This is a genomic window from Okeania sp. KiyG1 (assembly GCF_014132355.1).
In the GTDB taxonomy this organism is placed as follows: Bacteria; Cyanobacteriota; Cyanobacteriia; order Cyanobacteriales; family Microcoleaceae; genus Okeania.
Window position 1 is genome coordinate 1 of record NZ_BLZO01000063.1, and the last position, 44,557, is coordinate 44,557.

The 44,557-nt window shown below is 34.6% G+C and carries 34 protein-coding genes and 4 pseudogenes; 27 read left to right on the forward strand and 11 right to left on the reverse strand.

Annotated elements, in window-relative coordinates; all coding sequences use genetic code 11:
- Positions 1-4: 4 nt before the first annotated feature.
- The 4 genes and pseudogenes from SAGCYANO_RS12995 to leuS form a co-directional block, all read right to left on the reverse strand.
- The gene (locus SAGCYANO_RS12995; protein WP_202220501.1) at positions 5-1,084 is read right to left on the reverse strand and encodes a TrkA family potassium uptake protein; all 1,080 of its coding nucleotides are present in this window, start codon (positions 1,082-1,084) and stop codon (positions 5-7) included.
- A gap of 1,125 nt (positions 1,085-2,209) precedes the next feature.
- Positions 2,210-2,401: pseudogene (locus SAGCYANO_RS50250) on the reverse strand (hypothetical protein); the annotation flags it as partial.
- 15 nt (positions 2,402-2,416) lie between these two features.
- Positions 2,417-2,929 (reverse strand): HEAT repeat domain-containing protein, encoded by a 513-nt coding sequence (locus SAGCYANO_RS13000; protein WP_202220471.1) that lies wholly within the window; start codon positions 2,927-2,929, stop codon positions 2,417-2,419.
- A gap of 235 nt (positions 2,930-3,164) precedes the next feature.
- Positions 3,165-5,954, reverse strand: a complete 2,790-nt coding sequence (gene leuS / locus SAGCYANO_RS13005; protein ID WP_202220472.1) for a leucine--tRNA ligase — start codon at positions 5,952-5,954, stop codon at positions 3,165-3,167.
- 304 nt (positions 5,955-6,258) lie between these two features.
- On the opposite strand from leuS, the gene SAGCYANO_RS13010 reads away from it, so the two are divergent.
- From SAGCYANO_RS13010 to SAGCYANO_RS44665, 19 genes and pseudogenes are all read left to right on the forward strand, one after another.
- A complete protein-coding gene (locus SAGCYANO_RS13010; protein ID WP_202220473.1) occupies positions 6,259-6,897 on the forward strand; it encodes a hypothetical protein in 639 nt (212 codons plus the stop codon).
- Positions 6,898-7,059: 162 nt separating this feature from the next.
- Positions 7,060-7,362, forward strand: a complete 303-nt coding sequence (locus tag SAGCYANO_RS13015) for a hypothetical protein (protein WP_202220474.1) — start codon at positions 7,060-7,062, stop codon at positions 7,360-7,362.
- Positions 7,363-7,883: 521 nt separating this feature from the next.
- The gene (locus tag SAGCYANO_RS13020; protein WP_202220475.1) at positions 7,884-8,534 is read left to right on the forward strand and encodes a hypothetical protein; all 651 of its coding nucleotides are present in this window, start codon (positions 7,884-7,886) and stop codon (positions 8,532-8,534) included.
- A gap of 207 nt (positions 8,535-8,741) precedes the next feature.
- Positions 8,742-8,882, forward strand: a complete 141-nt coding sequence (locus SAGCYANO_RS13025; protein WP_202220476.1) for a hypothetical protein — start codon at positions 8,742-8,744, stop codon at positions 8,880-8,882.
- 86 nt (positions 8,883-8,968) lie between these two features.
- Complete coding sequence (locus SAGCYANO_RS13030) at positions 8,969-9,193, forward strand: hypothetical protein (protein WP_202220477.1); 225 nt, start codon at positions 8,969-8,971, stop codon at positions 9,191-9,193.
- 374 nt (positions 9,194-9,567) lie between these two features.
- The gene (locus SAGCYANO_RS44655) at positions 9,568-9,804 is read left to right on the forward strand and encodes a hypothetical protein (RefSeq protein ID WP_237396123.1); all 237 of its coding nucleotides are present in this window, start codon (positions 9,568-9,570) and stop codon (positions 9,802-9,804) included.
- Positions 9,789-11,342 carry a protein kinase gene (locus SAGCYANO_RS13035; RefSeq protein ID WP_237396126.1) on the forward strand — a complete coding sequence of 518 codons (1,554 nt, stop codon included), beginning with the start codon at positions 9,789-9,791 and terminating at the stop codon, positions 11,340-11,342. Before SAGCYANO_RS44655 ends, SAGCYANO_RS13035 begins: the two co-directional genes overlap by 16 nt.
- Positions 11,343-11,415: 73 nt before the next feature.
- Positions 11,416-13,245: a serine/threonine-protein kinase gene (locus SAGCYANO_RS13040; protein ID WP_202220478.1), complete on the forward strand. Its 1,830-nt coding sequence runs from the start codon at positions 11,416-11,418 to the stop codon at positions 13,243-13,245.
- 205 nt (positions 13,246-13,450) lie between these two features.
- A complete protein-coding gene (locus tag SAGCYANO_RS13045; protein WP_237396127.1) occupies positions 13,451-14,680 on the forward strand; it encodes a serine/threonine-protein kinase in 1,230 nt (409 codons plus the stop codon).
- 209 nt (positions 14,681-14,889) lie between these two features.
- Positions 14,890-15,147 carry a hypothetical protein gene (locus tag SAGCYANO_RS44660; RefSeq protein ID WP_237396124.1) on the forward strand — a complete coding sequence of 86 codons (258 nt, stop codon included), beginning with the start codon at positions 14,890-14,892 and terminating at the stop codon, positions 15,145-15,147.
- Positions 15,148-15,220: 73 nt separating this feature from the next.
- Positions 15,221-15,637, forward strand: a complete 417-nt coding sequence (locus SAGCYANO_RS13055) for a protein kinase (RefSeq protein WP_202220480.1) — start codon at positions 15,221-15,223, stop codon at positions 15,635-15,637.
- A gap of 56 nt (positions 15,638-15,693) precedes the next feature.
- Positions 15,694-16,677 (forward strand): serine/threonine-protein kinase, encoded by a 984-nt coding sequence (locus tag SAGCYANO_RS13060; protein WP_202220481.1) that lies wholly within the window; start codon positions 15,694-15,696, stop codon positions 16,675-16,677.
- 150 nt (positions 16,678-16,827) lie between these two features.
- Complete coding sequence (locus tag SAGCYANO_RS13065) at positions 16,828-17,406, forward strand: hypothetical protein (RefSeq protein ID WP_202220482.1); 579 nt, start codon at positions 16,828-16,830, stop codon at positions 17,404-17,406.
- 223 nt (positions 17,407-17,629) lie between these two features.
- On the forward strand, positions 17,630-18,646 hold the full coding sequence (locus SAGCYANO_RS13070) for a serine/threonine-protein kinase (RefSeq protein WP_202220483.1): 1,017 nt from the start codon (positions 17,630-17,632) through the stop codon (positions 18,644-18,646).
- Positions 18,647-18,825: 179 nt separating this feature from the next.
- Positions 18,826-19,692: pseudogene (locus SAGCYANO_RS13075) on the forward strand (RNA-guided endonuclease InsQ/TnpB family protein); the annotation flags it as partial.
- Positions 19,693-19,983: 291 nt separating this feature from the next.
- Positions 19,984-20,316: pseudogene (locus tag SAGCYANO_RS13080) on the forward strand (zinc ribbon domain-containing protein); the annotation flags it as partial.
- Between the two features lie 301 nt (positions 20,317-20,617).
- Entirely contained in the window at positions 20,618-21,445 is an 828-nt protein-coding gene (locus SAGCYANO_RS13085; protein ID WP_202220484.1) for a DUF429 domain-containing protein, read from the forward strand.
- Positions 21,446-21,523: 78 nt separating this feature from the next.
- Complete coding sequence (locus SAGCYANO_RS13090; protein ID WP_202220485.1) at positions 21,524-22,069, forward strand: hypothetical protein; 546 nt, start codon at positions 21,524-21,526, stop codon at positions 22,067-22,069.
- Between the two features lie 66 nt (positions 22,070-22,135).
- Positions 22,136-22,294: a hypothetical protein gene (locus SAGCYANO_RS44665; RefSeq protein ID WP_237396125.1), complete on the forward strand. Its 159-nt coding sequence runs from the start codon at positions 22,136-22,138 to the stop codon at positions 22,292-22,294.
- A gap of 1,125 nt (positions 22,295-23,419) precedes the next feature.
- On the opposite strand, the gene SAGCYANO_RS13095 is transcribed toward SAGCYANO_RS44665, so the two are convergent.
- Positions 23,420-23,806 (reverse strand): hypothetical protein, encoded by a 387-nt coding sequence (locus SAGCYANO_RS13095; RefSeq protein ID WP_202220486.1) that lies wholly within the window; start codon positions 23,804-23,806, stop codon positions 23,420-23,422.
- A 70-nt stretch (positions 23,807-23,876) separates the two neighbouring features.
- Positions 23,877-24,479 (reverse strand): DUF6232 family protein, encoded by a 603-nt coding sequence (locus SAGCYANO_RS13100; RefSeq protein WP_202220487.1) that lies wholly within the window; start codon positions 24,477-24,479, stop codon positions 23,877-23,879.
- Between the two features lie 295 nt (positions 24,480-24,774).
- Here SAGCYANO_RS13100 and SAGCYANO_RS13105 point away from each other — a divergent pair, with 295 nt between their 5' ends.
- From SAGCYANO_RS13105 to SAGCYANO_RS13125, 3 genes are all read left to right on the forward strand, one after another.
- Positions 24,775-26,154, forward strand: coding sequence for an NB-ARC domain-containing protein (locus SAGCYANO_RS13105; protein ID WP_202220488.1), 1,380 nt, complete (start codon positions 24,775-24,777; stop codon positions 26,152-26,154).
- Positions 26,155-27,338: 1,184 nt separating this feature from the next.
- A complete protein-coding gene (gene hemE / locus SAGCYANO_RS13110; RefSeq protein ID WP_202220489.1) occupies positions 27,339-28,403 on the forward strand; it encodes a uroporphyrinogen decarboxylase in 1,065 nt (354 codons plus the stop codon).
- 1,299 nt (positions 28,404-29,702) lie between these two features.
- Positions 29,703-30,665 carry an NAD(P)-dependent oxidoreductase gene (locus SAGCYANO_RS13125; RefSeq protein ID WP_202220492.1) on the forward strand — a complete coding sequence of 321 codons (963 nt, stop codon included), beginning with the start codon at positions 29,703-29,705 and terminating at the stop codon, positions 30,663-30,665.
- Positions 30,666-32,363: 1,698 nt separating this feature from the next.
- On the opposite strand, the gene SAGCYANO_RS49205 is transcribed toward SAGCYANO_RS13125, so the two are convergent.
- On the reverse strand, positions 32,364-33,323 hold the full coding sequence (locus SAGCYANO_RS49205; RefSeq protein WP_202220493.1) for a DUF192 domain-containing protein: 960 nt from the start codon (positions 33,321-33,323) through the stop codon (positions 32,364-32,366).
- Between the two features lie 515 nt (positions 33,324-33,838).
- Complete coding sequence (locus SAGCYANO_RS13135) at positions 33,839-35,242, reverse strand: GUN4 domain-containing protein (RefSeq protein ID WP_202220494.1); 1,404 nt, start codon at positions 35,240-35,242, stop codon at positions 33,839-33,841.
- Positions 35,243-37,001: 1,759 nt separating this feature from the next.
- Here SAGCYANO_RS13135 and SAGCYANO_RS13140 point away from each other — a divergent pair.
- Together SAGCYANO_RS13140 and SAGCYANO_RS13145 are read left to right on the forward strand one after the other, a co-directional pair.
- Entirely contained in the window at positions 37,002-38,606 is a 1,605-nt protein-coding gene (locus SAGCYANO_RS13140; protein WP_202220495.1) for a B12-binding domain-containing radical SAM protein, read from the forward strand.
- 3 nt (positions 38,607-38,609) lie between these two features.
- Positions 38,610-38,786 carry a hypothetical protein gene (locus SAGCYANO_RS13145; protein ID WP_202220496.1) on the forward strand — a complete coding sequence of 59 codons (177 nt, stop codon included), beginning with the start codon at positions 38,610-38,612 and terminating at the stop codon, positions 38,784-38,786.
- A 409-nt stretch (positions 38,787-39,195) separates the two neighbouring features.
- On the opposite strand, the gene SAGCYANO_RS13150 is transcribed toward SAGCYANO_RS13145, so the two are convergent.
- From SAGCYANO_RS13150 to SAGCYANO_RS47535, 3 genes are all read right to left on the reverse strand, one after another.
- Positions 39,196-39,825, reverse strand: coding sequence for a hypothetical protein (locus SAGCYANO_RS13150; protein WP_202220497.1), 630 nt, complete (start codon positions 39,823-39,825; stop codon positions 39,196-39,198).
- Between the two features lie 308 nt (positions 39,826-40,133).
- Positions 40,134-40,352: a hypothetical protein gene (locus tag SAGCYANO_RS13155; protein WP_202220498.1), complete on the reverse strand. Its 219-nt coding sequence runs from the start codon at positions 40,350-40,352 to the stop codon at positions 40,134-40,136.
- A gap of 212 nt (positions 40,353-40,564) precedes the next feature.
- Positions 40,565-40,693 carry a hypothetical protein gene (locus SAGCYANO_RS47535; protein WP_255502556.1) on the reverse strand — a complete coding sequence of 43 codons (129 nt, stop codon included), beginning with the start codon at positions 40,691-40,693 and terminating at the stop codon, positions 40,565-40,567.
- 1,188 nt (positions 40,694-41,881) lie between these two features.
- Between SAGCYANO_RS47535 and SAGCYANO_RS13160 the strand changes: the two genes are divergently transcribed.
- The 3 genes and pseudogenes from SAGCYANO_RS13160 to SAGCYANO_RS13170 form a co-directional block, all read left to right on the forward strand.
- Positions 41,882-42,388 (forward strand): hypothetical protein, encoded by a 507-nt coding sequence (locus tag SAGCYANO_RS13160; protein WP_202220499.1) that lies wholly within the window; start codon positions 41,882-41,884, stop codon positions 42,386-42,388.
- A 293-nt stretch (positions 42,389-42,681) separates the two neighbouring features.
- Entirely contained in the window at positions 42,682-42,909 is a 228-nt protein-coding gene (locus SAGCYANO_RS13165; RefSeq protein ID WP_202220500.1) for a hypothetical protein, read from the forward strand.
- 783 nt (positions 42,910-43,692) lie between these two features.
- Positions 43,693-44,557 (forward strand): annotated as a pseudogene (locus tag SAGCYANO_RS13170) (hypothetical protein); the annotation flags it as partial.

Consider the following 44,557-nt stretch of genomic DNA (forward strand, 5'->3'; position numbering starts at 1 on the left):
CCCGCTAAGTGTCAGATAATTCTTTATTTAATCCGCCTGCTTTTTCACTAGCCGCAATCACAATCAAATAATCATTTTCATTGAACTTATATTCAGAGGGAGGATTAGAAATTACATTTCCTTCTTTTCCTCTTTGAATTGCAATTATAATCGCTTGATATGTTTGTTTCATCCGCACAAAAACATCAATAAAATTCAATCCTACCTCTGATTTAGGTAGTGGAACTTTATAAAGTTGACTTCCATATTCATAACTTAAGATATCAGAAACAGCTTCACTAATACCATGATTGAGAGCTGCTTTAGAAATTAACTGACTACTTAATTGACTTGTGACAATAATTTCATCTGCATTAGCTCGTCTACAAGTGGGGACATAGGATTTATTGACTAACTCAACAATCGTATAAGAACTTCTATTAATACTTTCAACCGTTAGAGTTGCTAAAATTACTTTTGCATCTCGATTGTTGTAATCTAACTTATCATCTCCTAAAATAATAACAGTCTTTGCTTCTTTTAAGTTGGCTCGATTTAAAGTCTCATCTGAAACTTGACCTCTCACAAAAAATAAATGTCGATCTTCTAGAGGTTTGTGTTCAATATCGGCAATTAAAACAATAGGTTTTTCCTGAATTTTTGGGTCATTTCGTAGTTCTTTAATAATCGTTTCGGCGCGGTGATTCCATTCACAAATAATAATATGCTTCTCAAATTGATAAGAGTTCATACCTAAATCATCCTTAATTTTTTTATCGACTAAAATACTAGCTAACGTAGCACTAAAAACACCAAGAATCGCAATCCCAATAATCATATCAATTACTGCAATTAGGCGACCTATTGTTGTCGTTGGAGTAATATCACCATAACCGACTGTGGTGAGAGTAACAATTGTCCACCATAGACTATCGATTAAAGAAATATTAGGTTCTACTAGATAAATTCCGACTGTACTCACGCTAACAATAGCGACAATCAGAATAACTAAACGAATAAAGTTTTCTTTCTCTAAAAAAATCCATATTCTTTGCAGTTTCAGATACTGCTGAAAAAGCCATAACTTGAGTTTATTTTTAGATATTTTTTTCTTTTCATACTTTGTTTAAGGAGTTATGTGGCCACCGCTTTTAAAAGAAGACATTGAAAGAATTACAATTGCTGTGAAAAATATTTGTATAGGACTTTGGTCTGCGGATAAATAATACATCATTAAGTTTACTTGAATCTAATACCATTTTGGCAAAACATTTTTCAAATCCGGTTGAATACTTATTATATAGTTGGAGGAGCGGGGAGTAGGGGAGGGGGAGTAGGGGAGTAGGGGAGTAGGGGAGTAGGGGAGCGGGGAGTAGGGGAGTAGGGGAGTAGGGGAGTAGGGGAGTAGGGGAAATATTTGGTAATTGTTGAAGATGGAACATTTTTTTATACCGAATTAAACGGATTTGATATAACTTATCAAATTTCAAACATACTTATATTTTTTTGTAGTCTACCTTTGTGAAAACCGCTATAAGCGATCGCCATTTCCGAAACTGACAGAAGAGAATTATATCAAATCCTTTGGTTTCTAAGTAATAGGACTTACGCAGATACGCTATATATAGCCCTCAAAACTATTGTCCAACAGTTACTTTACTCTATAAATAGTGCCTTTGCGTAAGTCCTGAGTAATATAATTTCTATTGCCATTCATGGTCAAAATTCAGGATTTGTAGTGGTTTAGTCTCCAAACCCCTAGAGGACTTGAATTTTACCGATGCTACGGGATTTGATATTATTTGCAATAACTTTGTGGTAATTAGGGAAGTTGCATACAACCTCCCTACCTTAATGAAGTCAGAAGTTAGAAGTTAGAAGTCAGAAGCGGTCAGACCCCGCGTCGGCGTCAGACGCAAGGGAATGCTGACCAAGAGAGGGAACGCGCACCAAGAGAGTCAGAAGTTAACCCACTCCTAACCCCTCCCAACCCACCCTAACCCCTCCCTGGAGGGGAGGGGAAGTAGAGGATTTGAGCTTCGCCTCAAAAATATTTCGCCTTAAAAAGCGGGGTTGCGCGACCCAATCCTGTTTGATAAATCAAGCTATAGCAGTCGCAGCAAAGCTTAGGACATATCAAAAGCTTAAAACTCAGACAACGGAAGATTCTTCCTTCTTTGCTAGATAACTAAACGCCTTCTTCCTTCTTCCTTCTTCCTTCTTCCTTCTGCTACACCACAAAATTCACTAATTTTCCAGGCACTACAATTACCTTTTTAATCTCCTTACCCTCCAAATGACGCTGTGCGACTTCCGACTCTCGCGCTAACTTTTCCAAAGTCGCTTTATCTGCTTGCGCTGATACCTGAATAGTTCCCCGGGTTTTCCCCTTAATCTGAATCACCTTGGTGATTTCATCTAATTGCTTTTAGATTCATCAATCTGACAAATTTTCTAAGAACAGATTGGCATCGTCGCGAATTAACTCTTCAGAAGATTTCGTGGCTTCTTTTATTATCATCATTGTTTCAGGAGTTTCAAATTCTGCTAGTGCCAGAAGAGCTTTTTTTGGCACACTTAACCCAAAATCATACGACCATCGGTAGGTCAAGGCTTTAGATAATGCCGGAACAGCTCTTTCATCGCGCAACTCATCCAAAATTTCAATAACGTTTTCGTGAAGACCATTATGACTCTCACTATTGAGGATTTGACAAAGAATAGGTAGATAATCTTGTGAAAGATTATACCAAGTGGCCCTCACTACAAACGAAGCACCAGGATACTTTGGATTTAAAGCATATTTTTCGAGTTCCTGGATAACCTCATCAACTGAAGGAGGCGAGTTCTGAAATTCTCTTCTCATTTCATCACCAATTCTTGATCGTACATTATTATTTGGGGCTTCCTTGAATAATTTCAGGTATTTATCAATTGTATCACTCAGCATTGTCTCATTCCATTGTATGAAAATTCAATATATTGGCGTAAAACTAATGGCAACATAAACTGATGGATAAAACGCAGAATTTTCGGCGTTGCACTTTCAGGTTTTATTTCGCAACAAGTCTATATATAAGTAGGGAAGTTGCATAAAACCTCCCCACCTTAATGAAGCCAGAAGTCAGATAGATAACTAAACGCCTTCTTCCTTGTTCCTTCTTCCTTGTTCCTTCTTCCTTCTGCTACACCACAAAATTAACCAATTTTCCAGGCACCACAATTACCTTTTTAATCTCCTTACCTTCCAAATGACGCTGCGCTACTTCCGACTCTCGCGCTAACTTTTCCAAAGTCGCCTTATCTGCTTGTGCTGACACCTGAATAGTTCCCCTAGTTTTACCCTTAATCTGAATCACCAACGTAATTTCATCTACAACCAAAGCATCCGGGTCAAACTTAGGCCAAGAATGGGTATGCACCGAACCAAAATTACCAGCAACTTGCCACAACTCCTCAATAATATGAGGTGCAAACGGCGCCAACAACAACAACAAAGTTTCCAAACCCTCTGCATAAATAGGCGAATCTTTGCAACTAGCATCAGCAAGAGCGTTACTCAATTTCATCATCTCAGAAACAGCAGTATTAAACTGATAATCTCCATCCAAATCTTCTGTCACTTCCTTAATAGCAATATGTACCGCCCTTCGTACATCTTTCTCTGCTTTAGTTAACTCTGTAGCAAACTTACTTTCTATCCAACTCAACCCTTTCTGTAAATCATTCCTAGTCTCTTGTTGAGTTTCTGGATGATTAAACTTTGCTTCTATTGCAGCTTTCACATCAGCAGCAGCATAAACTTTTACCACATTTTTAAGTTTAAAAGCAGAAAGATTTTTCGTAATTTCAGTAATCAAATACCGAGACCAACCCAACTCTTTCAACTCTGCTTGAGTAATACCGCTATTTTTTACTTTCAACTCACTTAAACTATGATTTGCAGAAAATTCCGTTACCAAAGACCACACCCGGTTGAGGAAACGAAACTGCCCTTGTACATCAGCATCATCCCACTCTAAATCTTTTTCTGGTGGAGCTTTAAATAAGATAAACATCCGCGCGGTATCAGCTCCATATTTTGACATCACATCTAAAGGATCGACACCGTTATATTTAGATTTAGACATCTTCTCAAAAAAGACTTCCAACTCGTCTCCAGTTTTCGGGTCTTTCGGGTCTTCCGGGTTGACATCAGCAGAGGGAATATATTTACCCGTAACTGGATTTTTGTAAGTGATACCTTGTACCATCCCTTGAGTTAACAAACGTTGGAATGGTTCGTCAAAATTGCACAAACCTCTGTCGCGCAAAACCTTTGTAAAAAATCTGGAATACAACAAATGCAAAATTGCGTGTTCGATACCACCGACATATTGGTCTACAGGCAACCAGTCATTTACCACTTCCGAGTCAAACACCTGTTGTTCGTTCGTTGCATCTGGATAACGCAAATAATACCAAGACGAATCAATAAAAGTATCCATGGTATCCGTTTCCCGTTTTGCTGGAGTCCCACAACTCGGACAAGGAACATTTACCCAATCTGACAATTTTGCCAAGGGTGACGGACCACGACCAGAAAATTCCACACTTTCTGGCAATTTCACAGGCAAATCTTCATCTGGTACAGGTACAGCACCACAGTTCGGACAATGAATAATAGGTATTGGTGCGCCCCAATAACGTTGTCTAGAAATTAACCAATCTCGCAAACGATATTGTACGCGACCTTCCCCATAACCTTCATCTTCTGCAAGTTCAATAATTGCTTTTTTGGCGACAGTAGATTTTTGACCATTAAACGGACCGGAGTTGACCATGACGCCAATATCGGTATAAGCATCTGTAAGTTCCCAGTCATCATTATCCGAATCATCTGGCACAATGACATTTGTAATGGGTAGATCGTATTGTTTGGCAAACTGGTAGTCTCGTACATCGTGAGCGGGTACTCCCATAACTGCACCTGTACCATATTCATAGAGTACATAGTCGGCGATCCAGATGGGAATTTCTTGGTTATTAAATGGGTTGATAGCTTTGCCACCAGTGGGAACGCCACGTTTTGGTTTGTCTTCAGCGGTGCGTTCTAGTTCACTTTCGGCAGCTACTTCTTGAATAAAGGTTTCGACGGTAGTTTGTTGTTCTGGGGTTGTCACCTGTGCGGTCAAAGGATGTTCGGGAGCTAAGACAACGTAACTAACGCCGTAGACTGTATCGGGTCTGGTGGTAAAGACACCGATTTTTTTATCCATACCGACTATGGGAAATTCGAGGTAAGCACCGACAGATTTACCTATCCAGTTGGCCTGCATGGTTTTAACTCTTTCTGGCCAACCAGGCAATTTGTCCAAATCATTGAGGAGTTGTTCGGCGTAGTCGGTAATTTTGAAGAACCACTGACGCAACAATTTACGTTCGACTTTTGCCCCGGAACGCCAGGAACGACCTTCGCCATCTACTTGTTCGTTGGCAAGTACGGTTTGGTCGATGGGGTCCCAGTTAACGGCGGACTCTTTTTGATAAGCGAGACCTGCTTGGAAAAATTGAAGGAATATCCATTGGGTCCAACGGTAGTATTCGGGGGAGCAGGTGGCGACTTCTTTTTCCCAGTCGATGGAGAAACCCAAACGTCTTAGTTGTTCTTTCATTTGGGCGATATTTTGGTAGGTCCATTGGGCGGGTGGGATGCCACGGTCAATGGCTGCGTTTTCTGCTGGTAGTCCAAATGCGTCCCAACCCATGGGGTGCAGGACACGATAACCTTGCATCCGTTTGAGTCGGGCAATGACATCGGTGATTGTGTAGTTACGAACATGACCCATGTGTAAGTTCCCGGATGGGTAGGGGAACATGGATAGAGCGTAGAATTTTTGTTTATTCTTGTCTGTAGGGGTTTTGTTTTGGTTTTGTTCGGTCCAGATTTTTTGCCACTTTTGTTCAATGGATACAGGGTTATATTTGGAGTCCACAGTTTTTCTCCGTATTATTTTCGATAGTCTTGTTTTCTTGATTATTTTTGCATAATTCCCGACGTTGAGAATTCATGGTTACATTATAATACGGAGTGTAATATAGAAAGTGCGGAAAGGTGATAAATTTTGTTGGTTGTGGGAATATTATTGGCAGTTTCAGCAGTTAGGAAAAGTTGTAGTGAGTCTCTTAATATTTTTTCCCTGTTTTCTAATTTTGGAATTGGATATATTGAATTATTATCTAGATGCTTCAGGTAAAACAATGTTAATTTTGTAATTTTTTCTGAAGGAGTTAAATATTATGACAGTTATAGTTAATATTTGGTTAGGTGAACTTCCTCAGTTTACTGTGTGGAATGCTATCTACGGATTGAATGTTGGTCATGGTTCGATGTTAGTAATTAATGATGAAAATCCAAAAGATAAAATTTATATTAGTCATCGTCCTCAAATAACATATTCTGGAAACTCTAAGGCAAAGTTTAATAACAAAGACACTTCAAAGCAGTATGCTTTAGGAGATAGTTTTACTCCAAAAGCAGAATGGATTTCTTTTGATGAAGATTGTGATAAAAGAGGGCGTAAACCTGATAGCCAGATTAAAATTTTAGGCTTACATGAATATCGAATTAGGGAGTTTTATAAATGGTATTTCAACAATGATTTACCAGAATATGAAAGTCAATATCATGTTAGAAAAAATAATTGTTGTGCTGTTGTAGCGTATTTTATTCGTAAGGGATTAAAATGTCCTGAGCAGGAATGTTGCAATTTTTGTTCTGCTGAAGAGAATACACCAGAATTTTTTAATGTTGCTTCTGGTAGCATAATAGATGAAACTATGCAAGTGACTAACATTAATATGGCACGTATTATAAATTTTTTAGTGACAATAAATTTTGGTCAGCCCGAACTCTTGAAAATTTTGCTGAAAAAGTGAAAAAAATGACTAATAAAGAATGTCAAAATACCACAATTTGGGTTAGTGAAGTTGTATGTTAAATACTAGAATTTGAAGAGTTTTTTATTCTCAAAATTATCATTTTAGGTATTTATTTGAAATTATCTAACTATTCAATATTTTTTACGTGAGATAAATATTATGACAGTAGTAATTAATATATGGAAAGGCGAACTTCCTCAACGTACTGGGTATAATGCTATTTTTGGTTTAAATGTAGGTCATGCTTCGATGTTAATTATTAACGATAAAAACCCCAAAGATAAAATCTATATAAGTCATCGCCCTCAAACAATAAATCCTCAAAATAACTTCGGCAAAGATACAGATAAGAAGTATTTTTTAGAAAAAATTTTACTCCAAAAGCTGAGACAATTTCCTTTGATGAAGATTGCGATCGCAGAAAACGTCAACCTGATAATCAGATTATTATTTCAGGTCTAAATGAATCTAAAATTAAATATTTTCACGAAAGATATATAAGTAACAATTTAACAGAATCAGAAAGTCAGTACCATAGTAGAAAAAATAACTGTTGTTCAGTTGTCGTATATTTTATTCGCAAGGGATTAAAATGTCCTGACAACAAAATCTGTAAATTTTGTTTTGCTGAAAGGAATCAACCTGACTGGAAAATACAGGGATTTTGTGCATTTTTACAATTGAGTTGTATAGTATTTTGGCTTTTGATTTACATTTATTCATATTCTTTAGTTTTGAAGACTATTTTATTTCTTATTATATTGGTAATTGCATTCCTAACTTATCCATTTTCAGTTTTTAATCTTGAAGCTTGTCTGTTAAATTTTTCCTATAAAAAAATCAATTCTGGTCTCCACGAACTCTCGAAAATTTTGCGGAAAAAGTAAAAATGGAAACTGAGCAAAATCCTTCAAATTTATGCTGGCGTTTGGGTAGGAGAAAATAGTATTTCTGTAAAATATTATTTACAGGAGGTAAATATTATGACAGTAATTATTAATATCTGGCGAGGTAAACTTCCTCAGTTTACTGGATATAATGCTATTTTTGGGTTTAACGTAGGTCATGCTTCGATGTTAGTTTTTGATGATGAAAACCCAGAAGATGAAATTTACATAAGCCATCGCCCTCAAACGGTTGAAAATCATAGTAATTCTAGGTCAAAGTTAAACAATAAAGATACTTCAAAGCAGTATACTCTAGGAAATAATTTTACTACAAAAGCCGAATGGATTTCTTTTAATGAAGATTGTGATAAAAGAGGTCGTAAACCTGATAGCAAGATTAAAATTTTAGGCTTAAATGAAGCTCGAATTAGGGAATTTTATAGATGGTATATAAACAATGATTTACCAGAATATGAAAGCCAATATCATACCAGAAAAAATAATTGTTCTGCTGTTGTAGCATATTTTATTCGCAAAGGATTAGGATGTACTCAAGAAAGCTGTAATTTTTGCTCAACTGAAATGAACCAACCTGACTACAAAAAGCAGGAATTTTTGGCTTCATTTTTAAAATACTTAGGGAAGCTAGTACAAGCTATTCTAAGTATAGTTTGTATTATTACAACCACTGATAATACTAAAAACTCTTTTGCTTTTGACTGTTTTGCTTTTGCCTGTTTTTTGTAGTTTTCTTTTTCAAAGAAAGTAATCTTGAAAATCATATTATAAAATTTTCTAGAAATAAATTTTGGTCTCCACGAACCCTTGAACATTTTGCCGAACAAGTAAAAATCGAAACTGAGCAAAATCCTTCAAACTTATGCTTTCTTCTACGTTAGAGAAAATAATAGTTATTCCAGCTTATAATTGTCTTTATTAATCTATAGGTAAATTATGAAACTCAATCCAAGCGACATTATTGCCACTACTGCTCTAGTTATATCTTTATTCAGTATTTGGTCACAGAATAAAGGTGTTAAAAAACAACTTTTAGTAGCGAATATTGGCGAATATACAAAAGATATCAAGAAATAATTGGGAACTTACCTGAAAGTGTTTTATCTGCCAATTTTGACGTAAATTATTTAGATAGAGCAGAAAGAATCAAAATTCTCCGTTATATGTGGCTGTATTTCGATTTATGTTTTGAAGAATATTCTTTGTACCATGACTTAAAATTGATAGATAGAAAACTATGGAAAATTTGGGAGTCAGCTATCAAAGCAAGTTTCAGTAAACCTGCATTTTCTCAATGTTGGATGATTATTTCTCAACAAACTTCTTACAGTAGTGGCTTTGAAAAGTTTATAAACTCCATTATCGGTAGTCAAAAAAAATCATCTTGAACTGACAACTGATAAACCATACTTTTATTTCTAATAGAACTATTATTTGGAGTAGCGATCGCTTCTCTTTCTGTTACTCTAATACTCCTATTTTATGTAAAATTAAAATTTATGAAAATAATAGCTAACTCAAAAATCTGAGCCAAAATTAATTAAGGCTTGAAGAAGGCAGAAGGTATCCCCCCTACCCCCCTTTGAAAGGGGGGATGCAGAAGGGAAAATTGCTTATTGATTCTAATCCCAAATAATTTTGAGTACTGTATAAACGGTGGGGTATTAAACCCGTAAAGGAAATGATAATCGAAATATCATTATCAGGAAGTATATCCAATAATTTAACTGCTTTGTGTTCCTTAAAAATCTACTAAAAACCCATGAATAATTACCCCAATTTTTCTGACCAGGGCTATCAAATAATTAGAGAACTCGGACACAATAATATGGGTGGGCGAGTTACTTATCTAGCTGAAAATATTCATACTCAAAAAAAGGTAGTTATTAAACAATTTCAATTTGCCAAATTAGGAGCAACTTGGGCAGAATATGATGCCTACTCTCAAGAAATTGCAGTATTAAAAGTCTCAATCATCCAGGAATTCCTAAATACTTAGATTCTTTTCAAACTAACGACGGTTTCTGCATGATTCAAGAATATATTAATGCAGAATCAGCCGTAATTTATCGTCAGTGGCAACCTCAAGAAATTAAACAGATTGCTATTTCAGTTTTGGAAATTTTGGTCTATTTACAAAGTCAACCACAACCTGTTATTCATCGAGATATAAAACCAGAAAATATTTTAATTGATGAGCAGTTAAATGTTTACTTAGTAGACTTTGGTTTTGCCAGAATGGGAGGAGGAGAAATAGCAGCAAGTAGTGTTGTGAAAGGTACGATGGGATTTATGTCTCCCGAACAAATGTTTAATCGGGAATTAACAATAAGTTCAGATTTATATAGTCTTGGTGCCACATTAATTTGTTTATTAACAGGAATAAAATCAGTAGATATTGGCAATTTAATTGATGCGAATTATCGGATAATTTTTCGTCATTTAGTTCCACCATTAGAAAGAGGTTGGATTAATTGGTTGGAAAAGATGGCAGAACCAAAATATACTGATAGATATAAAAATGCTGAGGCAGCTTTAGCTATTCTTCGACCTTTAAATGTTAGTAGTTTACCGAAAGTCATAATTAGTCAAGAAAATATAGAATTTGCTAGCGATCAATGGGGAGAAAAATTAACAGAAACAACAAGAGTTAGTAACCCAATTCCAGAGACAATTATATCTGGTAATTGGGAAGTTGCTCCCCATGTAAGTGACCCTCCTCATACTCCTTATGACCATAGTTGGATTTCATTTTCACCTCAGAAATTTGAAGGTAATAATGTCAAGTGTGAAATTACAGTAGATACCAGTAAGTTAGTAGAAAATGAAATTCATAAAAGGAAGATATTTTTACATAATAATTCAGCATCAGAAACCCTGAAGATAAATATTCAGGTGAAAACTGCTAGTGTGCCTAAATTAGAAGCTAGCTCAATTTTCATGTTCTTTTTTTGTCGCTTTGTTGTGGCAGTGGTTATATTTTACGGGTTTAGTTTATTGCAATTCAATCCTGTATTTATTTGGTTGGCAATAATACATATAGGAGTATATTGTTTGGTTCCTTCAATAGTTAATGTTACAAAAAACGATATTGTTAAATTCATAATACTTTTTGGTCTTGTCTATTATATGTTCAGCTCTATATTTGAACCACTAGCTATAGCAATGTTCATAATAGGCGTAATTCCGTATTTTTTAGTTTTGCTGTATTTGTTTATATTGGCAAAAACAGTTGAATTAATAATTTCTAAAAACGAGATAGGTCAATTGTTAATAAGTCAATTGTTCTCTAAAGAAAAAAAAGTTATAACTCTTTTAACAATAGGACTAGACTTTAGCTTAATTATGAACTTTAATATTTTTTATGAAGTCATTCCTCAACTACACTGCTTTACTTTAGGAGAAATTTTACTCTCAGGAGGAGTAGCGATCGCCTCTCTTGCTGTGACTCTAATACCCCTAATTTACTTATTATTCAAACCTGCTAAAATGTTTTATAAATACAGAAAATCTCAGCCAAACTTAATTAAACCATAATCAAAATGTAAGTATTAGGAAAAATATCCGATAATTTAACTACTTTATTTTCCTTGAAATCTACCAAAAACCTATGAACAATTACCCTGATTTTTCTGACCAAGGCTATCAAATAATTAGAGAACTTGGTCACAATAATATTGGTGGGCGAGTTACTTATCTAGCTGAAAATATCCATACTCACAAAAAGGTAGTTATTAAACAATTTCAATTTGCCAAACTAGGAGCAACTTGGGCAGAATATGATGCATACTCTCAAGAAATTGAAGTCTTAAAAAGTCTCCAGCATCCAAGTATTCCTCAATACTTAGATTCTTTTCAAACTGCTGATGGTTTCTGCATGATTCAAGAATATATTAATGCAGAATCTGCTCAAATTTTTCGTCAGTGGCAACCCCAAGAAATTAAACAAATTGCTATTTCGATTTTAGAAATTTTAGTCTATCTACAAAATCAACCACAATCTGTTATTCATCGAGATATTAAACCGGAAAATATTTTAATTGATGAGCAGTTAAATGTTTATTTAGTAGACTTTGGTTTTGCCAGAATGGGAGGAGGAGAAATAGCAGCAAGTAGTGTTGTTAAAGGTACGATGGGATTTATGTCTCCCGAACAAATGTTTAATCGTCAATTAACAAAAGCATCAGATTTATATAGTCTCGGTGCTACATTAATTTGTTTATTAACAGGGATAAAATCTGGGGATATTGGCAATTTAATAGATGCGAATTATCGGATTATTTTTCGTCATTTAGTTCCACCATTACAAAGGGGGTGGATTAATTGGTTGGAGAAGATGGTAGAACCGAAACCTACTGATAGATATGAAAATGCTAAGGCGGCTTTAGCTGTTCTGAGACCTTTAGATGTTAATCGTTTACCGAAAGTTAGAATTAGTCAGGGAAATCTAGAATTTACTGGCAATGTATGGGGACAAAAATTAACAAAAACAATCACAGTTAGTAATCCAATTCCAGAGACAATTTTATCTGGTAGGTGGGAAGTTGCTCCTCATGTAAGTGACCCTCCTCATACTCCTTATGACCATAGTTGGATTTCATTTTCATCTCAGAAATTTGAAGGCAATAATGTAGAGTGTAAAATTATAGTCAATACCAGTAAGTTAGTCAAAAATAAAATCTATAGAAGAGAGATTTTTTTACACAGTAATTCAGCGTCAGAAATTGAAACTATAAATGTTGAGGTGAAAACTGGTACTGTGCCTAAATTAGAAGCTGACTCCATTTTGGAGTTCTTTTTTGCTCGCTTTTTCGTGGCAGTGTTTATATTTTTCAGTTTGAATTTATTGCAATTCAATCTTCTATTTGTTTGGGCAGTAATATGCATAGCAGTAATATGTATAGCAGTATCTTTATTTAATTCCATAAACAACCTAGTTGTTAAAGGCATTATATTTTTTGGTGCTTTATATATCATAATTACAATAGTTATGAGAATGTTTGCCATCGTTCTTGGTATAGAAACGGTATTCAGTCTAGTAGAGTCCTTGGGTTTATTATTTGGAAATATACTAGGTTGGTATATTGTATCAGTAATTTTGTCTGGCCCAGTCAAGCTGTATTTGTTGATATTGGCAGAAACAATGAAATTAATAAAAATACCTAAAGACAAGATAGGTCAATTGTTCTCCAAAAGAAAAAAAGGACTTATAGCTATTTTAACAATAGGACTAGACTTTAGCTTAGTTATAACTTTTAAGATTTTTTCTGAAATCATTCTTCAACTACACTGCTTTACTTTAGGAGAAATTTTAGTCTCAGCAGGAGTAGCGATCGCCTCTCTTTATGCTACTTTAAGACCCCTAATTTACTTACTATCCAAACCGACAAAAATAATTTATAAATACAGAAAAGCAGAGGCAAACTTAATCAAAGCATAATCAAAATATAACGACTTGGAAACTAATATAAAAACTTAATTGCTTTCTATTCCCTGTTCCTCTAAAAAAACACTAAAAACCCATGAATAATTACCCGATTTTTTCTGACCAAGGCTATCAAATAATTAGGGAACTCGGACACAATAATATGGGTGGGTGAGTTACTTATCTAGCTGAAAATATTCATACTCAAAAAAAGGTAGTTATTAAACAATTTCAATTTGCCAAATTAGGAGCAACTTGGGCAGAATATGATGCCTACTCTCAAGAAATTGCAGTATTAAAAAGTCTCAATCATCCAGGAATTCCTAAATACTTAGATTCTTTTCAAACTAACGACGGTTTCTGCATGATTCAAGAATATATTAATGCAGAATCAGCCGTAATTTATCGTCAGTGGCAACCTCAAGAAATTAAACAGATTGCTATTTCAGTTTTGGAAATTTTGGTCTATTTACAAAGTCAACCACAACCTGTTATTCATCGAGATATAAAACCAGAAAATATTTTAATTGATGAGCAGTTAAATGTTTACTTAGTAGACTTTGGTTTTGCCAGAATGGGAGGAGGAGAAATAGCAGCAAGTAGTGTTGTGAAAGGTACGATGGGATTTATGTCTCCCGAACAAATGTTTAATCGTCGGTTAACAACAGCTTCAGATTTATATAGTCTTGGTGCTACATTAATTTGTTTATTGACGGGGATAAAATCTGGAGATATTGGAAATTTAATTGATGCGAATTATCGGATAATTTTCCGTCATTTAATTCCACCATTACAAAGGGGGTGGATTAATTGGTTGGAAAAGATGGCAGAACCAAAATATACTGATAGATATGAAAATGCTGAGGAGGCTTTAGCTGTTCTTCGACCTTTAGATGTTAACCGTTTACCGAAAGTCAGAATTAGTCAGGAAAATCTAGAATTTTCTAGTGATAAATGGGGAGAAAAATTAATAGGTATTATACAGATTAGTAATCCAATTCCAGAGACAATTTTATCTGGTAGGTGGGAAGTTGCTCCCCATGTAAGCGACCCTCCTCATACTCCTTATGACCATAGTTGGATTTCATTTTCATCTCAGAAATTTGAAGGCAATAATGTAGAGTGTAAAATTACAGTAGATACCAGTAAGTTAGTAGAAAATGAAATTCATAAAAGGGAGATATTTTTGCATAATAATTCAGCATCAGAAATTGAAACTATAAATGTTGAGGTGAAAACTGGTACTGTGCCTAAATTAGAAGCTAGCTCCATTTTCATATTCTTTTTTTGTCGCTTTGTTGTGGCAATGTTTATATTTTACATTTTTAATTTATTAGGATACTATCGTGGATTTTTTTTGTGGGAATTAATATGTATAGGAGTATGTGCTTTATTTACTTACACCAACAATAAAATTGTTAAAGGCATAATAATTTTTGGTATTTTTTGAAAATATTTCTTATAACTTTTATATTGTTTGTATTGGAGACTTTCGATGAGGGACCACCTGATGTAGACCCAGATGTTCTAGGATATTGGGAGATATTATTTCTAGTTACAAGCATAGTAGGAGTTTCGTATCTTTTAGCTTGGATATATTTGTATGCGTTAAAAAGAACAATTAAATTAATAATAATACCTAAAAACAAGATAGGTAGATTGTTCTCCAAAACAGAACAAATACTTATATTTCTTTTAGCAATAGGACTTGAGTTTAGCTTAGTTATAACTTTTAAGATTTTTTCTGAAGTCATTCCTCAACTACACTGCTTTACTTTAGGAGAAATTTTAGTCTCATCAGGAGTAGCGATCGCCTCTCTTTCTGCTACTCTAATACCCCTAATTTACTTACTATCCAAACCTATCAAAACATTTTTTAAATACAGAAAAGCAGAGCCAAACTTAATTAAACCATAATCACAATGTAAGTATTAGGAAAAATCTCCAATAATTTAGCAACTTCGTGTTCCTTAAAACCTACTAAAAACCCATGAATAATTACTCCAATTTTTCTGACCAGGGCTATCAAATAATTAGAGAACTTGGTCACAATAATATTGGTGGGCGAGTCACTTATCTAGCCAAAAACATCAAGACTCACAAAAACGTAGTTATTAAACAATTTCAATTTGCCAAACTAGGAGCAACTTGGGCAGAATATGATGCCTACTCTCAAGAAATAGCTGTATTAAAAAGTCTCAATCATCCAGGGATTCCTCAATACTTAGATTCTTTTCAAACTGCCGATGGTTTCTGCATGATTCAAGAATATATTAATGCGGAATCTGCTGGGACTTTTCTAATGTGGCAACCCCAAGAAATTAAGCAAATTGCTATTTCGATTTTAGAAATTTTAGTCTATCTACAAAATCAACCACAACCTGTGATTCATAGAGATATTAAATAGGCAAAATATCCAATAATTTAGCGACTTTGTGTTCCTTAAAAATCTACCAAAAACCTATGAATAATTACCCCAATTTTTCTGACCAGGGCTATCAAATAATTAGAGAACTCGGACACAATAATATGGGTGGGCGAGTTACTTATCTAGCTGAAAATATTCATACTCAAAAAAAGGTAGTTATTAAACAATTTCAATTTGCCAAATTAGGAGCAACTTGGGCAGAATATGATGCCTACTCTCAAGAAATTGCAGTATTAAAAAGTCTCAATCATCCAGGAATTCCTAAATACTTAGATTCTTTTCAAACTAACGACGGTTTCTGCATGATTCAAGAATATATTAATGCAGAATCAGCCGTAATTTATCGTCAGTGGCAACCTCAAGAAATTAAACAGATTGCTATTTCAGTTTTGGAAATTTTGGTCTATTTACAAAGTCAACCACAACCTGTTATTCATCGAGATATAAAACCAGAAAATATTTTAATTGATGAGCAGTTAAATGTTTACTTAGTAGACTTTGGTTTTGCCAGAATGGGAGGAGGAGAAATAGCAGCAAGTAGTGTTGTGAAAGGTACGATGGGATTTATGTCTCCCGAACAAATGTTTAATCGTCGGTTAACAACAGCTTCAGATTTATATAGTCTTGGTGCTACATTAATTTGTTTATTGACGGGGATAAAATCTGGAGATATTGGAAATTTAATTGATGCGAATTATCGGATAATTTTCCGTCATTTAATTCCACCATTACAAAGGGGGTGGATTAATTGGTTGGAAAAGATGGCAGAACCAAAATATACTGATAGATATCAAAATGCTGAGGTAGCTTTAGCCACTCTTCAACCTTTAGATGTAAATCGTTTACCAAAAGTCAGAATTAGTCAGGAAAATCTAGAATTTACTGGCAATATATGGGGAGAAAAATTAACAAAGACAATAACAGTTAGTAATCCGATTCCAGAGACAATTTTATCTGGTAGATGGGAAGTAGCTCCCCATGTAAGTGACCCTCCTCATACTCCTTATTACCATAGTTGAATTTCATTTTCACCTCAGAAATTTGAAGGCAATCATATAGGGTGTGAAATTACAGTAGATACCAGTAAGTTAGTAGAAAATGAAATTCATAAAAGGGAGATATTTTTACATAATAATTCAGCTTCAGAAACTCAGAAGATAAATATTCAGGTGAAAACTGGTAGTGTGCCTAAATTGATACCTAACTTCATGTTCTTTTTTGGTCAGTTTGTACTGATGTTCCCTTGTATATTTAGCAGTTTTATATTATTAAAATTAAATCCTCTATTTATTTTGTTATCAGTAATACCTATCGCAATATCTGGTTTATTGAATAAGATAAGTACTACTGCTAAAATTTTAATACTTGGTCTTGTTAGTCTGATAATAACATTAAGTATTTGGGTAGCACTTGGCTCAAATTTCTTGGTGTCTAATCATTTTGATATAAGTCCAGCACAAGATTTTTTCCATTTTGTCACTCTTTACTCTTTGCAAGCATTAATCCAACTATCTTGGATAACTATAATACCGATAGTAGCTTATGTTTTAAATGTACTAGCACGAGATAAATATCAATTTAGAACAAACGAAATAACTGGAATTATAACTGAAAACAATTTTGATAAATTATCCTCTGCCTTTTCTGAAGAAAAAGGACTTATATGTTTTTCGACAATAGGATTTTACTTTAGCTTAGGTACAATTTTTTTATTTTTCATCAAGTCATATCTGTACTACATTGCCTAACTTTAAGAGAGATTTTAGTCTTAGTAGGAGGAGCGATCGCCTCTCTTTCTGTTACTCTAATACCTCTAATTTATTTAATATCCAAACCTCTCAAAATAACTTCTAAATACAGGAAATCTAAGCCAAACTTAATTAAACCATAATCAAAATATAGCCTTCTGGAATCTGATTCTATAATTTAATTATTTCCTATTTTCTGTTCCCTAAAAACCTACTAATTACTATGAACAACTACCCCAATTTTTCCAACTACGGCTATCAAATAATCGAAGAACTCGGACACAACCGTGCAGGTGGAAGAGTAACTTATCTTGCCACAGAAATTAACACCCAAAAAACAGTAGTAGTTAAACAATTTCAATTTGCTACGACTGGAGCGCATTGGTCAGAATATCAAGCTTATGAAAGAGAAGTTCAAGTATTAAAAACACTAGACCATCCCAACATTCCCCACTACTTAGACTCTTTCCAAACACCATCAGGTTTTTGTATGGTACAAGAATATAAAAACGCTATTTCTTTAGCAAATTTAGCAACCTCTCAAAAATGGCAACCCCAACAAATTAAACAAATAGCAATTTCAGTTCTAGAAATTCTTAAATACCTCCAAAACAGAATTCCACCTGTCATTCATAGAGACTTAAAACCAGAAAATATTCTAGTAGATGACCAGATGAACATTAGCCTAGTAGACTTTGGTTTTGCCAGAATGGGAGGAGGAGAAGTTGCTGTTAGTAGCGTAGTCAAAGGTACATTAGGATTTATGCCTCCAGAACAAATGTTTAATCGCGAATTAACAACAGCATCAGACTTATATAGTCTCGGTGCAACATTAATTTGTTTATTAACAAATACCCCCGCAACAGAAGTAGGTAGTCTCATGGATGACATGGGAAAAATTAATTTTCAGCAGCAAGTAAAAAATCTCAGTCAAGATTTTATTGCCTGGCTAGAAAAAATGGTACAACCCAATTATAAAGATAGGTATTCATCAGCAGAATTAGCTCTTGATGCTTTAATTCCCTTAAAAGTATTAGCCCCTTCTCAAACACGAAAGTTTACTAAAATAGCATTGACAAGTACTCTTAGTTTTCTGGCAATTTGGGGTGCTGGTCTTACTATGTTCAGAGCTTATAATATTCAACTAAATCAACCAATTACTCAAATAGAAGAATTTAATGACGGAAAAGAACAAGTTCAAGTTAAAAACAAAAAAGAATGTTTGAATCGTCGAAGATAGCTTCAACAATTAACTTTTTAGCCGTAAGTCCCCCGCTTACCCGATAGGGAAGCGGCGGGATATAAGGCGGTAAAAATTTTTGCTCTGAGCAGGACAGCGAATATTTTTACAATCTTCCGGAATATTGTTACTGCAAATAGTATATAATAGTAACAGGTCGATAATTAGGAGAAGTCACGGTGAAAAGACAAGCGGTGAAAGTAAGGTTGTACCCCACAGACCAACAAAAACAGATACTTGCACAGCATTTTGGTTGTGCGCGTTGGTGGTGGAATTATGGGCTAAGTCAATGCATTGAAACCTATAAAACAACTGGTAAAAGCTTGTCTCAATCTGGACTAAATTCAATGTTGCCAGCACTCAAAAAAAATAAAGAGACTGAATGGCTCAAGGATTGTCACTCACAGGTTTTACAGTCTGTAAGTCTCAATCTTAGTCGTGCTTATCAGAATTTTTTTGAGGGTAGAGCAAAATACCCTAGATTCAAATCTTATCGTCATCGCCAGTCAATCCAGTATCCGCAGAAGGTAAAACAAGTTGACAATTGTTTAAAATTCCCAGGGTTTGTTGGAATAGTGAAAGCTAAAATCCACCGCCCCCTTGATGGAACTATCAAAACAGTCAAGGTTAGCAAATGCCCATCGGGTAAATATTATGCCTCTGTGTTGATGGAATACGATGGGGATAATTCAACATCAAGTACAGATGGTAAGGTGATAGGAATTGATTTAGGAATTAAAGATTTTGCAATTACCTACGATGGTGATAAAACTTCTAAATACACCAATCCTAAACACCTGTACAAGTATCAAAAAAGATTAGCCGTAAAACAACGGATTGCAGCCCGTAAGCAAAAAGGCAGCAACCGAAAAAATAAAGCTAACAAGATTACAGCTAGGGTATACGAACGGGTAAGCAATGTCCGCCAAGACTACTTACACAAGCTATCTAGAAAGATAGTTGATAACAATCAAGTTGTGGTAGTTGAAAATCTAAATGTCAAGGGCATGGTTCGTAACCACAAACTAGCAAAAGCAATATCTGATACCTAATGGGGAACCTTTTTGACATCCTCCCCGGCCTAAAGGCACGGGGATTCCTACTGAGCCGTAGCTCTTCGGCGGGTTGACGCTTTGCTTCGCATAGCTGTCGCTAACACAGGGTGCTGCTTCCTTGGCGGTAGTCTGACGCTTCCCTCCAGGTCCGTTTAGAGTTTCCGAGTGCCCCCCGGCAACTAATAATAGTGTAGCATATATTCAATTCACTTGCAAATAAAATAAAAAGTCGCCCTACAAGGGCGAGGCTTTAAACCCAATTTTTCGGTAAATTTCCTCTCCTATAAATTAGAAAAAGAGGGAAAAGTACTCATAGAAATAGATAGATGGTTCCCTAGTTCCAAACTTTGCTCTAACTGTCATTATCAAATAGAAGAATTACCGTTAGAGGTTAGAACTTGGACTTGCCCAAGTTGTGGAACCCACCATGATAGAGATGGGAACGCAGCACAGAATATAAGGGCTGAAGGTATTAGACTGCTGTCCTCCTCTGGGACGGGGGAGGCTAACGCCAGTGGAGAGGATGTAAGACCAACTCGCGGACGTAAATCCAAGATGCGGCAATCTTCTGTGAAGCTGGAAGCCAACACTCACCCGTTAGGGGAGTGTTGGTAGTTCACAAAGTAATCATATATTATGGTTAGCTTTAACAATGTTTATGGCGGCTAGGGCGACTACTTTAGGTATGGCTATTCCTTTCTTGAGTAGGGGAGTGGGGGAGTGGGGGAGTGAGGGAGTAGGGGAGCGGGGGAGTAGGGGAGAATAGAATTTATAGAGGAGGTAGTCGGGTATATTTGTCCCTTGATTTTTCTGTAATTCCCCCTGTTGCCTGTTGCCTGTTGCCTGTTGCCTATTGCCTGTTGCCTGCGCGCAGCGCTATACTTCTTACTTTTGACTTTTGACTTGTATCTTCACTATGAAATTTATCGGAATAGACCTCGGTTGGCGGTCGGGAAAAAGTGGTTTGTGCTGTCTACAATACTCAGACCAAAAGTTAAAAATATTAGACTTAGACTGCATATTAGAAACTGAAGATATTCTCAATTGGATTGATAATTTAACTCCCTTACCAACTCCTGCTTTAATTGCCGTAGATGCTCCAACAATAATACCAAATCAAACAGGAACTAGACTACCAGATAAACTTACTCATAAATATTTTGGTCGTTATCATGCAGGATGTTATCCAGCAAATCTTAACCGTCCTTTTGCTCAGAAAACCGTAAATTTTGGCATGAGTTTGACAGCTAAAGGATTTATTCATGCACCAACAATTGAACCGCAACAACCAGGACGTTTTCAAATCGAAGTTTATCCTCATCCAGCTATAGTTAATTTATTTGGTTTAGAAAAAATTTTGAAATACAAAAAAGGGAAATTAGCAGACCGTAAATCAGAACTTTTGAAACTGCACCAATACATAATAAATATCTTAACTACCCTGGAACCAACTCTAGAAATTTCCGAAAATTTCCTAGATACTGAAAATATCAATAGTATAGCTACCCTCAAAATTACAGAAGATAAATTAGATAGTTTAATCTGTGCTTATATTGGTGCATACTGGTGGTATTGGGGTCAAGCAAAAAATTTAGTTTTGGGCGATGACACCACCGGATATATAGTAGTTCCTGAACGACTAGCGCCGCTACGCGGAAGTCAAAATTCAAAATTCAAAAGCGAGTGCGTAATTCTGAGGGGACCTCAGAATGTAAGACGCACATCTGACAGTCAAAAGTATTGATTAGTAAGGCTTTTAGGATTTTGTAACTGGTTAGTTATTCCTGCCCTCTTTATACTAAATTAAACCCTGTTCAAATATATGAAAGAAAATATAGCAGAACTCAAATCAGAAGTAGAAACTTTACAAGCAGAAATAGAAACTTTACAGACCGAAGTAGATACTCTTCGTCATCAACGTTCCTCTTTCCGAATAGATGTTAGTTTTCCTCCAGATAATACTCCTGAAACACTAGCAGAATTTCGCAAAAAAAATGCTGAAGAAGCTGCAAAGTGGCAAGAAGAATTACAAGAAATTAATCAATCTCTCAAAGTATTAGAAGCACAACTTAATCAGAAAAAAACTATACTCGCACCAAAAAAATCTCGACTAGAATGGCACGAACTACAAGAAAAAGTTTACCAAGGGGGAAAAGAATTACAGGAGCAAGTTAAAACAGTCAACGAAAAAGCTAATCAACTTGAAGCAGAAATACAAAATCTCAAACAAATTTATCAACAATTAAACCCACTTTATTGTGAGTGGGTACAAAATGCAGCTAATATAGTTGACTTTAAGGCCACAACTATTCCTTATGTTTATGTTAAAAAAAATGGGTTTGAACTTGGAAATAAAGAAATAAAGTGATGGAAATAAAGAAATAAAGTGATGGAAAAAGGGAAGAGGAAAAAAGATTGAGATACATCTCTATTTGTGTTGAGTTTTTTTTATCAACCCAACCTACGAATGGTAAATTTTTTCGGAATTTTATCCTGTGTGAAAGTTGGGAGTAAAGTAGGTTGGGTTAAGCGACAGCGCAACCCAACATATTCAGTTATCAGTTATCAGTTATCAGTTATCAGTTATCAGTAAAAGGGAAGAGGAAAAAAGATTGATATACATCTCTATTTTTATTGAGTTTTTTTATCAACCCAACCAACAAATGGTAAATTTTTTGTCTAATTTTATGACCTGTAAAAGTCGGGAATACCGTAGGTTGGGTTAAGCGCTAGCACAACCCAACATATTCAGTTATCAGTTATCAGTTATCAGTAAAAGGGAAGAGGAAAAAAGATTGAGATACATCTCTATTTTTATTGAGTTTTTATCAACCCAACCAACAAATGGTAAATTTTTTGTCTAATTTTATGACCTGTAAAAGTCGGGAATACCGTAGGTTGGGTTAAGCGCTAGCACAACCCAACATATTCAGTTATCAGTTATCAGTTATCAGTAAAAGGGAAGAGGAAAAAGATTGAGATACATCTCTATTTTTATTGAGTTTTTATCAACCCAACCAACAAATGGTAAATTTTTTGTCTAATTTTATGACCTGTAAAAGTCGGGAATATCGTAGGTTGGGTTAAGGGACAGCGCAACCCAACATATTCAGTTATCAGTTATCAGTTATCAGTTATCAGTAAAAGGGAAGAGAAAAAAAGATTGAGATACATCTCTATTTTTGTTGAGTTTTTTTTATCAACCCAACCGACAAATGGTAAATTTTTTGTCTAATTTTATGACCTGTAAAAGTCGGGAATATCGTAGGTTGGGTTAAGGGACAGCGCAACCCAACATATTCAGTTATCAGTTATCAGTTATCAGTTATCAGTAAAAGGGAAGAGGAAAAAAGATTGATATACATCTCTACTTTTATTGAGTTTTTTTTATCAACCCAACCAACAAATGGTAAATTTTTTGTCTAATTTTATGATTTGTCAAAGTTGGGAGTACCGTAGGTTGGGTTAAGGGACAGCGCAACCAAACATATTCAGTTATCAGTTATCAGTTATCAGTTATCAGTTATCAGTTATCAGTAAAAGGGAAGAGGAAAAAATATTGAGATACATCTCTATTTTTATTCAGTTTTTTTTATCAACCCAACGGACAAATGGTAAATTTTTTGTCTAATTTTATGACCTGTAAAAGTCGGGAATAAATTTTAATTCATCGCCAATTTAGTAGTCTTTTCGTAATCTGAAGATTTGCTCATATATCCTAATTTTCAAATCCAAAGAAACTGGCGATCGCTGGTAATAATTCTTCCCACTGTAGAATTAATTTTGCCGTCTTAGGTAACTCTGTAAATAAGCCTTTAAAAAATCTAATTACTCCTTTTGCTTTTTGTTTGTTTTCCTGGGGATTTTTTCCTGCTTCTGCCAGACTTTGTAATTCCTTTAAAGCTTCTTCTTTATCCTCTTGGCTCAAATTTGATTCTGCTTCAATTGCTGCTTTAAGTTGAGTCAAAGCTTCTTTAATTCCTGGCTTATTTGCTTCGGAAGAATCTGGTAATTCATTGATAGAAGCAGTAACATTTCCTTGAACATAACCTGTGACAAAATTGGAACCATAACTTGTTCCAACTTTTATAGATTTGTCTTCCATATTTAACCTCCATTAATTTATGAAAAATTTGTTGATTTAAAAATAATTTGATACTTTTTAATTGGAAATATTAGTCAATAGAAGAGACTACATCTCCCCCTACTTCACCTGATACGAAATTAGAACCAACGCTGGTTTCAACTTGAACAGATTTATCTTCAAATTTAACAGATTTATCTTCAATAGAACAGTTCTTAAAATTAAAATTTTTGTTTATTTTTCCTATTTTTCCTTGTTCAGAATTCATAACATCGCATAAATTAACAATTACTGTCCTAATCCAGCCTGAATTGGGGCTAACTATAATGTTTTTATAGCCAGAATTGCCTTCAATAACTAGACCATACTTTTGAGAAGTTTTATTAGGTCGATGATGACACAATAGCAAAATATCAACAATTATCAATAGTAAGCCAAATATTTGGAAATTTTTGTTTGGAGATTGAAGTAATATAATAGCTATAAATATTAGTAATCCAGCACCTATAAATCGTAAAGTAGAAAACCTTTTAGTTCTTTTTTCAGTAGTTTTCAATTCAATATAACGAATACTGGTGATGTTGTTAATTTGATAAACAGTATCCTTATAAATTAAGGTTTTTCCTCTAACTTTTAAAACCGATACTTCTACTTCTTCTGGTTCAGGATACGATTTTGGTAAATTATCATCCACCCTTCAATTGACTTCAAAATTATTCTTGTACTAGGACTTAGCTGTCAGCTTTTTTCAAGCTGTACAACTTAGTTCAGATAGACTAAAAATATTAACTAATCATATATTGAATTAGAAAATTTTCCATCATACCCTAAGACATAGTTTAAGAGTTAAATCTAGTTTTGACTATACTAAATTGCCTGCTTAAATCGCGATTTTTGTAAATAAAAATCAAGCGAATATAGGAAAATATCCTAAAACGTCCTATGAGAATGAGCTAAAATGGCTAAAACTATTATTAAATCTAAACTCAATGAGTATTACAGAAATTTTGCAATTTGCCGATCGCCTAGTTTTTGCTCATAGAGGAAAACATTTAGATGATATTCAAGAAACAGTTATTAAAGGCGTTTGGCAAGGTAAAACTTATGAAAATATTGCACAAGAATGTAACCGTAGTGAAAGTCGAATTCGAGATGTAGGTTATCAACTATGGAAAACTTTTTCCGAAAGTTTAGGAGAAGATATAAATAAATCTAATTTTCGCTCTACTATTGAAAGATTACAGATACAAGAAAAATCGTCTATTTGTAGAACTAATTGTAATTTTAACTTCGGGTCACAAACTCTATATCAATATCAAAAATATTCTCAAGATTCTCAAACTAAAGATACAGCTAAAACAACTTTTCAGGATTTAAGTATTGCCCCTACAATTAATCCTACTTACTTTTACGGACGTACTAAAGAACTAGAAATTTTATCCAACTATATCCTCCATCAAAAAACTCGTCTGATGTCAGTATTAGGATTAAGCGGTATTGGCAAAACAACCCTAGTCAAAAGATTTATTGACTTGAATATCCCACAATTCGATGTAGTAATTTGGAGAAATTTAAAACTTGTTAAATCTCTAAACTCTCTAATGACCGACCTCTTAAAAAAAATCAGTCTCCAAAATCAAAATATTCTCATCTCAGACGAACAATTCACCCAATTTTTAGACTTATTATCTAGGCAAAAATGTTTAATTGTTCTCGACGACGTACAAAATATATTTATCAGTAGAAAATTTGCCGGACAATATCAAACTCAACACACAGAATATCAAAACCTCTTCCAAGCGATCGCTCAAACAGAACATCAAAGTTGTGTAATATTAATTAGTCAAGAAAAAGCTCAAGAAATGACAGCCTTAGACCGAGAATTATATCCAATTCAATGTTTAGAATTAGAAGGCTTAGATAATTCAGCCGGAATAGAAATAATCCAAGAATATAAACTACAAGACCGAGACTATTGGTTGAAATTAAACAATATATATCTAGGCAATCCCTTATACTTACAATATATATGTACTTTAATCAAAGATATCTTTCAAGACCTAGCATCTCAACTGATAGCTGAAGGGAACTTAATTATCACAGAAGAAATGAAACTACTTTTCGACACCTCATATCAGAAAATGTCAGACATAGAAAAACAAATAGTTTTAAAAATAAGTAAATCCGATGAAAATCTTTCCATAGAAGACTTAAAAAAATCCTGCTCATTATCCTCTATAGATATTATCAATGGATTACAATCCCTGAAAAGACGATACTTATTAAATCAAATAAAAACCAACAATACCTTATTTAGCCTATCCCCCTTATTCAAAGAATATATGAAAAACTTTCAGATGCAAAACTAAACCATTTAATAGCAGTTAGGAGTCAGGAGTCAGGAGTCAGGAGTCAGAATGTTAAAAGCTTTCAGTTCACCAAATAAAGATTTTTTGTCTTTTCCCTATTCCCTATTCCCTATTCCCTATTCCCTAAAAAGCAAAATTAAGTAATTTTTTAATGATTTTAGCCACGAATTCTGATAACTTACCGAATTATTAATTATTAATTATTAATTATTAAATAATTCTGGTTTAAAGCCGACCCTTTTAAGGGGAAAAAAGCGGTCGAGGGATGGATGGGTTTCCTAACCATATCCAATCGACCAAGAGAAGAAATAATATTTCCTTATATTCAATTCTGTTTCTGTTAAAACCAGAGGTAATTATCAATTATCCATTATCAATTATCAATTATCAATTAATGAAAGCAGGTTCAGTAGTTAATGCGGTCAAACTGAAGAAATAAATATTTTTTGCCTGCCTCCTATTTTCTACTCCCTACTACCTTTCAGAATTTTCAAAGTTTTAAATTCACCGAATAAATATTTTTACCGAATAATTAAATTTTAAAACCTCTCCTTTAGAAGATAAACAAGAAAAAAAATCCTTTGAATCAATCCTCTTCTTTTCAAAGACAGGTAACTGTTAATTATTAATTATTAATTATTAATTGTTGAACTGTACCCTATTGCCTATTCCCTAAAATGCCAGATTAAGTAATTTTTCTGAATAATTTTAGCAACGAAATTTTATAACTTACAGCAGGTTAAGTAATTAATAGCAAATATCAAAAGTGTTGCTAATACGTTAGTAGCACTTCAATTATTAAGTAGTTAACACAAGCCGAATAACTTTTTTAATAATTATTAGTTAGGAGTGTATTAATTATTCATCTTTTTACTTCTCTTCCACTTCCCCACTCCCCTACTCCCCACTCCCTCACTCCCCCACTCCCCTACTCCCCACTCCCCACTCCCTTTCTTAATAGTAAACTTTCGTTACAATCCCAACCAGACTATTTCCACAGATGTCACGTCCTTGTAAACTTAACTAATCAGGACAATCATATTGACCTACTGATACTGATATAGCAGAAGGCAAAAGGGAAAGGCTATCTTGAAAATTTGAGTTTGAGACTTTTGTTATATCCCAACCTTATGCTTTGCTAGCTATTTAGATAAAAAATTTGAGAAGTAGAAGGTAAAATAAAGATGGCCGAATCTAGCCAACTACCATATTTATTACGAGCAACTAAGGGTGAAATCTTAGACCGTCCACCTGTATGGATGATGAGACAAGCAGGACGTTACATGAAATCTTATCGAGATTTACGAGAGAAATATCCCTCATTTCGCGAGCGTTCCGAAAATACAGATATTGCTGTGGAAATATCTCTGCAACCTTTCCACGCATTTAAACCAGATGGAGTAATTTTATTCTCAGATATCTTAACCCCCCTACCAGCAATAGGCATTGATTTTGATATTGTCGAAAGTAAAGGACCAATAATTGACCCTCCTATTCGCACTCAATCTCAAATAGACCAACTTCATCCCATCGAACCAGAAGAGTCTCTACCTTTTATTAGGGAAATTTTACAAATTCTCAAAAGAGAAGTTAAGAACGAAGCAGCAATTTTAGGTTTTATTGGGGCACCTTGGACTCTAGCAGCTTATGCCATAGAAGGTAAAAGTTCTAAAGATTATACTTTTATCAAGAGAATGGCCTTTTGCGAACCAGAAATGTTGCATAAGTTTCTCGGTAAACTAGCAGACGCGATCGCCGTTTATGCTCGTTACCAGATAAATAGTGGAGCACAAGTTATCCAAATGTTTGATTCTTGGGCAGGTCAACTTAGTCCTCAAGATTATGAAACTTTTGCCTTGCCTTATCAAAAACGAGTAGTCAAACAGGTTAAGGCAACTCATCCCAATACACCTTTTATTCTTTATATTAATGGCAGTGCTGGATTATTAGAGAGAATGCCCCAAACTGGTGTTGATATAGTTAGTGTAGACTGGACAGTAGACATCGGCGAAGCAAGACAACGCCTAGGTAAAAATATTGGCATACAGGGAAATATAGACCCCGGAGTACTTTTTGGTTCTAAAGAGTTTATCAAATCTCGCATTTTAGAAACTATCCGCAAAGCAGGCAACCAAGGTCATATATTAAATTTAGGACATGGTGTGTTGCAGAAGACTCCTGAAGAAAATGTAGAGTTCTTCTTTAAAACGGCCAAAGAGGTCAGCAATTTACTAGCAGTGACAGCTTAGTTAAATTAAACCATATTTGAGATTTCCATTAATTTTTGCTTTGTCTAGGGGTGGGTTAATACTCGCCCCTATATTTTAGTAGAAGTAAGAAGGAAGAAGGAAGAAGTAATACCAATTTCATAAATATTTGCTACAGTTTCTTGAGTAGGGGAGCGGGGAGTAGGGGAGTGGGGGAGAAGTAAACATAAGAATAATTGACAGTTTCCTAGGTTGTAATTATCAAAACTGCCATTTCACCTACGTTAATTACTTAATAATTGAAGTTTCACCTAAGCATAGCATTCTTTTTTAAAATTGGTATAAGAAGAAATAATATTGTGTTGTCTTAGTTTTATAGCGCTTTTCACATAGATAGACTACAGTTAGTACGGGCAACCAAAAAGCATTTTTGGCGTTGCTGAAATCAGGAATGAAAGTCAACTTTGAGTAAATTTTCAGCCAAAACAATAGTGCAAACTATACCTACTTATTTAGCTTCTTAGTGACAGATTTGAAACTTGATTTAGGGAGGGTATCTTGCTTCGCACTCTGATAGACATCAAAAAGAAAGTCCGGCAATTATTCCTATTATTTATCATATTATTCGATCAAATTAGTCTTATACCAATTTTATAAATGTTTGTTACAAATAGGTAGGGTACTTCTTAGGAGTCAGTCCTCAGGAGTCAGGAGTCGTATGGGAATAGATTTAATACCAGTTTTTAGGTCATAAATTCTCTTTTTCTCTTGGTGCGCGTTCCCTCTCTTGGTCGGCGTTCCCTTGCGACTGGCGTCGTCGCGGGGTCCGACCGCTTGCGACTGGCGTCGTCGCGGGGTCGCACCGCTTTGTCAAAGGGGAATTTCCTGCAAATTTTTTTTATTGCACTTATTATTCGTAACATTCTTTTTTCAAATTAGTCTTATACCAATTCCCAGCCATTAATTCTATAGTTAGGTAACACTTCAGTTATTAAATAATTAACACTAACTCAATCGTCTTTTTCCTAATTTGAGCAAATTTAATGTTAATTATTCTGATGTTTACTTCTTCCTGTACATACCTTGCATGCAACGTCCCTACCCACTCCCCTACTCCCATACTTAAGAAAATGTAGAAAAGTTTTTGATAAATAGTATTACACATCCGTATTTTTACCGTTAGCTAAAATCAGATTTTTTTACCTAAAATAGCTAAGAAAGAGTGTAAACCTCTTTGGATACATAAAATTTATTTGCTATAGTCTAGAAGATAGTATCAACAGTAAAAAATTACTTATAACCGGAATTTTACTTATCATCTAAGACTGAAAATATTTTTTTATGAGCCATAAACGGATTTTTGTAACTGGTGCTAGTGGGTGTATCGGTCACTATATTGTTGAGTCATTAATTCAAAATACTCAACACGAACTTTTCTTATTAGTGCGAAACCCGGAAAAGTTAAAAGTTGATTATAAAGCTCGTTCGGGTGTAAATCTTTTAACAGCAAATCTCCGAGAAATTGAAAGATTTTCAGACTTACTTTCAGAAATTAATGTAGCTATTCTCATTGCTACTGCTTGGGGAAACTTACAGGAAGTATTTGATATAAATGTTGTCAAAACAATTAAATTAGTCAAATTACTCAATCCAGAAGTATGTGAAAATATCATCTATTTTTCTACAGCTAGTATTCTTGACAGTCAAAACAAATTACTCAGAAAAGCTGGTGAGATTGGTACTGATTATATCCGCTCTAAATATGACTGTATGTATCAGTTATCTCGACTCAAGAATGTACCTCCTCTAACTTGTCTTTTTCCTACTTTAGTTTTAGGTGGAGATGATAAAAAACCTTATTCTCATCTTTCCTCTGGTTTGCCAGAAATAATTAGATATATTGGTTTAATTAGGTGGTTAAAAGCTGATGGTAGTTTCCATTTTATTCATGCTGAGGATATTGCTAGAGTCGTTACTTATCTAGTGGAAAACCCACCCCAGTCTCAGGAACTTCAGAAATTAGTTTTGGGAAATACACAAGTTACAGTTAATCAGGCAATTACGGAAATTTGTGCATATCTGAAGAAGCGAGTATATTTTCAGTTTAATTTGTCTCCTTGGTTGATAGAACTAATAATTGTAGTATTTCAAATTCAAATAGCTGCTTGGGATAGATTTTGTTTAGAATATCGTGATTTTACATATCAAAATCCAGTTAATCCAGCTACTTTTGAATTACCGACTTTTTGTCCTACTGTTGCTGATATTTTTAGAACTAGCCGCTACGCGGAAGTTAAAAGTTAAAAGTTAAAAGTCAATCATTTTTGATTTGTAATTGTTTGAGGATTTTGTAACTGGAAAGTTTCAAAGATATAGTTTAGCAATCTCTTGCTAATACTTTGAGAACTAGAGATCTAGAGATATTTTCCATCACTGAAGAAATACAAAGTTCTCATCTCCTAAATTCAGAACAATTTGCTCCCTTCATTGTTCATTTTCTGAAGCTTCAAAAAAATAGAGGAAATTCCCAGGCAACTAACAAAAAACTGTGATAGTATAGAAGTATAAGGGTAAGTTCGCCTATACGCATGACTTTTTATTCAACTAAAAAAACATGATCGCACAGTTTCAAACAAATATAAAGTGTAGCTATAGATGATGTGGAAAATATCGTCACTCAACACTTAATGAATCCAGCCACTCTTCAACTACCAACTTCTTGTCCTACTGTTACTGATACCCGTGAGAACTAGAGATATTTTTCATAACTAGCCACTACGCGCAAGTCAAAATTCAAAATCAAAAAGTCAAAAGTATTGATTGATAAAACTTCTAGGATTTTGTAACTGGTTAGTTATTTTTGCCATCCTGCACTAGAGAAGTAGAAAGCTCTCAAATTCTCAACTCAGAAAAATTTCTTCGTTTCATTTTCTGAAGCTCAAAAAATTAGAGGATATTCCCTGGGAATAAACAAAAAAATTGTGATAGTATAGAAGTATAAGGGTGAACTCGTCTATATACATGACTTTTTATTCAACAAAAAAACTGAGTAATTTCAAACAAAGATATATATAGTGTGGCAATGGATGATATGGAAAGTATCGCCACTCAACACTTAATGAATCCAGCCACTCTTCAAATACCAACTTCTTGTCCTACTGTTGCTGATACGCCTGAGAACTAGAGATATTTTCTTTATAACTGAAGAAGAAAGCTTTCAAATCCTCAAGTCAGAAAAGAAAAATTTCTTTGCTTCATTTTCTGAAGCTCAAAAAAATCAGAGGAAATTCCCCAGGGAATAAACAAAAAACTGTGATAGTATAGAAGTATAAGGGTAAATTCGTCTATACGCATGACTTTTTATTCAACGCAAAAAAACAGGATAACAGAGTTTCAAGCAAAGTATAGAGTGTGACGATGAATGGGAAAATATCGCCACTCAACACTTAATTAATCTAGTCACCCTTCAACTACCAATTTTTTGTCCTACTCTTACCGATATTCTGAGAAGAAGTAGAAAGCTTTCAAATCCTCAAGTCAGAAAAGAAAAATTTCTTCGCTTCATTTTCTGAAGCTCAAAAAAATCAGAGGAAATTCCCAGGGAACAAACAAAAAAACTGTGGTAGTATAGAAGTATAATGGTAAACTCGCCTATGCGCATGACTTTTTATTCAACGCAAGAAACAGGGTAATAGAGGTTCAAACAAATATAAAGTGTAACGATAGATGATATGGAAAATATCGTCACCTCTTGAGAACTAGAAATATTTTCCATAACTAAAGAAGTAGAAAGTTCTCAACTCCTCAACTCAGAAAAATTTGCTCTCTTCATTTTTCATTTTCTAAAGCTCAAAAAAAATCAGAGGAGATTTCCCTGGCAATAAACAAAAAACTGTGATAGTATAGAATTATAAGGGTAAACTCGCCTATGCGCATGACTTTTTATTCAACGCAAAAAAAACAGTACTCTAATAACCTAAACATCAAAACACAAAAAATTAGTTAGATAGCCAACAAAACAGGCTGAATATCTAAGCGATCGCCAACCCTTAAACCCAACTCAGCAGCTCTTCCCCCCCTCAACTCAATAACTCCATCCACAGGAACATTAGGTCCATAAGTAGGACAAGGTTCAGATTCACAAGGAGGTAAATTAGAAAAAATTGCCTGTACCTCCCCATTCCTCAGAAACACCATATCCAGATTAATAAACACATTTCTCATCCAAAAATTCACAGTCCGAGGAGGGTTAATCTCAAACAACATACCTCGATCATCTGGCAACTCAGTCCTAAACATTAAACCTATCCCCTGTTCAAGTGGAGTTTGTGCCACCTCCAAATTAATAGTCTGACCAGAAAAACTCGTCTGTGCTGAAATAGGTAACATTTGACCTAATTCCACCTCACCAAAAATAGAACTAAAACTTGACTCCTCAAGACTTGTCACCCCTGACAAAACTGCTAAATATTCTCCCGTTACTCGGTCTTGAATAATAGTATTACTCTCAGAAGAAATAATATTCAGTTCACTAAATTGTAACCCTCCAGTTAGGATTAGGCGATCGCCACCATTACCAAAATCTGTAATTACATCTGCATCTGTAATATTCACCCCACCAGTAGAAGATAGACCGCCACGTCTACCAATAGCAAATAAATCATCACCCTCGCCTCCACTCATAGTATCGCTACCCAAATTACCAATTAACCAGTCAGGGCCAAAATCTCCAAACATCAAGTCATTTCCTTGCCCGCCAAAAATTGTATCGGCATCTTGTCCACCATATAAAATATCATCTCCTTGATTGCCTTGAAGAACATCAGTTCCTTGGTTGCCGAAGATTTGGTCATTCCCCCCGAAACCTTGAACAATATCTTTACTTGTCAAAGCAGCAATTATGTCATCTTCAGGAGTGCCACTGAGAAAATCAATACCTGGTGTACCTTGAATATTAGTCATTTCAGTTATCAGTTATTAGTCTCTAGGAGAAAGATATTTTAGTTGAATAAAAAGTCATGTGTATAGGCGAGTTAACCCTTATAGAAGTAAGCATATCAAAATTATTTAGAAGCTGCAAGCAGATTCCGGTAACAGATTTTTTTGAGCTTCACAAAATGAATATAGCGCTAGACACAGATTTGGCCACGGATACACGGATGGATGTAGTCCAGTAGTGGAATGTTTCTATAACTGCCTCGCAATGATAATCTCTGAGAATAATAATGTCCGCAGCGAGGGGGGAAGGAAAAGCATTTGTTTTATGTGAAGCACCCATAGACTCCCCGAAGCAGTCTTTTCTATCATACGGGAGATTGCTTCGGCTAAGTTAATGGTAAATCCTAGAGGTTAACTGTTTCTATAACCGCCTCGCAATGACAATAACTTCTGTCATAGAAAGGGGGAAGAACTGGTATCTGATGAGCGATAAATAGGTTATTAAAAACTGATAACTGAATCTCAGACGGCTGAAACGGTTATATGTTACAGTCTACAAGTCTCTCCACAAGATAATTTATCACCTTATCGACTAGGGGGAGATATCCCTCCCTGAATACCTCTAGTCTGCTTCCGCTTATATTTAAGATGTAGTAAGACCTCAACCAATTTCCTTCTTTACGCCATCCCACTTGATCGCCGAATGCTTCCCATACTTCTTTATCATACTGCCTACTACCACCCAAATTCTGGTAAATCTGCCTCTGCACAGAAAAGCCAAACTTACCATGACTGTATCTTACCCAAAGATGGTCAATATTGCGCAGGTCTTGACAAGGAAAATTATCTATATCTTCCTTCCTCAACCAACCTTCCTCTTCTCGTCTTGCAATTTTCAGCATACAACGTTCAGTTTCCTCATCTGCTTTTTTCCATTCTTCTGCTGCTAATAAATTACGCAATTGAGTATAGTCTACCCCTATAAATCGAACCAAAAGTGCATCAGTAGAAACAAAATTTTGTGGAGATTGTTGATTATTTTCAGTAGTATAAACAGAAGAATTAGTAAACCCTAATTCAGCCAAAATATCCTCAACCTTATGGTAACGTTGCCTCGGTTTTTGCGCCACCAAACTATCTAAAATTTTACCCAATTCATCACTTACAAAATTTCCATTTAAACAATCTCGCCATACCCATTCCATTTCCATTACATCATACAAATCAAAGGGACTCATCCCAGTCAATAAATGCAAACAAACTACCCCTAAACTATACAAGTCACTCCCAAACTTTGCCTTTCCCATCGACTGTTCTGGGGCACAATATTCTGCCGAACCAATAACCGTTCCAGTCACCGTCCGACGTTGAGTTTTCGGAATAATCTTAGAAGCTCCAAAGTCAACCAAAACTAACCTTTTATCTGCCTCTCTCCTAATAATATTCTCCGGTTTAATATCCCGATGAATCACATTATGACCGTGAACAAACTGCAAAACAGATAATAAATCTATTAACAATTCTCGAATCTGACCTTCATGAAAAACCCCACGATTATCTAACTCTTGTTGCAGGGTTTCTCCCTGAATAAATTCTTGTACTAAATATTGACGACTATCCACAGAAAAATAAGCAAAAAGTTCCGGAATTTGTGGATGCTTTCCTAACAACTCCAACCTTTCCGCTTCCTGTGCAAATAACTCCGCAGCTTTTTCCACAGTTTCCGTTCCCTGAGCTTGAGGAAGAAACTGTTTAATTACACAAGGAGGTTTAGAAGGTTTAAACTCATCCACAGCTAAAAAAGTTCGACCAAAACCACCTTGTCCGAGAATACTTTTTGCCCAATAACGTTCTACAAGTAATAGTTTATCTCCACATTTTTGACAGAACTGAAAATTATCGGGATTAATAGTTAGACATTCTGGGTTCAGACATTGAGACATAATAAATTAATGGATAATTGATAATGGATAATTGATAATTAATACAGTGCATTCCAGGTTGATGAAGTACAGTAACACTAATCGCTTTTTAAATAGTTTTTGAAGTCTGGAATTAAGTTTTAATTCTTACTTTTGCCAATCTACTATAATCACTTTAGCACACTTACATTGAATAGATTGATAATGGATAATTGATAATTGATACAGTGCATTCCAGGTTAATAAAGTACAGTAGCACAAATCGCTTTTTAAATAGTTTTTGAAGTCTGGAATTAAGTTTTAATTTAAAAAAATTTAGGTTGGGTTGATGCAAAGTTAGTGAAGCTTATCCGTAGGATAAACCCAACAAATTATTTCCCGTATTCTAGACTATATATCTTAGACAAATTACTAGAGATAAATCGTCAGGAGTTAGAAGCTATATTTAGTATTGATGATTTGAAAAACTATTTTTCTCAATTATTAATAACAGAAAAAAATATAATTTATTCCTGATTTGTTAAGGAAAGACTTTTATTTTGAGGAAATTGCAGAAACTTTATAATTATAATTTGAGCAATTTCCACCAGTTATTACTAACTTGAATTAACTCAAGCTCTAGGTTGGGTTGAGGCAACTTTAGCGGAGCTTATCCGTAGAATAAACCCAACAAATTATTTGCCGTATTCCAGATTATATATCTTAGACAAATTACTAGAAATAAATCGTCAGGAGTTAGAAGCTATATTTAGTATTGATGATTTGAATAAACTCTTTTTCTCAATTATTAATAACAGAAACAAAAATAGAAGTTATTCCTAAGTTGTTAAGAAAAGGGTAAGCATTTCCTGCGGAATACGGAGCTAACAGCTATTAGCTATCAACAAAAAGACTCTATCTTTAAGGACAGTGTTTAAATTAACAACTTACTTTAAGGGTAAGGGAGGCAACTTTTGTAGTAAGACAGTTAATCAGGACTTACGCAGAGACTTTATTTATGGTGAGGGCGAATGCCATTCGCCCCTACAGATGGTTGTTTAAAAGTCAATTTGCGTAAGTCCTGTAATAAAGCTTTGACCCTAAACTAAAAGCACTCTTCTGATAGCTGAATGCTGAATGCTTACAAAAAAGACTTTTATGTTGAGGAAATTGCAGAAACTTTATAATTATAATTTGAGCAAGTGCCACCAGTTTTGCTAACTTGAATTAACTCAAACTGTTGGTTGAGTTAAGGCAAATTTAGCGGAGATTATCCGTAGAATAAACCCAACAAATTATTTGCCGTATTCCAGATTATATATCTTAGAAAAATCACTATAAATAAATCGTCAGAAGTTAGAAGCTATATTTAGTATTGATGATTTAAAAAAACTCTTTTTCTCAATTATTAATAACAGAGACAAAAATAGAAGTTATTCCTGATTTGTTAAGGAAAGACTTTTATGTTGAGGAAATTGCAGAAATTTTATAATTATAATTTGAGCAATTTCTACCAGTTATTGCTAACTTGAATTAAATCAAACTTTAGGTTGGGTTGAGGAAAAGAAATCAAACAAATTATTTCCCATATTCCAGACTATATTTCCTAGAAAAATTACTAGAAATAAATCGTCAGGAGTGAGAAGCTATGTTTAGTATTGATGATTTGAAAAAACTCCTTACTATTCTGACTCCTAACTCCTCTTAATGTTTAATTAATACCGAAATTAACTTAATAACGTTAAAGTTAGTTAATCCGTAGAAACTGATATTTCATCCTAATCTGAGGAACTAATATTTAATGCGAGTCTTATTAATTTATCCCTTATTTCCCCAATCTTTTTGGTCTTTTGAAAAAATTCTGGAACTGATAAATCGCAAAGTAATGCTACCTCCGTTAGGTCTAGTAACAGTAGCAGCAATCTTACCCCAGGAATGGGAATATAAATTAGTAGATAGAAATATTAGGGCAGTCACAGAAGCAGAATGGCAATGGGCAGATTTAGTCATACTCTCGGCCATGATTGTCCAAAAAGAAGACTTACATGACCAAATCCGAGAAGCAAAACGACGCAATAAATTAGTGGCCTGTGGTGGTCCATATCCCACAGCGTTACCCCAAGAACAACTGGACAGTGGTGTAGATTTTCTAATTCTGGACGAAGGGGAAATTACTTTGCCAATGTTTATCGATGCTATTCAGCGGGGGGAAACTCAAGGTATTTTCCGTGCAGATGGGAATAAACCAGATGTGACAATTACCCCTATTCCCAGATTTGATTTATTGGAAATGGAATATTATGAATCTATGTCGGTTCAGTTTTCCCGTGGTTGTCCGTTCCAATGTGAATTTTGCGATATTATTGTTCTGTATGGTCGCAAACCCCGTACCAAAACGCCAGCACAATTATTAGCAGAATTAGATTATCTCTACAATTTAGGATGGCGTGGTTCTCTATTTATGGTGGATGACAACTTTATTGGCAACAAACGTAACGTCAAATTGTTGCTCAAAGAATTAAAAGTTTGGCAAGCAGAACATCAATATCCATTTAAAATGACTACCGAAGCTTCCGTTAACTTAGCAGAAGACCCAGAATTAATGCAATTAATGGTAGATTCTAATCTTAGAGCAGTATTTTTGGGAATAGAAACTCCTGATGAAGATAGTTTAGAGTTAACCCACAAATATCAAAATAATCGTAACCCTCTCAATGAAGCAGTAGAGAAAATTATTAAATCTGGTATCAGAGTAATGGCAGGGTTTATTATCGGTTTCGATGGAGAAAAACCAGGAGCAGGCGATCGCATCGTTAAATTTGTGGAAGAGACAACTATTCCCACTGCCATGTTTAGTATGTTGCAAGTCTTACCAAATACCGCACTTTGGCATCGTCTGAAAAAGGAAGGTCGCCTTTTAGATAAAGGTGCTAATGCTAATCAAGTGACACTGATGAATTTTATCCCCACCAGACCAATAGAAAATATTGCAAAGGAGTATGTAGAAGCATTCTGGCAATTGTACGACCATGAAAAATTTTTAGACCGAACTTATCGGCATTTTCTGATGATGGGTGCCCCCACTGCTAAAGGTCTTACAAAAATGCCAAGTTGGATGGAGTTGCGAGCGTTATTAATTATTTGCTGGCGACAGGGAATAAAGCGGAAAACTCGTTGGAAGTTTTGGCATCATTTGTTTAGTATTAAAAAACATAATCCTAGTATTTTGCCACGTTATATTAGTACCTGCGCTCATATAGAACATTTTTATGAGTATCGTCATATTGTCAAAGAGAATATTGAGGCACAGTTAGCTGAATATTTAGCTGAGAATAAACAGTTAAATCTCATAGAGAAGGAAGCAGAAAAACCTAAATTGGAAAAGGTAAAAGAAGAAGCCGCTTAAAGTTTGCAAGTAGAGGGGTTTAATAAAATTTATGGTAGTGGTGCATTGTCCGGCAATGTTTTTTACCAGACACAGCAGTGGGAGCATCTTGCTCCCGTGCCAGTTATTCCTCTTTGGGCGTTACTGAATCAAGGTATGAAAAGAAAAACTGAAGAATCTCAAATATTTGTCATTCAATAGTTTAGTAACCGTCAAAAAATACAAATCATACCCACACATTAGTAACGTCTCTCTTTGCTGTGTATCATTACTATGCAGGACTACCCAATTTACAGCGTAAGTCCTGATTAGTAAGGTACACCAGTCGCGGGCAAGATGCCAGCACTACAAATACTTTACCATTCATATCTGGGGTCTGGGGGAGTTAGGCATAAAAAAAATTCTCCAATCGTTATTAAATATTTGTGATTCTCTCTACTCCTTACTCTTAACTCCTAAAGAGTTAATTATTTGACATCTCCAAAAATCAAAAATAAAATCAATTATTATCCAGAAATCATCAATTATTTTCCCCTACTGCCTACTGCCTACTGCCTCTTTTCTGGAGATGTCTATTCTATAACTGTTTAACCAGATTTGATATCAGCTTTCAACTGAGTTTTTTGGCTAAAATTTGCCCTATCTTTTTAACCATTGGGTCAATTTCAATCGCAAAATATTCTCCAATTTCCTTTTCTACCAAATTAGTCAAATTAACTGTTTCTGGATAAATATCAAACACTAAAGAAAATTTGCTCATCTCCCTAATTATTAACAGTACTCCATCCAAACAAACCAGGTCTTTAACATCAAGATATTGAACAAAATCATTCTGCCAAACTACTTCAACTTTTATCCCTCCCCCTGATAAATTCTCTTTAGAAGTTAACTGACAATATCCCGAAGGTACACCATAAAATAAAGACCCAGAAATTTCTTCTCCCAAACGAATAGACCTTTCTAAATTTAGCTTTTTCTGCCTTTCATATTGTGCAGCAACTTTTGTCGAAGCCAGATAAAACTTTAATAGATAAAACTCTCCTAATATCTCTTTACCTAAAATTGTTAATGCCCGCCCATTGACAGAAATATTAGACTTGATTTCCACTTCAGTATATAAACTATCAGAAACATCAAGAATTAATTCACATCCCAAACCTTGTGAACGAACTTGATAAACTTTTCCCGTTTCTTGAATAATTCCAGTAAACATTAAAGAATAATTAGTAATAGTTAACACTCATTATCTGATTTATATTATGTCCTAGTATCGGTATGTTAAGTGCGAAGGTAAGGAAGAAGGAAGAGGGAAGAGTCAGGAAGATTAAGAGCAAGAAAAAACTTAAATTTCCTGTAGATATTTACCCTTGGGTTTACACAAACGCGCCCCAGCGGACATGATATTACTCGTCACTATATAATAGTGTAAATTTTAATCCAGTTAACTTTTCTTCCAAAACTCGTTCGCGAAAAGCATCTGTCGCAAAAATATAACTACGAACAAGTTGAGGAACTTTGAATAGCGCAACATTATCTAAAAGACTTGTATCAAATGAGTATTTTTTTTACTCGCATAACCTTATGGCTGTTTTTAAAGTATAGGCATTCACTTTTTTTTTCATCTAAACAGTCAATTATGTTGATAATATTTAAAACTTTCATATTAAAGCCTTCAACGTCAATAGACAAAATTTCTACCTCATTTAAAATCAGCTTTTTTAATTTTATTAACGAAATATTATCACAAACTAAAATTCCAGAATCCATGTCCACGAAGTTTCCAACAGCTCTTTTAAAACTTCCAGGAGCATTTAGAGTTTTAAACTTTGCCTGATACTTTGGCCAAGTATCTCCAAACTTCTGATATAGAATCCGGTTATACAGTATATGTTTATAATTCTATCCACACTTTCTCGCCTTAAATCTCCCCATCCCCCCATCTCCCCATCTCCCCATCCCCCATCTCATATAATAAGTATTCAACCGGATTTGATATGACCTTCAAAATAAGGCCACTGCTCATATAAATCTAGTATTGTCCCAGCATCTCCAGTTAAATGAATAGCAGCAAAATTTTCGACATCTGACTGTACGTCCCAGACTTTCATGAATCTATTCCACTGATAAAATGCGATTAATCCAAATAATATAACTTTAATTGTTTGAGAATAAATACCTATTCAATTACCTGAGTAGAGCATTGTCTTTTAAGTTTAAAATTACTCTCTTACTCCTTTCAAAGTCTTTAAAATTAAGGTTTTCCAGGTTGACATTAAATTTTTCTAATAAAACAAAGTTATGAATAACCTTAACAAGGCTTGCTTTTTTTCGAGAATAGTATTAATCTATAAATTAATGAAGCAATAAACCTAGTTTGAACTCAGAGGTTAGTATTAGTAAGTAATAGATAAGCTGTTTCAAATCAGAGGAATTTACGAGAATGATTTATGAAATTGGGCTACAGTTCAATATAAAAATGAAAGCTATACATAATCTAAAAAAATTAGAACATCAAGCGAACTCTAACTCTACAATAAAAACTTCACAATAAATAGCAAAATTATACCGATAAAAACTTGAAATACTCATAACCTTAAGTTAAAAAAGGAAATTAATTATGTAAAGTCTACTGAAAACAGTTAAGCATATTAATCTACTCGGTAAAAGTGTCTGTTAAAGACGAAGAAATAAGTAATAAAAAGCATATTGTTGGTAAATTCTGTTGGCAACAGGGGATAACATCCCCTGTTTTTTTTGTTAATAGATATCTCCAACAATAAAAAATAAAATCAATTATCGTACATAAATTATCAATTCTTTCCCCTCCAGGGAGGGGTTAGGGTGGGTTCTCCTCCCAGGAGGGGTTAGGGTGGGTTCCCTATTCCCTCCATACCTATTCCCTATTCCCTCTTTTCTGGAGATGTCTAATGATTTTGAATATTTGGTAAGAAACAATTTGCATCTTAGCTTTTTGAATCAATTAGAGATACTATAGCACTACGCAAATAGGTTAGGAAATTTATAAATGCTCAAGCTCAGTCAGATATTACTTTTAACTTTTAACTTTTAACTTTTAACTGTTCTCAAGTTACTGAGGTACAGTTGTTTTTCTTCTTTTTTATTCCCTGCTCCCTACTCCCTACTCCCTACTCCCTACTCCCTAAAGCAAAGGAATGCGCGTACCTCACTCTTCTTGGGAATTGCTATATATTCTGACTCAGATGACACATTGAGTAAATTACGATAAACTATAAAAGATTAAATTGCCAAAATTTTTATTATTATACTTACTATCTATGCCAAGAAAAACTCAAAAAAAAGCCACTTCTAATTCTCAACCTCAAGAAAATGCCCTATCATTCTCTTCTATTCATGCTAGGATTAATTTCCTCAACGAAAAACATAAAAAACTTCTGACCAAAATCAAACGTAAAAAAACTGAGTTGTCTAACCTAACTCAACAAATGCAAACACTTACTCAAGAAATGGTTCAAAAAAGTAGACCATTTTATGAAAAAATAAATAGTCTAGATCAAAAAATTCATGGTTTATTTGAAAAAATTTTAAGTAATAAACGTTTAGGAAAACGTCAAAAACAAGAAGTGATAGAGATTTATCAAGTCTTACAATTAACAGGTAAAATTTCTCCCCGGCCAGAATATTTCAAACGGTCATCATCAGTAAATTTTCAAGATGAAGATAGAGATGATGATGAACAGACAACAGAGAAAGATTTTTTGGAGAAAATAATCATTACTATGAAAATGAAGATATTTCTCAACCACGTCCCAGTAGAGACCTGAGAAAAATATTCTTAAAATTAGCCGATAAATTTCACCCAGATAAAGCTAGCGATAATGAAACTCGTGTTTTCTATACTGAAATAATGAAAGAAATTAATATTGCTTATCAAAGTGGCGATCTAGCTCGGTTACTAGAGATTGAAAGAGATAAAAATCAAGAGAAAAATTAAGTTTTCCCAAAATGATAGTGAAAAAAATGCGAACAATTAGAGAAAGAAATTGAACTATTATCTCAGCAGTATGAACAAGTTAAATCAGAATTACGAGAAGTGAAAAATACTCCTCAAGGAAATATGGTAAAACAGTATCGCAAAGCAAAGCGACAAGGAGAAAATTTGATGGAAATGTTAGTTGCAGAAATAGAAGTAGACCTAAATTCTTTGCAAGAATTGCATAATTTTGTTAAAGATTTTAAAGACAGGAAAATTACACTAAAAGAGTTTGTTAGAGGTCCTAATTATGTAAATATAGATGATATGGAAGATATGATTAATGAAATGTTTGTAGTGGTAAATATATAAATAATGGATAATGGATAATTGATAATTACCTCGGGTTTTAACCGTTACGGAATTGAATATAAGGAAATATTATTTCTTCTCTTAGTCCATTGGATATGCTTAGGAAACCCATCCATCCCACCCTACGGGAAGCTGCGCTTTTTCCGTTTGTCATGCTACGCTTGCCATGTCGGCGACAGCCGTTAACGTAGTTATGCGAAGCAAAACGACCGCTTTTTTCCCTTAAAAGGGAGGCTTGAAACCAAAATTATTTAATTATTAATTATTAATTATTCGGTAAGAAGCAAGAAGGAAGAACCGAAGGAATAAAAAATAGGAAAAGTGGATGAGGTCAAACCTCAACAAGCTTGTAGAAACTACAGCTGAAGCAGGTAGGAATTAAACCTATAGAACCCATTTGGAATCTATTTATACAGGGAGATGGGGAGATTCGTATATTTGCACAATTAAATGTATTTCATAATAATATTCTCTGAAGAAAAAGAATTAGCACTGCCCTTTTCAGGGGATAAAAAGCGGTCGAGAGATGGCGTTTTGCTCCGCAACATATAAAGCGGAGCGGCTCTGTCAAGGGCGAGTTTCCGTTCCCTCCGGGACGCTTTCCGTTTCGGAATGCTACCGCAAACGCGTTAACGTAGTTGTGCGCTAGCAAACGCCATATCTATAGAGACCAAGAGAAAAGAGAATATTCCTGATGTCAAACCTCCTTATTGCAGGAGGTAGTGATAACTGATAACTGATAACTGATAACTGATAACTGATAACTGATAACTGATAACTGAAATGACAGAATCTATTTCTTGGCAGGAACGCTATCTCAATTTAATCGACCACATTGTAGAAATTACTCTCAAAGGTCAAATTCGTTCTAAAGAACAAGTATATCAAATGCTGGTAAAAGAAGTTAGCAGTGGTACGGGGGAAATTTTTGAACGTTGTTTTGATGAACGTCTGCAAACTGTCCAAAACCAAGTAGATACAGAAACTGATGAGTTAAAACAAGCAAAAGCTAATCGTCGTTTGCGGGCACTGAAAACTATTCAAGGAGAATGGGAGCGGTGGGAAAAACTAAATCAAACTCAAGAAGCGATCGCTTCATCTGTACAAGAAATTATTAATGCTGAGTCTAGCGATCGCCTGACTACTTTATTCAATGCTATTGACCCTAACCAAAAACAACCTCTAACTCTCAATCAACTACAAAAACTGGCTAAAAGTCTAGACGGACAAAAACTCCAAACTGCTGACTCTGAATTAGAAAAAGATTTGCAACAGTTTTCGACTGGTATTACTAAAGGTCTTGAAGCTTGGCAACGACTGCAACCTTATTTGGTAAGTTGGATTTATGACCAAAGTAAGGGTCAATTAGGATTTGGTGGTACTCCCGAACAACGAGGACCGTGGGTATTATGGGCAAAACAGGTAAATAGTTCTTTTCCAGAGGGTTTATTTAATACTATTGCTCTGGAAAAGTCGATTGTAGAATTTGCGAGTAAGGCGAGTATTGAGGCTAGTAATTTAGTTGAATTGGCATTGATTTTACAATGTTTACAAAGGGGATTAGTTGAATGGTTTGATAAGTTAATTTATGATGCTAAGGTAGGGGCAAAATTATCGATTTCTACTTTTTTAACTTTTGCTACTATTT

Coding starts and splice junctions, on each gene's coding strand:
- SAGCYANO_RS13125 (WP_202220492.1), top strand. CDS start 29,703: ATGAGCCATAAACGGATTTTTGTAACTGGTGCTAGTGGGTGTATCGGT.
- SAGCYANO_RS13030 (WP_202220477.1), top strand. CDS start 8,969: ATGTGGCTGTATTTCGATTTATGTTTTGAAGAATATTCTTTGTACCAT.
- SAGCYANO_RS13135 (WP_202220494.1), bottom strand. CDS start 35,242: ATGTCTCAATGTCTGAACCCAGAATGTCTAACTATTAATCCCGATAAT.
- SAGCYANO_RS13085 (WP_202220484.1), top strand. CDS start 20,618: ATGAAATTTATCGGAATAGACCTCGGTTGGCGGTCGGGAAAAAGTGGT.
- SAGCYANO_RS13155 (WP_202220498.1), bottom strand. CDS start 40,352: ATGGATTCTGGAATTTTAGTTTGTGATAATATTTCGTTAATAAAATTA.
- SAGCYANO_RS13165 (WP_202220500.1), top strand. CDS start 42,682: ATGGTAAAACAGTATCGCAAAGCAAAGCGACAAGGAGAAAATTTGATG.
- SAGCYANO_RS13000 (WP_202220471.1), bottom strand. CDS start 2,929: ATGCTGAGTGATACAATTGATAAATACCTGAAATTATTCAAGGAAGCC.
- SAGCYANO_RS13070 (WP_202220483.1), top strand. CDS start 17,630: ATGAACAACTACCCCAATTTTTCCAACTACGGCTATCAAATAATCGAA.
- SAGCYANO_RS44655 (WP_237396123.1), top strand. CDS start 9,568: ATGAATAATTACCCCAATTTTTCTGACCAGGGCTATCAAATAATTAGA.
- SAGCYANO_RS13160 (WP_202220499.1), top strand. CDS start 41,882: ATGCCAAGAAAAACTCAAAAAAAAGCCACTTCTAATTCTCAACCTCAA.
- SAGCYANO_RS13105 (WP_202220488.1), top strand. CDS start 24,775: ATGAGTATTACAGAAATTTTGCAATTTGCCGATCGCCTAGTTTTTGCT.
- SAGCYANO_RS13040 (WP_202220478.1), top strand. CDS start 11,416: ATGAACAATTACCCTGATTTTTCTGACCAAGGCTATCAAATAATTAGA.
- SAGCYANO_RS13060 (WP_202220481.1), top strand. CDS start 15,694: ATGAATAATTACCCCAATTTTTCTGACCAGGGCTATCAAATAATTAGA.
- SAGCYANO_RS13055 (WP_202220480.1), top strand. CDS start 15,221: ATGAATAATTACTCCAATTTTTCTGACCAGGGCTATCAAATAATTAGA.
- SAGCYANO_RS49205 (WP_202220493.1), bottom strand. CDS start 33,323: ATGACTAATATTCAAGGTACACCAGGTATTGATTTTCTCAGTGGCACT.
- SAGCYANO_RS13020 (WP_202220475.1), top strand. CDS start 7,884: ATGACAGTAATTATTAATATCTGGCGAGGTAAACTTCCTCAGTTTACT.
- SAGCYANO_RS13140 (WP_202220495.1), top strand. CDS start 37,002: ATGCGAGTCTTATTAATTTATCCCTTATTTCCCCAATCTTTTTGGTCT.
- SAGCYANO_RS13015 (WP_202220474.1), top strand. CDS start 7,060: ATGACAGTAGTAATTAATATATGGAAAGGCGAACTTCCTCAACGTACT.
- SAGCYANO_RS47535 (WP_255502556.1), bottom strand. CDS start 40,693: ATGAAAGTCTGGGACGTACAGTCAGATGTCGAAAATTTTGCTGCTATT.
- SAGCYANO_RS13025 (WP_202220476.1), top strand. CDS start 8,742: ATGAAACTCAATCCAAGCGACATTATTGCCACTACTGCTCTAGTTATA.
- SAGCYANO_RS13010 (WP_202220473.1), top strand. CDS start 6,259: ATGACAGTTATAGTTAATATTTGGTTAGGTGAACTTCCTCAGTTTACT.
- hemE (WP_202220489.1), top strand. CDS start 27,339: ATGGCCGAATCTAGCCAACTACCATATTTATTACGAGCAACTAAGGGT.
- SAGCYANO_RS13095 (WP_202220486.1), bottom strand. CDS start 23,806: ATGGAAGACAAATCTATAAAAGTTGGAACAAGTTATGGTTCCAATTTT.
- SAGCYANO_RS13090 (WP_202220485.1), top strand. CDS start 21,524: ATGAAAGAAAATATAGCAGAACTCAAATCAGAAGTAGAAACTTTACAA.